Annotated in this window: 53 protein-coding genes (2 of these 53 cut by a window edge); 28 read left to right on the plus strand and 25 right to left on the minus strand. The window is 65.3% G+C overall.

The window, feature by feature from the left end; translation table 11 throughout:
• The 7 genes from XH92_RS30315 to XH92_RS30345 all read right to left on the minus strand — a co-directional run.
• A protein-coding gene (locus XH92_RS30315; RefSeq protein WP_194455394.1) for an ABC transporter substrate-binding protein crosses the window boundary here: on the minus strand, positions 1–985 show its 5' portion. 260 nt of this gene lie to the left of the window's left edge; 985 of the gene's 1,245 nt are visible here — the first part of the coding sequence; its start codon is at positions 983–985; the stop codon falls past the left edge of the window.
• Between the two features lie 40 nt (positions 986–1,025).
• Positions 1,026–2,504: an ATP-binding cassette domain-containing protein gene (locus tag XH92_RS30320; protein ID WP_194455395.1), complete on the minus strand. Its 1,479-nt coding sequence runs from the start codon at positions 2,502–2,504 to the stop codon at positions 1,026–1,028.
• A complete protein-coding gene (locus XH92_RS30325; RefSeq protein ID WP_194455396.1) occupies positions 2,505–3,431 on the minus strand; it encodes a branched-chain amino acid ABC transporter permease in 927 nt (308 codons plus the stop codon). It abuts the gene before it with no gap.
• 1 nt (position 3,432) lies between these two features.
• On the minus strand, positions 3,433–4,308 hold the full coding sequence (locus tag XH92_RS30330) for a branched-chain amino acid ABC transporter permease (protein WP_194455397.1): 876 nt from the start codon (positions 4,306–4,308) through the stop codon (positions 3,433–3,435).
• Between the two features lie 94 nt (positions 4,309–4,402).
• Complete coding sequence (locus XH92_RS30335) at positions 4,403–5,626, minus strand: ABC transporter substrate-binding protein (protein ID WP_194455398.1); 1,224 nt, start codon at positions 5,624–5,626, stop codon at positions 4,403–4,405.
• Positions 5,627–6,250: 624 nt separating this feature from the next.
• Positions 6,251–7,846 carry an MDR family MFS transporter gene (locus XH92_RS30340; protein ID WP_194455399.1) on the minus strand — a complete coding sequence of 532 codons (1,596 nt, stop codon included), beginning with the start codon at positions 7,844–7,846 and terminating at the stop codon, positions 6,251–6,253.
• A 217-nt stretch (positions 7,847–8,063) separates the two neighbouring features.
• Positions 8,064–8,585, minus strand: a complete 522-nt coding sequence (locus XH92_RS30345) for a YcgN family cysteine cluster protein (RefSeq protein ID WP_194455400.1) — start codon at positions 8,583–8,585, stop codon at positions 8,064–8,066.
• 288 nt (positions 8,586–8,873) lie between these two features.
• On the opposite strand from XH92_RS30345, the gene XH92_RS30350 reads away from it, so the two are divergent.
• From XH92_RS30350 to XH92_RS30360, 3 genes are read left to right on the plus strand one after another with little or no spacing between them, the layout of a single operon-like run.
• On the plus strand, positions 8,874–11,147 hold the full coding sequence (locus XH92_RS30350; protein WP_194455401.1) for a transglycosylase domain-containing protein: 2,274 nt from the start codon (positions 8,874–8,876) through the stop codon (positions 11,145–11,147).
• A 1-nt stretch (position 11,148) separates the two neighbouring features.
• Complete coding sequence (locus XH92_RS30355; protein ID WP_194455402.1) at positions 11,149–11,727, plus strand: DUF1214 domain-containing protein; 579 nt, start codon at positions 11,149–11,151, stop codon at positions 11,725–11,727.
• A complete protein-coding gene (locus XH92_RS30360) occupies positions 11,724–12,347 on the plus strand; it encodes a DUF1254 domain-containing protein (protein WP_194455403.1) in 624 nt (207 codons plus the stop codon). The genes XH92_RS30355 and XH92_RS30360 overlap by 4 nt, the downstream gene beginning before the upstream one ends.
• A gap of 89 nt (positions 12,348–12,436) precedes the next feature.
• Here XH92_RS30360 and XH92_RS30365 read toward each other — a convergent pair whose 3' ends face one another.
• Entirely contained in the window at positions 12,437–13,270 is an 834-nt protein-coding gene (locus tag XH92_RS30365) for an MBL fold metallo-hydrolase (protein ID WP_194455404.1), read from the minus strand.
• 91 nt (positions 13,271–13,361) lie between these two features.
• On the opposite strand from XH92_RS30365, the gene XH92_RS30370 reads away from it, so the two are divergent.
• On the plus strand, positions 13,362–14,222 hold the full coding sequence (locus XH92_RS30370; RefSeq protein WP_194455405.1) for a LysR family transcriptional regulator: 861 nt from the start codon (positions 13,362–13,364) through the stop codon (positions 14,220–14,222).
• Here the strand turns inward: XH92_RS30370 and XH92_RS30375 are convergent.
• Positions 14,219–14,986, minus strand: coding sequence for a hypothetical protein (locus tag XH92_RS30375; RefSeq protein ID WP_194455406.1), 768 nt, complete (start codon positions 14,984–14,986; stop codon positions 14,219–14,221). The genes XH92_RS30370 and XH92_RS30375 overlap by 4 nt on opposite strands.
• Positions 14,987–15,002: 16 nt before the next feature.
• Complete coding sequence (locus XH92_RS43220; protein ID WP_246787751.1) at positions 15,003–15,197, minus strand: hypothetical protein; 195 nt, start codon at positions 15,195–15,197, stop codon at positions 15,003–15,005.
• A gap of 295 nt (positions 15,198–15,492) precedes the next feature.
• On the opposite strand from XH92_RS43220, the gene XH92_RS30380 reads away from it, so the two are divergent.
• Positions 15,493–16,425 carry a DUF2336 domain-containing protein gene (locus XH92_RS30380; protein ID WP_246787752.1) on the plus strand — a complete coding sequence of 311 codons (933 nt, stop codon included), beginning with the start codon at positions 15,493–15,495 and terminating at the stop codon, positions 16,423–16,425.
• Here the strand turns inward: XH92_RS30380 and XH92_RS30385 are convergent.
• Positions 16,422–16,766, minus strand: a complete 345-nt coding sequence (locus XH92_RS30385) for a DUF1491 family protein (protein ID WP_074131034.1) — start codon at positions 16,764–16,766, stop codon at positions 16,422–16,424. The genes XH92_RS30380 and XH92_RS30385 overlap by 4 nt on opposite strands.
• 226 nt (positions 16,767–16,992) lie before the next feature.
• Between XH92_RS30385 and XH92_RS30390 the strand changes: the two genes are divergently transcribed.
• Entirely contained in the window at positions 16,993–18,636 is a 1,644-nt protein-coding gene (locus tag XH92_RS30390; RefSeq protein WP_194455408.1) for an ankyrin repeat domain-containing protein, read from the plus strand.
• Positions 18,637–18,707: 71 nt separating this feature from the next.
• On the opposite strand, the gene XH92_RS30395 is transcribed toward XH92_RS30390, so the two are convergent.
• Positions 18,708–19,472: a peptidoglycan-binding domain-containing protein gene (locus tag XH92_RS30395; RefSeq protein ID WP_194455409.1), complete on the minus strand. Its 765-nt coding sequence runs from the start codon at positions 19,470–19,472 to the stop codon at positions 18,708–18,710.
• Complete coding sequence (locus tag XH92_RS30400; protein WP_371818096.1) at positions 19,465–21,267, minus strand: PAS domain-containing sensor histidine kinase; 1,803 nt, start codon at positions 21,265–21,267, stop codon at positions 19,465–19,467. The genes XH92_RS30395 and XH92_RS30400 overlap by 8 nt, the downstream gene beginning before the upstream one ends.
• A gap of 441 nt (positions 21,268–21,708) precedes the next feature.
• Between XH92_RS30400 and XH92_RS30405 the strand changes: the two genes are divergently transcribed.
• Both XH92_RS30405 and XH92_RS30410 read left to right on the plus strand, forming a co-directional pair.
• Complete coding sequence (locus tag XH92_RS30405) at positions 21,709–22,092, plus strand: DUF5330 domain-containing protein (protein ID WP_194455411.1); 384 nt, start codon at positions 21,709–21,711, stop codon at positions 22,090–22,092.
• A 141-nt stretch (positions 22,093–22,233) separates the two neighbouring features.
• On the plus strand, positions 22,234–22,665 hold the full coding sequence (locus XH92_RS30410; RefSeq protein ID WP_194455412.1) for a SufE family protein: 432 nt from the start codon (positions 22,234–22,236) through the stop codon (positions 22,663–22,665).
• 87 nt (positions 22,666–22,752) lie between these two features.
• Here the strand turns inward: XH92_RS30410 and XH92_RS30415 are convergent, their stop codons facing one another.
• Complete coding sequence (locus XH92_RS30415; RefSeq protein WP_194455413.1) at positions 22,753–23,166, minus strand: MucR family transcriptional regulator; 414 nt, start codon at positions 23,164–23,166, stop codon at positions 22,753–22,755.
• A gap of 179 nt (positions 23,167–23,345) precedes the next feature.
• Entirely contained in the window at positions 23,346–24,242 is an 897-nt protein-coding gene (locus XH92_RS30420; RefSeq protein WP_194455414.1) for a DUF308 domain-containing protein, read from the minus strand.
• A 339-nt stretch (positions 24,243–24,581) separates the two neighbouring features.
• On the opposite strand from XH92_RS30420, the gene XH92_RS30425 reads away from it, so the two are divergent.
• Both XH92_RS30425 and XH92_RS30430 read left to right on the plus strand, forming a co-directional pair.
• Entirely contained in the window at positions 24,582–26,231 is a 1,650-nt protein-coding gene (locus XH92_RS30425) for a glycosyltransferase family 39 protein (RefSeq protein WP_194455415.1), read from the plus strand.
• A 158-nt stretch (positions 26,232–26,389) separates the two neighbouring features.
• Positions 26,390–27,169, plus strand: coding sequence for a class II aldolase/adducin family protein (locus XH92_RS30430; RefSeq protein ID WP_194455416.1), 780 nt, complete (start codon positions 26,390–26,392; stop codon positions 27,167–27,169).
• 436 nt (positions 27,170–27,605) lie between these two features.
• Here the strand turns inward: XH92_RS30430 and XH92_RS30435 are convergent, their stop codons facing one another.
• Together XH92_RS30435 and XH92_RS30440 are read right to left on the minus strand one after the other, a co-directional pair.
• Positions 27,606–29,006, minus strand: a complete 1,401-nt coding sequence (locus XH92_RS30435; RefSeq protein WP_194455417.1) for a M20/M25/M40 family metallo-hydrolase — start codon at positions 29,004–29,006, stop codon at positions 27,606–27,608.
• Positions 29,007–29,104: 98 nt separating this feature from the next.
• Positions 29,105–30,724, minus strand: a complete 1,620-nt coding sequence (locus XH92_RS30440) for a helicase HerA-like domain-containing protein (protein ID WP_194455418.1) — start codon at positions 30,722–30,724, stop codon at positions 29,105–29,107.
• 392 nt (positions 30,725–31,116) lie between these two features.
• Between XH92_RS30440 and XH92_RS30445 the strand changes: the two genes are divergently transcribed.
• The 12 genes from XH92_RS30445 to XH92_RS30500 all read left to right on the plus strand — a co-directional run bounded on the left by XH92_RS30445 (position 31,117) and on the right by XH92_RS30500 (position 42,991).
• Positions 31,117–31,482: a DUF2267 domain-containing protein gene (locus tag XH92_RS30445; protein WP_194455419.1), complete on the plus strand. Its 366-nt coding sequence runs from the start codon at positions 31,117–31,119 to the stop codon at positions 31,480–31,482.
• A gap of 62 nt (positions 31,483–31,544) precedes the next feature.
• On the plus strand, positions 31,545–31,952 hold the full coding sequence (locus XH92_RS30450) for a DUF4332 domain-containing protein (RefSeq protein WP_092125172.1): 408 nt from the start codon (positions 31,545–31,547) through the stop codon (positions 31,950–31,952).
• 98 nt (positions 31,953–32,050) lie between these two features.
• Entirely contained in the window at positions 32,051–32,908 is an 858-nt protein-coding gene (gene folP / locus XH92_RS30455; protein WP_371817834.1) for a dihydropteroate synthase, read from the plus strand.
• Positions 32,905–33,285 carry a dihydroneopterin aldolase gene (gene folB, locus XH92_RS30460; RefSeq protein WP_194455420.1) on the plus strand — a complete coding sequence of 127 codons (381 nt, stop codon included), beginning with the start codon at positions 32,905–32,907 and terminating at the stop codon, positions 33,283–33,285. Before folP ends, folB begins: the two co-directional genes overlap by 4 nt.
• Before the next feature lie 4 nt (positions 33,286–33,289).
• Positions 33,290–33,781: a 2-amino-4-hydroxy-6-hydroxymethyldihydropteridine diphosphokinase gene (gene folK, locus XH92_RS30465; protein ID WP_194455421.1), complete on the plus strand. Its 492-nt coding sequence runs from the start codon at positions 33,290–33,292 to the stop codon at positions 33,779–33,781.
• Between the two features lie 106 nt (positions 33,782–33,887).
• A complete protein-coding gene (locus tag XH92_RS30470; RefSeq protein WP_194455422.1) occupies positions 33,888–35,762 on the plus strand; it encodes a methylmalonyl-CoA mutase family protein in 1,875 nt (624 codons plus the stop codon).
• Entirely contained in the window at positions 35,759–36,229 is a 471-nt protein-coding gene (locus XH92_RS30475; RefSeq protein ID WP_194455423.1) for a GFA family protein, read from the plus strand. Before XH92_RS30470 ends, XH92_RS30475 begins: the two co-directional genes overlap by 4 nt.
• A 12-nt stretch (positions 36,230–36,241) precedes the next feature.
• Positions 36,242–38,398 carry a methylmalonyl-CoA mutase gene (gene scpA, locus XH92_RS30480; RefSeq protein WP_194455424.1) on the plus strand — a complete coding sequence of 719 codons (2,157 nt, stop codon included), beginning with the start codon at positions 36,242–36,244 and terminating at the stop codon, positions 38,396–38,398.
• A gap of 34 nt (positions 38,399–38,432) precedes the next feature.
• On the plus strand, positions 38,433–39,245 hold the full coding sequence (locus XH92_RS30485) for a DUF3298 and DUF4163 domain-containing protein (protein WP_194455425.1): 813 nt from the start codon (positions 38,433–38,435) through the stop codon (positions 39,243–39,245).
• Positions 39,246–39,520: 275 nt separating this feature from the next.
• Entirely contained in the window at positions 39,521–40,513 is a 993-nt protein-coding gene (gene meaB, locus XH92_RS30490; RefSeq protein ID WP_194455426.1) for a methylmalonyl Co-A mutase-associated GTPase MeaB, read from the plus strand.
• On the plus strand, positions 40,510–41,157 hold the full coding sequence (locus tag XH92_RS30495; protein WP_194455427.1) for a pyroglutamyl-peptidase I: 648 nt from the start codon (positions 40,510–40,512) through the stop codon (positions 41,155–41,157). The genes meaB and XH92_RS30495 overlap by 4 nt, the downstream gene beginning before the upstream one ends.
• A gap of 394 nt (positions 41,158–41,551) precedes the next feature.
• Positions 41,552–42,991: an FAD-binding oxidoreductase gene (locus tag XH92_RS30500; RefSeq protein ID WP_194455428.1), complete on the plus strand. Its 1,440-nt coding sequence runs from the start codon at positions 41,552–41,554 to the stop codon at positions 42,989–42,991.
• A 110-nt stretch (positions 42,992–43,101) separates the two neighbouring features.
• On the opposite strand, the gene XH92_RS30505 is transcribed toward XH92_RS30500, so the two are convergent.
• Entirely contained in the window at positions 43,102–44,430 is a 1,329-nt protein-coding gene (locus XH92_RS30505; RefSeq protein WP_194455429.1) for an adenylate/guanylate cyclase domain-containing protein, read from the minus strand.
• A 329-nt stretch (positions 44,431–44,759) separates the two neighbouring features.
• On the minus strand, positions 44,760–46,169 hold the full coding sequence (locus XH92_RS30510; protein ID WP_194461500.1) for a DUF1254 domain-containing protein: 1,410 nt from the start codon (positions 46,167–46,169) through the stop codon (positions 44,760–44,762).
• A 195-nt stretch (positions 46,170–46,364) separates the two neighbouring features.
• Here XH92_RS30510 and XH92_RS30515 point away from each other — a divergent pair, with 195 nt between their 5' ends.
• Both XH92_RS30515 and XH92_RS30520 read left to right on the plus strand, forming a co-directional pair.
• Entirely contained in the window at positions 46,365–46,742 is a 378-nt protein-coding gene (locus tag XH92_RS30515) for a hypothetical protein (protein WP_194455430.1), read from the plus strand.
• Between the two features lie 306 nt (positions 46,743–47,048).
• Positions 47,049–48,419: a TIGR03808 family TAT-translocated repetitive protein gene (locus XH92_RS30520; protein WP_194455431.1), complete on the plus strand. Its 1,371-nt coding sequence runs from the start codon at positions 47,049–47,051 to the stop codon at positions 48,417–48,419.
• On the opposite strand, the gene XH92_RS30525 is transcribed toward XH92_RS30520, so the two are convergent.
• From XH92_RS30525 to XH92_RS30540, 4 genes are all read right to left on the minus strand, one after another.
• Positions 48,416–48,928 (minus strand): TIGR03809 family protein, encoded by a 513-nt coding sequence (locus XH92_RS30525; protein ID WP_194455432.1) that lies wholly within the window; start codon positions 48,926–48,928, stop codon positions 48,416–48,418. The genes XH92_RS30520 and XH92_RS30525 overlap by 4 nt on opposite strands.
• A gap of 542 nt (positions 48,929–49,470) precedes the next feature.
• Entirely contained in the window at positions 49,471–51,129 is a 1,659-nt protein-coding gene (locus XH92_RS30530; RefSeq protein ID WP_194455433.1) for a S8 family serine peptidase, read from the minus strand.
• A 37-nt stretch (positions 51,130–51,166) separates the two neighbouring features.
• Positions 51,167–51,913, minus strand: coding sequence for a hypothetical protein (locus XH92_RS30535; RefSeq protein ID WP_194461501.1), 747 nt, complete (start codon positions 51,911–51,913; stop codon positions 51,167–51,169).
• Positions 51,913–52,482 (minus strand): sigma-70 family RNA polymerase sigma factor, encoded by a 570-nt coding sequence (locus XH92_RS30540; RefSeq protein ID WP_194455434.1) that lies wholly within the window; start codon positions 52,480–52,482, stop codon positions 51,913–51,915. Before XH92_RS30540 ends, XH92_RS30535 begins: the two co-directional genes overlap by 1 nt.
• Before the next feature lie 418 nt (positions 52,483–52,900).
• Between XH92_RS30540 and XH92_RS30545 the strand changes: the two genes are divergently transcribed.
• Positions 52,901–54,049, plus strand: a complete 1,149-nt coding sequence (locus XH92_RS30545) for a GGDEF domain-containing protein (protein ID WP_194455435.1) — start codon at positions 52,901–52,903, stop codon at positions 54,047–54,049.
• Between the two features lie 59 nt (positions 54,050–54,108).
• Entirely contained in the window at positions 54,109–55,215 is a 1,107-nt protein-coding gene (locus XH92_RS30550) for a DUF2336 domain-containing protein (protein WP_194455436.1), read from the plus strand.
• On the opposite strand, the gene XH92_RS30555 is transcribed toward XH92_RS30550, so the two are convergent.
• Both XH92_RS30555 and XH92_RS30560 read right to left on the minus strand, forming a co-directional pair.
• The gene (locus XH92_RS30555) at positions 55,212–55,850 is read right to left on the minus strand and encodes an NrsF family protein (protein ID WP_194455437.1); all 639 of its coding nucleotides are present in this window, start codon (positions 55,848–55,850) and stop codon (positions 55,212–55,214) included. The two genes, XH92_RS30550 and XH92_RS30555, sit on opposite strands and share 4 nt — an antisense overlap.
• 2 nt (positions 55,851–55,852) lie before the next feature.
• Positions 55,853–56,398, minus strand: a complete 546-nt coding sequence (locus XH92_RS30560; protein ID WP_194455438.1) for a sigma-70 family RNA polymerase sigma factor — start codon at positions 56,396–56,398, stop codon at positions 55,853–55,855.
• Positions 56,399–56,724: 326 nt separating this feature from the next.
• Between XH92_RS30560 and XH92_RS30565 the strand changes: the two genes are divergently transcribed.
• On the plus strand, positions 56,725–57,408 hold the full coding sequence (locus tag XH92_RS30565; RefSeq protein ID WP_246787754.1) for a hypothetical protein: 684 nt from the start codon (positions 56,725–56,727) through the stop codon (positions 57,406–57,408).
• Positions 57,409–57,534: 126 nt separating this feature from the next.
• On the plus strand, positions 57,535–57,671 hold the beginning of the coding sequence (locus tag XH92_RS30570; RefSeq protein WP_194455439.1) for an enoyl-CoA hydratase. It continues 643 nt past the right edge of the window; only the first 137 of its 780 coding nucleotides appear in the window; its start codon is at positions 57,535–57,537; the stop codon falls past the right edge of the window.

Here is a 57,671-nt window from a genome sequence, read left to right on the forward strand (position 1 = left end):
CGATGATGTAGACCTCGTCATAGGCGGTGTAGCCGGTATAGGCCGGCGGCGTGCCGAACTTGGCCTTGAAGGCCGCCGCGAACGGCTTGGTCTTAGGCGTCACCGCGACGTCGGGTGTCGCCACCGCGAGCGACGGCACGCCTTCGGCCGCGCCGTTGGTGTCGCCCCAGAACGTCGGGCTCAGCGCCTGCGCGCTGATACCGAACATCGGGATCGGCACCTGCTGGTTCTTCCACTGCACGGTCGGCTGCACGCCGACATGGGAGATGCCGGTGACGATCACGTCGGGCTTCGCCGCTTCCATCTTGTTGAAGATCGGCGTGAAGTCGGTGGTGTCGGGCGAGAAGCGGATGTGCTCGACGACCTTCAGGCCGACCTTGGGCAGGCAGGCCTCGTAGCCGACGTCGAGCGGCTTGGTCCACGCCGCATCCTCGCTCATGATCGCGACCGACTTGAACTTGAGCTGATCGACCAAAAGCTCCTTGGCCGCGTCGCAGACCAGTTGCGCCTGCGCGGCCGAGGTCAGGTAGCCGTGGAACGTGTACTTGTTCTTCTCATAGTCGTTGTGGATGGCCTTGGTGATCTCGTTCGAGGCGGCGCCGGGCGTGATCAGCGGCATCTTCAGCCGCGAGGCCCACGGCTCGAGCGCCAGCACCACCTCGCTGATGTAGCTCGCGATCACGGCCGAGACCTTGTCCTCGCTCACCGCGCGCTGGAAGGCGCGCACGGAATCCGCCGACGAACTCTTGTTGTCGTAGGTGACGATCTCGATCTTGCGGCCCATCACGCCGCCCTTGGCGTTGATCTCGTCGGCCGCGATCTGCGCGCCGCCCGGGGTTGCCGCGCCTGCGATCGACTGCACCTCGGCGATGACGCCAATCTTGATCGGATCCTTCGACTGCGCGTAGGCCGGCGCCGCGAGGCACAGCGCCAGCGCCGAGACCAACAGGCTCGCGCGGGTGGCGGTTGAAGTTGCTGGCATCATGATCTCCCTTTGCTTGTTTTGTTTTTCTGAACTTCGAACGTCAGAGAAAGTCCTTGCCGGCCTCCGCGGCGAACCGGCCCGGATCGCCTTCCCAGACGATCCGCGCGTGCTCCAGCACATAAACGCGGTCGGCATGCGGAAGTGCAAACGTCACGTTCTGCTCGCCGAGCAGCACCGTGATCTTGGTGGTCTGGCGCAGCTTCTCCAGCGCCTTCGACAGCAGTTCGAGGATGACCGGCGCGAGGCCAAGCGTCGGCTCGTCCAGGATCAGGATCTGCGGCTGCATCATCAGCGCGCGGCCGATCGCCAGCATCTGCTGCTCGCCGCCGGACAGCGTCTGCGCCATCTGGCCCTGGCGCTCCTTCAGGATCGGGAACAGCTCGAACAGCCAGGCGAGCTGCTTGGCCCGCGCCGCGTCGTCGAGATGCTGGCCGCCGAGATCGAGGTTTTCCCGCACCGTCATCTCGCCGAACAATTCGCGCGATTCCGGGCACTGCACGAGGCCGGAGCGGGCGATCTTCGCCGGCCCGGTGCCGCGCAACTTCTCGCCGCCGCGCAGGATCTCGCCGGTATAGGGCAGGAAACCCGAGATGGTGTTGAACAGCGTGGTCTTGCCGGCGCCGTTCAGGCCGACGATGGAGACGAACTCACCCTCATGGACGTGGATCGAGACGTTCTCCAGCGCCTGCGCCTTGCCGTAATGCACGCTGACATTCTCGACCTGCAGCAGCGGCACCTTGTCCTTGAACGAGGTCTCGGGCCGCGCATGGGTCTCGATCGCGCCGCCGAGATAGACCCGCCGCACGGTCTCGTTCTTCATCACGTCCTCGGCGCGGCCGGTCGTGATCTCCTCGCCGAGATACATCGCGAGCACGCGATCGACCAGCGCCGCGACGCTCTTGACGTTGTGGTCGACCAGCATCACCGCGCGTCCCTCGTCGCGGAAGCTGCGGATCAATGCGGAGAATGTACCAACCTCGGCGCTGGTGAGGCCGGCGAAGGGCTCGTCGACCAGCACCACCTTCGGGTCACGCGCGATGGCTTTCGCAAGCTCCAGCCGGCGCAGATCGGCGAATGGCAAGGTCGGCGGGCGACGGTCCGTCACCGCACCGAGGCCAACGCGCTCGGCGATCCATTTGGCGCGCTCGGTCAATGCCTTGTCGGGAAACAGCATGAACAGGCTGTCGGGCAGCAGCGCGACCATGATGTTCTCCAGCACGGTCTGCCGGTTGAGCGGCCGCGAGTGCTGGAACACCATGCCGAAACCCTTGCGCGCGATCTTGTGCGCAGGCATCCCGGCGACGTTCTCGCCCTCGAACAGCACCTCGCCCGCGGTCGGGCGCTCGATACCCATCACGCTCTTCATCGCGGTCGACTTGCCCGAGCCGTTCGGCCCGATCAGGCCGAGGATCTCACCGGGATGCAGGTCGAACGAGAGGTTCTTCACGGCGGTCAAGCCACCGAATCTCTTGGTCAGTCCACGAACGGTGAGCGTTGCAGTGGTCACAGTCTGATCCATTTAAGAGCGCGCCTCGCGTGACAGGGCCGCTCCGAGGAAACCGCCGGGGAAGAACAGGACGACGAGCAGCGCCACCGCCGAGACGATGAAGGTGGCAAGCTCGCCGGTCGGGCGCAGGAATTCGCCAGCGACGATCAGGAAGATCGCCCCTAGCGCCGCGCCCAGCACGGTACGCCGGCCGCCGAGCACGGCTGATACGATGACGTTCACACCGACCGCGACGTCGACCACGGTGCCGACCGAGGCGGTGCCGAAGTAGAACACCAAGAGCGCGCCCGACAGTCCCGAGAAGAACGCGCTGACGATGAAGGCCGCGAGCTTGTGCTTGACGATGTTGAAGCCGAGCGCGCCGGCCTGCACCGGGTCCTGCCCGCTCGCCTGCAGCACGAGGCCGACCGGCGATTGCGACAGGCCATACAGAATGGCCGCGCTGATGGTCATGAAGCCGAGCGCGATCCAGTAATTGACGCCGGCATTGATGGAGATGACGTCGGGGATGGTGAGCCCGATCTCGCCGCCGGTGAGATCGGCGAACACCACGACGAAGTTCTGCAGCATCAGCACCGCGACCAGCGTAGTGAGGCCGAAATACGGTCCCCTCACCCGCAACGCCGGCAGCGCCAGCACGAAGCCCGCGACCACCGAGGCCAGCGCGCCGAGCAGGATGCAGACATACACCGACCAGCCGTACTGGTTGTTGAGAATGCCCGCCGTGTAGGCCCCGGTGCCGATCAGGAAGGTTGGCCCGAAATTGACCTCGCCGGCGAAGCCGAACAGGAGGTCCCAGGCCATCGCGAACACGCCGAAATAGAACGCGACGGTGAGCAGCCCGAGGATGTAGCCCGAGACGTAAAGCGGCAGCGTCGCGGCGGCCACGACGCAGACCAGCGAAATGAAGAACAGGCGCGAGGTGAAGAAGTTGCCCATCTCAGCGCCTCCCCAAGAGGCCCTGGGGCCGGATATACATCACGAACACCAGCAGCAGCAGCGCCGGGATGGTGCGGTAGGCCGGCGAGATCATGTAGGCCGTGATGGTCTCGAGATAGCCGACGACGAAGGCCGCGATCAGCGAGCCGGAGACGCTGCCGAGGCCGCCGAGCACCACGATGGAGAACGCACTCGCGGTCAGCGGCCCGACGCTATAGGAGCTGACGCCGAGGAACATGCCGAGCAGCACGCCCGCGATGCCGGCGAGGATGCCGTAGATCCCCCACACCACGATGTAGATCTGGGTGAGTTCGAGCCCGAGCAAGGTGACGCCGCGCGGGTTCATCGAGGCCGCCAGCACCGCCTTGCCGGTCCGCGTCCGGTTCACCAGGAGCCACAGCAGGCCGATCACGAGGCAGCACACCAGCGCCGTGAAGATGTTGTTGCGCGGCGTGCGGTTGCCGAAGATATCGACGACGCCCTCGACGATCGGCAGCACCGTCTTGGCGTTGTTGGTGAAGAAATAGGCGATCAGTTCCTGGATCATGATGCCCCACAGCAGGGTGCCGGTGAGGACGAAGATTTCCTTCTCCTCATTGGGGATCCGCGTCGAATTCTGGATCGGCTTCACCACCGCGAAATAGGTCGCGAACGCCATGATCAGCGCGACGCCGACACCGAACAGCGCACCGGCGTAGATGTCGAGGTGCAACACGCTGGCCGCGGCCCAGGCCGCGACCGCTGCGGCCACCATGATGGCACCGTGGGAGAGGTTGAGGACGCCGGAGACACCGAAGATCAGGGTGAAGCCGGTGGCGCCGAGCGCATAGAGCGCACTGATGGCAAAGCCATCGATCAGGATTTGTAAGGCAAGCATCTCAAATTGGCCGCGGCAGCAGGGCTGCCTGTTGTGGAGGACGCGGAACCGAATAAGGATGCTCCCGGGACCGGCCCGGGAGCATTGTCATCGGTCAGTTCGTGGTGAGCTTGATGAAGCTCGGGAACTTGAGGTCGCTCTTGGCGACCTCCTTCGGCCACACCGCGACCTGCTTGCCGCCCTGCCACTGCAGCATCAGTCCGGTGATCAGGCCCTTGCCGTACTTGATCGAATGGGTGAACGGATCGTCCTTGCCGTAGAACTGGACGCGCCCGATGGTGCCTTCCCAATCGGTCTTCTCCAGCGCATCGACCATCTTGTCGGCGTCGACCGAGCCGGCGCGCTTCACCGCATCGGCGATGTAGTAAACCTCGTCATAGGCGGTGTAGCCCGCATAGGACGGATAATTGCCGTAGCGCTTCTTGAAGCCTTCCGCGAACGGCACCGACTTCGGCGTCACCGCGACGTTCGGCCCCGACACGCCCTGATACAGCACGCCTTCCGCCGCATCGTTGGTGTCCTTGCCGAAGGTCTCGTTGGTCGCCTGCGAGGAGATGCCGAACATCGGGATCGGCACCTGCTGGTTCTTCCACTGCACCGTCGGCTGCACGCCGACATGCGAGATGCCGGTGATGATCACGTCGGGCTTGGCGGCCTCCACCTTGTTGAAGATCGGCGTGAAGTCGGTGGTGTCGGGCGAGAAGCGGATATGGTCGACGACCTTGAGCCCGATCTTCGGCAGGCACTCCTCATAGCCGACGTCGAGCGGCTTGGTCCAGGCCGCGTCCTCGCTCATGATGACCGCGGTCTTCATGTGCTTCTGATCGACCAGCAGCTCCTTGGCGGCATCGCAGACCGACAGCGCGAGCGCCGCCGAGGTCAGGTAGCCGTGGAAGGTGTACTTGTTCTTCTCGTAATCAGCGTGAACGCTCTTGCTGATCTCGTTGGAGGCAGCGCCGGGCGTGACGAACGGCGTCTTCAGGCGCGAAGCCCAGGGCTCGAGCGCCAGCACCACCTCGCTGATGTAGCTCGAGATGACGACGTTGACCTTGTCTTCGTTGACCGCGCGCTGGAAGGCGCGCACCGAATCCGCCGAGGAGGAATGATTGTCGTAGGAGACGATCTCGATCTTGCGGCCGTCGATGCCGCCCTTGGCGTTGATCTCGTCGGCGGCCAGTTGCGCAGCCTGCGGGATCGAGGCGCCGGCGATCGCCTGCGCTTCGGCGATCACGCCGATCTTGAGGGTGTCGGCAGCCTGCGCTCCGCTCGGCGCCGCAGCCAACAGGCCCAGCACGGCCGCTCCTGCAAGTTTCTGCATCGCATGCATGGGGAGTCGCGATGTTCTTGTCACCCTGTTTCTCTCCTCTTTTTGTTCGGCTGCTTCGAGCTCTTGGGGCCGGACTATAGCCGCGACAAAATGCGCAGCAAGTGAAACTGCGCGCAGATCGCCATGCATGGACGGCGACTAAAGTAGTGGGTCGGCTCGGTACGGCTGAATAAATTTGAGGCAGAGGGGGAATAAAGACGCGAGGTGCGGTTCTTTCAAATCGTCATTGCAATGACGGTGAGGTGAGCACGCACGTCAGGCTCCCTCTCCCCTTGCGGGAGAGGGTTGGGGAGAGGGGTGGCCCCGGGCGAGCTGATCGATGCGCGCATCGCCCTCGCAACCTGTGTGCTTGTCGTCGTGACGACGCGGAGGGAGTTCGTCGCGTGGCCCCCTCTCCCCAACCCTCCCCCGCAAGGGGGGAGGGAGCCCTGCCGCCGGCGGCTCCCTCACAGACCACGCAACACACTCGGTGTCGTCCCTGCGAAAGGCAGGACCCATAACCACAAATGCCGATTGTTGGGCGATGCTGGAACGACGAGTCGCTGTAATAAGCTCCGCCGCGGAGTATGGGTCCCTGCTTTCGCAGGGACGACAATCGTGAGTACGGCTCCAGCCCTACTCCGCCATCTCCGCCGGCGGCCGCGTGGCGGGACCGGCGAGCGGGCGTTCTTCCATCGTGATCATGCAGATCGAGGCGGTGGTCAGCAGCACGGCGGCGGCGCCGAACACGTAGCGGAACGCATGGATCATGTCGGCCATCGGGATCGCGCTGACGGTGCTGGCGGCCGCGGCATGATGCTCGCCGGCGAGCGAGATGTCGGTGCCGAGCGTCATCAGCAGGATCGTGGTGAAGGCTGCGACCGTGAAGGAGGCCATCATCGCGCGGAAGAAGTTCATCGCGCCGGTCACGGTGCCGACCTGCGGCCGCGCCACCGCGTTCTGCAGCGACACCACGCTGATCGGGAACGTGGTGCCGAGCCCGAGCGCGAACACGCTCATCAGCAGCAGCAAACCCCACAACGGCAGCGTCGTCACCGCCATGCCGACGGCGCAGATCGCGGCAACCGACGTGCCGACGATGGCGACGCGCTTGTAGTGCTTGGCCTTCGCCATGGTCCGGCCGGCGATCGCAGCACCAAAGGTCGAGATCGCCGCGAGCGGGATCAGCGCAAGGCCGGCCTCGCTGGCGGTGAGGTGATAGACCACCTCGTAATAGAGCGGCAGATGCACGGTGAGGCCGACCATGGCGCCGAGCGCGCAGCCACCCGCGCCCATCGCGAACGGCACCACCGAGCCGCCGAGCAGCGACAGCGGCAGGAATGGCTCGTCGGCGCGGCGCGCGTGCCAGACGAAGGCGCCGGCGAGCGCGATCGAGGCGCCGATCATCGCCGTAATCGTCGGCGACAGCCAGGACAGCTTGGTGCCGCCCCAGGTCAGCACCAGCATCAGCACGACGGCCGAGGCCATCAGCAGCACGCCGCCGAGCCAGTCGACCTTGCGCTTGCGGTGGAACACCGGGATCTTGCTCATCTTCGGCAGCAGCAGCGCCAGCGCCGCCGCTGCGAGCGGCAGGTTGATCCAGAAGATCATCGACCAGTGCAGGTGCTCGGCGAATACGCCGCCGACCACCGGGCCGAGAATGCCGCCCGCCATCCAGACGCTGGAGAAATAAGCCTGGTAGCGGCCGCGCTCGCGCGGCGTGACCACGTCGGAGATCACGGTCTGCACCACGGGCATGATGCCGCCGCCGCCGAGCCCCTGCAGGCCGCGGGCAATGATCAGCATCGTCATGCTGGGCGCGACCGCGCACAGCACCGAGCCGACCACGAACAGGCTGAGCGAGGTGATGATCATAACGCGGCGGCCATAGATGTCGCTCAGCGTGCCGAACACCGGCGCCACCGCGGTGGAGGCGAGCAGATAGGCCGTGATCACCCAGGACAGGTTGGTGACGTCGTGAAACTGGCGCCCGATCGTCGGCAGCGCGGTCGCGACGATGGTCTGGTCGAGCGCGGCCAGGAACATCGTCAGCATCAGGCTGATCACGATGGTGCGGACTTCGTCCGGATTGAGCGGTGCCGGCGGCGCCAGCGGCGGCGCGTCGCTGAGTTCGATCACCTCGCTCGGAAGGTGAGACAGCTCTTCGGCAATGTCGTCAGGCAATGTGGATTGGTCGGCAGGAAAACGGCTCTGCCGTTCATACTTGTTCATTTGGGGCGTAATGCTGCTGCGCGGGCGCGTCCCGCGATGGAATCATTCTCTGCTTCGGAATTTATGCAGCAATTGCTTGCTGAGGCAGGCACCCCAGCGCATGGGTGCATCCCGCCGCGATGTTCTCGCGATCACGTGATCACAGCACAGCCGGCGCCAGCTCCCGCCGCCGTCATCGTTACGCCTTGGAAATCTACCTGGAAGTTTACTTGGAAATTTACTTGGAGACCTTCGGCCGCTTCTTCAATTGGGCCCGTTTCGGCAGCAGGGCCGGCCAGCGCACGATGTGATCCTCGAGATCGGCGTCATTGACGTCGAGTTCGGTGCCCTCCACCCGGCCGCGCACCGACACGCCGGCTTCATGCACGGTGTTGGGATCGCCGGAGATCAGGGGGTGCCACCAGTAAAGGTCGCGCCCCTCGGCCACGAGCCGGTAGGCGCAGCTCGGCGGCAGCCAGTTCAGCGTCCGGACATTCTCGGGCGTCAGGCGGACGCAATCCGGAACCTGGTCGGAGCGGTTCGCATAGTCCTTGCAGGTGCACAGGCCTGAATCGAGCAGCTTGCAGGAGATATGGGTGAAATAGATCTTGCCGGTGTCCTCGTCCTCGAGCTTCTCCAGGCAGCACCGTGCGCAGCCGTCACACAGGCTTTCCCATTCGGCGTTGGACATCTCCTCCAACGTCTTGGTTTTCCAGAAGAATCCATCCTGGCCCGACGGGCGCTTGGGCGGTGCGGTCATGCTATCCCTGACATGGCGATAAAGCCCTTCTTGGGACGCCGGCGGCCCGTTCGCAAGGGGGTGATATTGCGGGGTCGAAAAAGCCGGTGGGCAGCGTTAGGGCTTTCATTAAATTCATCAGCCGCGCCATTGGTTTATGGCAACCGCTCGGATAGAACGTGGAACGAGTCCCCAACGACGCAAAAGCGCCTTGGGATTGCCGCAACATCGAAGCAAGACGCTGGCCTGTGCCCGATTTGGGCGCCCGTAGCGCTGTCGAACTGATCAAGGGTCCGGTCCTTTCAGATCATGCCGTCGCATTGGAAACAGAAGGTCCGGAACTTCTTCCTGGACCTCGATGCGCGTATCGACTCGACGCTGTTCTCGTCGGGCAAGGGCCTGCGCGAACTCTACGAGCGCTATTCCACCTTCATGGACCGCTTCTATGTCGGCCGCTGGAAGCGCTGGGTGTTCATCGAGCCGCTCTCGGAGGCCGCGACCATTGGGCTCGGCGGCATGATCCTGATGCTGACGCTCGCGATCCCCGCCTTCCGCGAGACCGCAGACGAGGACTGGCTGAAGAAATCCGATCTCGCGGTGACCTTCCTCGACCGTTACGGCAACCCGATCGGCAGCCGCGGCATCAAGCATAATGACTCGATCCCGCTGGAAGACTTTCCGGACAACCTGATCAAGGCGACGCTCGCGACAGAGGACCGCCGCTTCTACGACCATTTCGGCATCGACGTGCCGGGCCTCGCCCGCGCGCTCGTCACCAACGCCCAGGCCGGCGGCGTCCGCCAGGGCGGTTCGTCGATCACCCAGCAGCTCGCCAAAAACTTGTTCCTGAACAACGAGCGCACCATCGAGCGCAAGGTGAAGGAAGCGTTCCTTGCGATCTGGCTGGAGACGCGGCTCACCAAGAACGAGATCCTGAAACTCTATCTCGACCGCGCCTATATGGGCGGCGGCACCTTCGGCGTCGATGGCGCGGCGCATTTCTACTTCAACAAGTCGGTGCGCGACGTGAACCTCGCGGAAGCCGCGATGCTCGCCGGCCTGTTCAAGGCGCCGACGAAGTACGCCCCGCACATCAACCTGCCCGCGGCGCGCGCCCGCGCCAACGTCGTGCTCGACAACCTGGTCGATGCCGGCTTCATGACCGAGGGTCAGGTGTTCGGCGCCCGCCGCAATCCGGCGGTCGCAGTCGACCGGCGCGACGAGAATTCGCCGAACTACTATCTCGACTACGCCTTCGACGAGATGCGCAAGCTGGTCGACACCTTCCCGAAATCCTACACCGAGCGCGTCTTCGTGGTCCGCACCGCGATCGACATGAACGTGCAGAAGGCGGCCGAGGAAGCGATCGAGAACCAGCTCCGCCAGTTCGGGCGTGATTATCACGCGACGCAGGCCGCGACCGTAGTGTCCGATCTCGACGGCGGCATCCGCGCCATGGTCGGCGGACGCGACTACGGCGCAAGCCAGTTCAACCGCGCCACCGACGCCTACCGGCAGCCCGGCTCGTCGTTCAAGCCCTACGTCTACACCACGGCGCTGCTGAACGGCTTCACGCCGAACTCGAAGATCGTCGACGGCCCGGTCTGCATCGGCAACTGGTGTCCGCAGAACTATGGCCATTCCTATTCCGGCTCGGTGACGCTGACGCAGGCGATCACCCGCTCGATCAACGTGGTGCCGGTCAAGCTCTCGATCGCGCTGGGCGGCAAGGAAGGCCCGAAGGCGGGCCGCGCCAAGATCGTCGAGGTCGCGCGCCGCTTCGGCCTCAAGGCACCGCTGCCCGATACGCCGTCGCTGCCGATCGGCTCCGACGAAGTCACGGTGATCGAGCACGCGGTGGCCTATGCGACCTTCCCGAACCGCGGCAAGGCGGTGACGCCGCACTCGGTGCTCGAGGTGCGCACCGGCGCCGGCGATCTGGTGTGGCGCTGGGACCGCGACGGCCCCAAGCCGCGGCAGGCTATACCGCCGAACATCGCCGCCGACATGGCCGGCATGATGAGCCACGTGGTCAGCGAAGGCACCGCGCGCCGCGCCGCGCTCGACGGCGTTCCGACCGCCGGCAAGACCGGCACCACCAACGCCTATCGCGACGCCTGGTTCGTCGGCTACACCGGCAACTTCACGTGCGCGGTCTGGTACGGCAATGACGATTATTCGCCGACCAACCGCATGACCGGCGGCTCGCTGCCGGCGCAGACCTGGCACGACATCATGGTCGCCGCGCATCAGGGCGTCGAAGTGAAAGAACTCGTCGGCGTCGGCATGGGCCAGAAGCTGCCGCCGCAGCCGGCGCAGGCCAATGCCCAGGTGAGCGCTGCGCCGCGTGTGCTGGAGACCAAGCCGGGTCCGCCGCCGGTCTTGACCAAGCGCGGCGCGGATATCCTGGTCCGGGTCGAGAAGCTACTCGACGACGCCGCCAGGACGGCCGGCAAGACCACGCTGAACGAACCCTCGAAGACCGGCAAGGCGGAGTCCTCGAGCGCGCTGGCGTTCCCCGAAAACTACGTTGCCGCGGCCGGGCCGGACGGCGCGACAGCACCTGCGCCACGCAAGAACTGACGTGCGGCTCCTCCTCACCACCTTGCTGGCACTCGTCATCGCCACGGCCGTTGGCCTCGGCCTGACTTATGCCACGGCAACCCGCGGCACCGATCTCGGCACGCTGAAGATCGGCGCCTGGACCGCACGGCCGAAGAACGGCACGTCCGACGTCGACCCCTATTCGCGCGCCACCATCGCGCGCAGCGGCGAGCTGCCGATCGGCACCGGCGACGGCATCGCGTTCTCGGCGACCACTGACGACAAGAACAAGCCGCTCGACGGCCGCTGCGACATCGTGGTCTCAGGCGTGACGCCGGCGGCGCGGTTCTGGACGTTGACGCTGTTCGATCGCAAGGGTCACCTCGTCGCCAATTCGCTGCAGCGCTACGGCTTCACCAGCCAGGAGATCATGCGCGCTTCCGACGGCACGTTCGAGATCCACATCGCCTCGCGCTCGCGCGCCGGCAACTGGCTGCCGACCGGCGGCATCGAGCGCTACGCGCTGATGCTGCGGCTCTACGACACGCCGGTCGGGGTCGCGACCCGCACCCAGCGCGACGCTCCGATGCCCGCGATCGCAACGACGGGCTGCCCATGATCCGCGTGCTGTTCACCATCCTCGCAGGCGTGCTGCTCGGCGGCGTGGTGCATCTCGTCAGCGTGCTGGCGCTGCCGCGCATCGCCTCGCAGGACGCCTATTCGCGGCTGACGCCGATGACCAAGCTCAACGAGGTGACGCAGCTGCCGCTGGCCGACCCGAGCCACGCGCCGATGCCGCTGATGGATCCGGCCTTCGCCGTGGCGATCTGCCGCTACGATCTCTCCACCGGGCCGCTCAAGCTCACGGTGCCGGTCAGCCAGGCCTATACCTCGGTGTCGTTCTACACCCGCAACGAGGTCGCCTATTACGCGATCAACGACCGCTCCGCCGGCAAGAAGGTGATCGAGCTCGACCTGATGACGGAAGCCCAGCACAACGAGCTGCCGGAGGACGAGGAAGTCACCGCCGCCGACCGGCTGATCATCGACTCGCCGACCGAGACCGGCCTGATCCTGCTGAAGGCGTTGGCGCCGGAGCCCGGCCTGATGCCGCAGGCGCAGGCTTCGCTTGCGGCCTCGTCCTGCAAGGTGCAGGCCGAGCCGGTCGCGGCCAAGCAGGAGGCGCCGCCGCCCGTGCCGACCCCGGCCCCGCCGCCTGCGGCGCGCAACAAGCGCTAGCTCGCAAGCATGATCCGGAAAAGTGCGAAGCGGTTTTCCCTCGCGACGAGCGCGGAGCGCTTGCGCGGAGATCATGCTCAAATGTAGCGTTAGCGCGCGTGACGACCGCAACGGCAGGTCTCGTAATCGACGGGATCGTGGCTGTTGACGATCATGACGCTGGCGCCATGCGCCGCCTTCAACTGCCGCAGCCGCTCCTGGTTCTGGATCCGCATCGCGCGATCCATATCCGCGCGGCGCTGGAACATGCCGAGCACCAGCGGGATCCGCGGCCGGGCAGCGAGCTGCGCGTGGTGGAAATAGGCATCGCCGGCGTGCAGCAGCCATCCGTCCTTGTCGCGCACCGCGATCCCGCAATGGCCGAGCGTGTGGCCCGGCAGCGGAATCATCAGGATATCCGGCTCGCGATCGCCGAGCGCGCGCACGCCCTTGAAGCCGAACCAATCCTCGCCATCTGCGCCGTAGAGCGCCCAGTCCGGCCCATGCTTCCATTGCGCCGTGATGTAGCGCCCCACCGGCGGCGCAACCTGATGCGTCACCGCCATGTCGTACTCCTTGCGATGGACGTGCACCTTGGCCTTCGGAAAGTCCGGCACGCCGCCGGCATGATCGCGGTCGAGATGCGTCAACAGCAGATGCCGCACATCGTCGGGCGAGAAGCCGAGAGCCTTCACCTGACGGACGGCGGTCTCGGCCGGGTCGAGCCGCGGCGTCGTCTGCCGCACCCATTTGCGCCCGAGCCGCGGCGGGTCGCCGATGTCGTCGAGCCCGATGCCGGTGTCGACGAGCACCAGGCCGTCATTGCTCTCGATCAGCAGGCAATGACAGACCATCCGCGCCCGCTGGAACAGGCTGCCGCTGCCGTTCACGAGGCGCTTGCCGATCGGGCACATGGTGCCGGTGTTGAGATGATGGATGCGCATGACCAATCCTCCGCTGTAACAGGCGCAGACTTGCCACTCGTCAATTCATAGGTAAAATATTGTCTCGCTATCGATACGATAGGATAGACCTATGGATATCCGCGAACTCCGCTACTTCGCCGCGGTCTACCGGGAGCGCAATTTGACCGCCGCGGCGAAGCGCTGCTTCATCTCGCAGCCGTCGATCTCGGCGGCGATCACCAATCTCGAGGCCGAGCTCGGCACCACGCTGTTCATCCGGCACAAGAAAGGCATGGCGCCGACGGAATCCGCCGCGCAGTTTCACGGCATCGCCCGCCGGATCATCGACGAGGCGGATGCGGCGCGAAACCTGTTTCGCAAACCCGCGACACGACAGGCGCTGACGCTCGGCCTGTTGCGCACGCTCGATCAGGCGCGGACGATCGCGCTGCTGAAGCCGCTGACCGGCAATGCCGATCTCGCGCTTCGTCTGGTCGGCGCCAATGAGAAGGCCGACGCGCGGATCGTCGCCAAGAGCATGATCGGCGCCGGCGAGCACTTCATCCCGCTCTGGAGCGAGCGCTACGTCGCGGCGCTGCCGCCGTCGCATCCTCTCACCCTGAAGGAGACGTTGCGGACCACCGACTTCGCCGGCGTTCCGATGATCGACCGCTGCCATTGCGAGCAGCAGGAGTTTTTCAAGCGCACCGCGCCGCCGCGCAAGCCGGTGGCGATCGCGGAATCGGAGGAATGGGCGATGGCGCTGGTGGCGGCCGGGGTTGGCGTTGCGATCGTTCCTGAAGGCGTGGCGCGCGGCAATCCGGATGTGGCGGTGCGTGCGATCGAGATCGACGTGACGCGCCAGGTCGGCCTCGCCTACCCCTCCGCTCATCCGCCATCCGATGCGCTGAAGGGGTTCATTGCCAACCTGCCGCGGCAACCGAGCAGTCGCCGGGGCAAATCGACAACGCGGAGAATGAAGCCCGCCTAGCCCTTCGTCACCACGGCCTGGCCGGTGACCGGCGCAGAAATCAACGGCGCGTTGGCGGTGAGCCGCGCGAGTTCGTTGATCTGGCGTTCGGCGTCGGCCGCCATGCCGTCGGGCGCCTGGATCACCAGCCGCTCCAGCGCCCAACGATAGGACGCAATCCGCCGCTCCAGGGCCTGCTGGACCCACTGCACGATCAGCGTGTTCTCCTCCATCCGCGCGACGGCATCGGCCCGCTCGCGCGGCGACACGTCGGCAATCATGTGGAGGCTGGCATTGCGCTTGTGGTCGAGCTCGATGACCTGGGCCGCAGTGGCGAAGAACGGCTCGAAGCGGGTGATGTCGTCGCGCACCTGATCGATCAGCAGCGAATAGCGCGAGGCGAACGAGCGGTGCGGCTCGTCGATCAGATTGCGGCCATAAGCGGTGCGGTCGAACACGGCCTTCTGCCGCCACGGTGACGGCAGCGGCTGGTAATCGCCGAACACGCTCTTCCACGCCGGACGCGACAGCGGCGGCTCGACGTATTGATAGGCGAGATCGCGCAGCTGGCGTTCGTGTTCGGTGAGCTGGAATTGCGAGGCGTTCTTGCCGATGCTGCCGGTCGCCTCGGCGCCCATCCAGCGATGCATGTCGTCGTTGCGGAAATCCGCGCGGGTGCGGCCGAAATCGCCACCGCTGCAGCCCGCGAGCACCGCGCCCGCAACCAGCAGGATCAGCGCCGGGAGTGACCGCCGCGCGGCGGTCCGCTGCACAGGCTGCGGCATTGCACGATGTCCGCTATCAGGAACGGCGTCGGCGACGGCGGCCCTGGGCAGTGCCCTGCTCCGGTCCGCGCCCACCGCCGGTCTCCTCCGTCGTTCGTTCGATCCGGACGACGGGAAGGATCAGTACGGTCCCCATGCCTTCACCGGCAGTACCGACAACGCTCGGCCGCCGTGCGGCCGCATCCGCCGGAAACTCAACGATGGTGCCCATGTTCCGTTCTCTCTGGCCCCGCACGGACGTGATTTGCCCCGCGCATGCCGAGTTAAGAACGGGCATGGTTAACGACATCTTAAGCCGCCGGTACGGGCGGTTACGGATGTGGCGCTGTGCCTTAATGGACACGCGCAAATTCGAGCGTTCGGCTTCACGGCTTGTTTTCCTTAACTGCCTCTTAAAACAGCCTGCGTAGGCTCGCTGCCACAGGGTTTTCAAACCGAGTCTTATTGGCAAGTCGCGTACGCCCGAGATGAGCGCAGCTCCGCTATTTCCTGGTTTCGATGGGCTGATGACGCTCTCCCGCCGCGAGGGCGTCGACATCCGCCCGACGCTGCTGCGCGTCCTGACCGACCTTTATGTGCAGGCGAGCGCGCATTCCGCCGACGAAGAGCGCCAGTTCGTCGAGCTGACGTCGCGCCTGATCGACGAAGTCGACGACGCGACCCGCGCCGCGGTCCGAGCGCGGCTTGCGATCTATCCGGCAACGCCCGCCAGGATCATGGACAAGCTCGGGCTGCGCCGGGTCGGTCCCGACCAGCCGTTGCCGGCGGACGCTCCGGCTTCCGTGCCGGCACCGTCAGCGTCCCAAGCAAGGATCCCGACCGAAGCCGAGCTGCGGATGGCTGCGAGCCTGGCGATGCGGCCGAACGATGCCGCCGAGATCTCCGATATGTTCTTTGCCGCCAGCGCGAAGGAACGCGCGCAGATCCTGCACAATCTGCAGGAGACGCCGCTGAAGGCGGCGGCGCGGATTCCGGCCGCGCGCGCCGCGCGCGCGATCCATATCCTGGAGATGGCGGCCTTTGCCGAGGACATCGACAACTTCACCCGCGAACTCGGCGAGGCGCTGATCCTGCCGTCGCGGATCGCGGCGGAGGTCGTCAATGATCCCGGCGGCGAGCCGCTCGCCTGTGCGATGCGGGCGCTTGACGTCTCGAGCGCCGCATTCCAGCGCATCCTGATGTTCCTCAATCCGGAAGCCGGCTCGTCGGTCAACTATGTCTATCGACTGTCGCGGCTCTACGATCGCCTCAGCGAGCGCTCGGCGCTCGTGATGTTGGCGGCGTGGCGCGGCTCGACCATGGCGGTGGCGCGCGCGAAATATCGCTCGTCGCTCTATGACGACGAGCGCCATCGCGTCCGCGCGACACCGTCGCAGATACGCCCCGTCGTGCAGCCCGGCAGCGCGCCTGCCATTCGCAATCAGAAATCCGGAAACTAGCTTTTAGCGAGATCGAGAAAGTGCCGTCCGGCGCGATCTTCGGTCTCGACGATCCACGCATCGGGATCGAAGCGCAGCTCCTTGGTCAATCGCTCCTCGACCGAGGGTTCGGACACAGGCTGCGGTGCCGTCGGCACGAAGAGCCGCTCGACCGGACGGCTGTCGTCATAGACGGTCTGCGGCGCGGGCGCATACAGCATCGCGTTGCCGTCCATCAGCGCCACCTTGACGAACACGGCACCGGCTTCCTCGGCGCCCTTCTTGCGGACTGCGCCGAACACGCCTTCGGTCTGGCAGCGGCGCAAATACGCCGCGACCCATATGCTGGTTTTCAATCGCATGCGCCGACCTATAGGCCAGCGACGCGGCCACGTCCAATTGTCACAGATGACATCACGCAGCGGCGGGTTGACCGAACCAGACGTCGCTCATATCCTTGCATCTGCGGTGCAAGCCGCGCCCGGGTCCACGGGAGGGATTGAACCCACTTGCACCTCATATGCGGCCAACCAAGCCTTTGTGCAGCCGGTTTTGTGGACCATCGGCGATTGATGCACGGAGGTTTCCATGAACCGATCGCCCGCGCGACTGAATCTCGAACATCTGAAGAAACAAGCCAAGGAGCTCATTCGCCTTTACCGGCGGCAGGCGCCGGAGGCTTACGCGCGTTTCCGGCAAGCACTGCCGGCCGCGGCCGGACGCAACGACGCGCAAATCGCAGCACTTGATCTGCGGCTCCACGACGCGCAGTCCTGCATCGCGCGCGATCTCGGCTTCGCCTCGTGGCCGGACCTGCGGCGCTATGTCGAGGCACAATTGCCGCCGGGCAAAAGCAAGGCCGATCGCGTGCGGCGCTGGCTGCAGCTGGTCTATGCCGCTGATGTCGATGGCACCACCGATCGCGCCCATCCGCGCGTCGCGGTGCGGATGCTCGCCGAGGATCCCGATCTTGTGGCCGATGATCCCTATCTCGCCTGCGCCATCGGCGACGAAGCGACGATACGGCGCACCGCAGCCGGTGATCCCGCATGGGTCAACCGTCCCGGCGGTCCGCTGAAACTGCCGCCGCTGGTCGCGGTCACGCATTCCAGCATGCTGCAGATTCCGGAGTTTCAAACACGGCTGCATCGCTGCGCGCGGCTACTGCTCGAGGCCGGCGCCGATCCCGACCAGCACATCAGCAGCCGCTGGCCGCCCGGATCGCTCGACGCGCCCGATGACAGCAATCCGCTGTCGGCACTGTATGGCGCCGCCGGACGCAATCACGATCTCGCGCTGACGAAACTGTTGCTGGAGGCGGGCGCCAATCCGAACGACAATGAATCGCTATACCACTCGCTCGAAGGCTCCGTGACCACGGGCCTGCTGCTCGAGCACGGTGCGCGGATCGCCGGCACCAACGCGATGTACAAGGTGCTCGACGACGAGAATGTGGCGGCGCTCGAATTGCTGCTGCGGCACGGCGGCGACCCGAACGAGCCCGCCCGCAACGCGCCGTTGACGGATTGCGGATCGCCGCTGATGTGGGCGATCCGGCGGCGCCGATCGCGGGCATGCATCGAGACCTTGCTCGACGCTGGCGCCGATCCGCGCATCACGACACCGGGCGGTCTTTCCGCCTACCGCTACGCCTTGCAGTTCGGACTGACCGACGTCGCCGAGCTGCTGTGCGAGCGGACCGGCGACGAAACGCTTGCCGATGACGAGCGGTTCGTCGCGGCGTGCAGCAGCGGCGACGAGCGCGAGGCGCGGCGGATCCAGGCCGACCGGCCGGATCTGCCGGGCGCGCTCTCGGCGGAGCAGTTGCGACTGCTTCCAGAGCTCGCCGCGGCCGGCGGCGACGATGCGGTGCGGCTGATGGTCAGGCTGGGCTGGCCGATCGCGGCACGCGGCGGCGATTGGGATGCATCGGCGCTCAATCACGCGGTGTTCCGCGGCAATGCCGCGCTGACACGCTTCCTGCTCGAGCACGGCGCCGAGTGGACCGAGCACCACGGCTTCGGCGACGACGCGTCCGGCAGCCTGTCGTGGGCATCCTGCAATGAACCGGTCAGTGGCGGCGATTGGGCCGCTTGCGCGCAGGCCCTGCTCGATCACGGCATGCCGCGCGCCATTCCGGATCGCGACGATCCGGAATGGGTGCTGCTGGCCGGCCGCAGGAAGCTGTTCTCCGACGAGGTCAGGCACGTTCTGCTGGGCGAGACGATCTGAGCCAGCCGTAGCGAAAACGCAAATGGCCGGGACATGCCCGGCCATGGCGGAGATCGATTCACCGCGACGAGCTACTCGATCGAATGCCCGATCATCGTGCCGAGCTCGCGCACCAGGCGATCGGACATCTGCCCGGTCACCGGCAGCTTGCGCGCGCGCTCGAACTTCGCGATCGCGTGCTGGGTATCGGCGCCGATCGTGCCGGTCGGCTTGAGCTGGCCGTAGCCATACTCGGTCAGCGTCCGCTGGACCGCGGCGATGCGCTTGCCGGCTGGGCTCAGATGCTGTGTCGGGATCGGCGCCGGCGGACGAATGACGCTGGACGGCGCGGCGGCCGGGGACGCTGCGGCGGCCGGCGGCGCGGCGGTCGACTTCAGCACCAAATTGGCCATCGGATCGACCGGCTTGACCTCGACCGGCCTCGGCTCCGGCTTGGCTTCAACGGACCTGGTCTCGGCCGGCTTGGTCTCGACCGGCTTCACGTCGACCGACCTGGTCGGCTCCATGGCGGCGGGCTCGACCGATCGGGCGGCGGCCTCGGCCGGGCGCGGCCGCGGCATCGGGCTGGCGGCCGCGGCAAGAGAGGCCGGCGGCGGCAGCGTCACCACCGAACCGCCGAACATCGGCGACGGATGACGGCCGGCCTGCAGGAACAGTGCGTTGATCAGGATCGCGACAATGGCAGACGTCGCCAGCAGGCCCGCAACCAGATCCTTCGGACTGTGCAGCAGCAGGCGCATGACGAGGCCACGCTCCTCCTCGGCCGCGATGGCCACCGCCTTGGCACCGCGACGACGGCGCGGCGTTTCGTCATCATCCAAAGTCTGTCTAGGCACTCTTCTTCACCTGATGGGTTTGCTCTTGTAGTCCGGATCGCAGCGCGGGCTTCAGGGTCGAGACATTGCTCGACGGCTCGACGGCGGCCGGCGGGGTGAACGCCAGCGGCAGCGCGACCGACACGATGGTGCCCTCGCCCACCTTGCTCTCGACGTTCATTTCGCCGTTGTGCAGGCCGACCAGTCCCTTGACGATGGAGAGGCCAAGGCCGGTGCCTTCATGGCGGCGCTGATACGTCTTGCCGGCCTGGAAGAACGGATCGCCGATCCGCTTCAGGTCGTCAGCGGCGATGCCGACACCGGTGTCCGAGACCCGCAGCAACAGCCGCGATCCCTCGACCCCGGCCGACACGGTGACCTTGCCGCCGCGCTCGGTGAACTTGATGGCGTTGGAGACGAGATTGAGAACGATCTGCTTGAACGCACGCGGGTCGCCGTTGACGATCGGCAAATCGTCGGGCACGCGGGTGACGAGGTCGACGCCGCTCTCGCGCGCCTTCAACGCCACCAGGTTGCAGCAATTGAGCAGCGCCGGCCGCGGCGCAAACGGCTCCGGCGAAATCTCGAAATTGCCGGACTCCATCTTCGACATGTCGAGGATGCCGTTGACGACGGACAGCAAATGCTGGCCGGAGTCGTTGATGAGCTGCGCGTATTCCTTGCGGCGAGCGGCGTCGAGGCCGAGCACGTCTTCCTGCGCGATCATCTCGGAGAAGCCGATGATGGCGTTGAGCGGGGTGCGCAGCTCGTGGCTCATGGTGGCCAGGAAGCGCGTCTTCGACGCATCGGCCTGCTCGGCCGCATTGCGCGCCTGCTCGAGCGCCTGCTGCTGCACCTTGCGATCGGTGACGTCGCGGATCACGGCGACCACCTCGGCATCGGCGGAGGCCTGGTCGAGCGCACGGCAGCGCATCTCGACCCAGATGAATTCGGCGGCAGCCTCGCCCCGCGCACCGTCGCGGCGCACGCGGAACTCGACGCTGCGTTCATCGCCGCGCGCGGCGTCCGACAGCGCGGTGAGATAGGCCGGACGATCGGCGACATGAACGCGGTCGAACAGGCCGTGGCCCGACAGCCGCGATGCCGGCACGCCGAGCATGATCTCGGCCGCGGGCGAAATGAAGCGCACCGCGCCGTTGCGGCTGTGCCGCGACAGCACGTCGCTCATGTTATGGGCGAGCAGGCGGTAGCGCTCTTCCTCGACATAGAGCAGCGCCACGCTGGTGCGCGCCAGCGACTCCGCACCGAAGGCAAGTCCGGCCGCATAGAAGATCGCCGACACGACGCCGAATCCGACCAGCGTGCTGTTCGATGCGACCGCGGGATCGACCACCGGCAGCACGTGGTAATGGCCAAGCACGCTCAGCAGCGCAGCGCAGATCATCGCCAGCGCGAACGCGAACGCCACCACGCGCCGCGAGGTCGACAGCGCCGCCTCGATCGGAATCACGACGAGCCACACCGCAGCGAACGAGGCGATGCCGCCGGTCGACGCAGCGATCATCATCACGAGACCGGCGAGCGCCAGCGACGACAGCACATGCGCGCCTTCATAGCGGCCGGTGCGCGACAGGAACCAGGACAGCAGGATCGGCGCGATCAGCCAGGCGAATGCCGCGACCTCGATCGCCGTCGGCGCGCCGCGCATCGCCAGAAAGGCGGGGAACGAGGCCAGCGCCGTCAGGCTGCCGAGCAGCCGCGGCGCCATGAAGGCACGATGGCGCGCACGCGTCAGCGCATCATATTGCGCCGACGGATGCAGCAGCGCATCCAGGCAATCGCGGATCAGACTCAAACTACTCACAGCACTCGCGCTTCGGCTCAGTCGTCAGACAGACGCGCCGGAACGCCTCCTTGGTGATTGCAGGTCAACGTGTCAGAGCGAACTTAAGCGAACGCTAAGGCGGGACGGCCTGCCGCCAATCACCGTGCATTGGTGAGGCTTCGGCGCTGTCATTCACCGGTCATTTGTCGGGGATGGTGAACGGCTGGTTTCCGGGTGCGACGATCTATGGTTTCGAAATGGTGGACGCGGCACATCTTGCGGATTTGGCCCCCCTCAGCCGCCATCAATCGAAAATTTACGGCGAATCAATTCAGGCGAATTTTCCGCGATATTTCGGCGGATTTACTTCAATGCAGATACTTCCGATTTATCGACCGATGCTAACCGTGAGGGCAAGAGCGGCATCGACCGCGCAAGAAACAAGACAAGATAGACGACCGGGATCGCGCCATGTTCTTCCTGCTGCGTTTGGCATTCTGGCTTGGGCTTGTGCTCGTGCTGCTGCCGAGAGACAAAACCCCTGAAGCGGACAAGACGCCGCAGATCAGCGCGTCGGACGCGGTGTCGGCCGCGACCGCGACGATCAACGACATGGGTCAGTTCTGCAAGCGTCAGCCTTCCGCCTGCGAAGTCGGCGGCCAGGCCGCGACCGCGATCGGCCAGCGCGCGACCGATGGCGCGCGCAAGCTCTACCAGATCATCACCGACAAGAAGCCGCCCGACCACACCGGCTCGATCGGCAAGGACGACACCGATCCTGCGATTGGCGCATCCCGCGACACGCTGACCGCGGACGATCAGGCGATCGAATTCCGCCTGCCGCCGACGCCGTGAGCGCAAATTAGCGCGGCTTCGTGTCAAGCAAGTACCGGTTCGCGCGAAAACCCGTCGAAACAGCCGGGAACCGGTTCCATTTTCGTCGCTTTCGCGGCCGGCCTTCCTATATAAGCCGGTAAGGACAGGACGCGGGCCGCGATGACGACGATCGACGAAATCAGGGACAATTTTGCACTGCTGGACGAGTGGGACGACCGGTACCGCTATGTCATCGAGCTCGGCCGCACGCTGGAGCCGTTGCCGGAGGCGGAGCACTCGGCCGAGAACAAGGTGCAGGGTTGCGTCAGCCAGGTCTGGCTGTCGAAGCGGATCGATCGCGATGCCAATGGCGAACCGCGCCTGAACTATATCGGCGACAGCGACGCCCACATCGTGCGCGGCCTGGTCGCGATCGTGCTGACGCTGTTTTCCGGGCACACGCCGAAGCAAATCCTCGCCACCGACGCGCTCGCGCTGTTCGAGGAGTTCGGCTTCCGCGACCATCTGACGCCGCAGCGCTCCAACGGCCTCCGCTCGATGGTCGATCGCATCCGCAACGATGCGCGCGAGGCGCTGGCGTCCGCCGCCTAGAGCCCTCGGAACGGGCTCTAAGTTCTTGTTTGACGCATTTTCTTCACGCGAACCGGTATCCACTTCGCTCGAAAATGCTCTGAGCCCCTACTTCCGCTTCCGCGCCTGCTGGCCAAGTCCCATTTTCTTGGCGAGTTGCGATCGCGCCACCGCATAGTTCGGCGCCACCATCGGATAGTCGGCCGGCAAGCCCCATTTGTCGCGATATTGCTCCGGCGTCATGTTGTACTGCGTGCGCAGGTGGCGCTTGAGCGACTTGAAGCGCTTGCCGTCCTCGAGACACACCAGATATTCCGGCGTGATCGACTTCTTCATCGACACCGCCGGCTTGGCCGGCTCGCTCGGCGTATCAGTGCGCCCGCTCGACACCCGCAGCAGCGCCGCATGGACCTGGCTGATCAGGCCCGGAATATCCGAGGCCGGCGTCGGATTGTTACTGAGATAGGCCGAAACGATGTTTGCGGTCAGCTCGACCGGCGTTTTGCCTGACGTATCGGACATGGCTCGATCTTCCCCGTGCTATCAACCGCCCGGCGCCCACCGGACAGTATCCACGTGCAGCAATACATCAACGGAATCGCGTACTACTTCGCGACTATGAGCGGATTACAGCAAACCTGACAAGAACGGCCGTATTTTTCCGGCATCGAACCGGCCGTGCGCAAGTATTGGTGCAGGCCTTAAGGCCTCTGCTCCAGATGCGATCTGAGCTCGTCGATCGAGGCAAACCGCATCATGCCCTCGGGCATCTGCGCCTCGATCGATCCGTCCGAATAGAGCGAATAGGCCATGCCGTCCACGACGCCCGATTTGAGCACGGTCACCGGCGGCTGTTCCTGGGGCGGCGGGGGATGTCCTGACGATGGCGCTGCGCCGGCTGACTGGGTCTCGCCGAAGGTCGACGGCCGTGGCGTGCGCCGCGGGGCGACATCGACCGATCGCGGCCGGTCGGCCTTCGGCCAGGCATCGTCGAACGTCGCCGGCGCAGGCTCGGCCGAAGCGCCCGGGTTCGGGCGCAGTTCCGGCGACAACAGATCCGGCGTGAGCGGCTCGGCAGCACGCCCCTGGCTCCGCTCACGCTCCTTGCGCGACGAGGAGAACAGCAGGTTGCGCCGCTTGGGCGGCGCGGCTTCGGCGTCCGGGGCCGCTACGCCCGGCACGGGCGGCGGTCCCTCGCCCGGCGCGCCACGCGGGGGGATTTCGTCATGCCAGGGCGGCGCCCCCGCAGGGGCGGACGGCGAGGCCGCGGGAGCCAGCGGCGGCGGCGCCGAAACCTTCGGCTCGGGCGGCGGGAACACCGGATCGTCGGGAGCACTGCGCGGGGAAGTTGCAAACGGCGACGGGCCCCCCGAACGGAGACCTGCGGCAACGACTGCGTCGAGCCGCCCGCCCACGGCCTGGAGTTCGCGAAGGATGGCGGCAAGGGCCAGAACAATCGCGCCGGTACATACGCCGGTCACGCCCGTCATGATCAACGTGCCGCCGACGCTGAATTCCTTGTTCGGAATTCCGAGGCCAACCGCCGCCAAGCCCGCCACGACCAGGCCCGCGCCGACGACCAACAGACCAACCTTCATCGAACTAACCCCCGGGAGACCCAACCGAAAATCGGCGCGGACCACCTACGCCACGATACCGTCATATTGCCCACACCGCCAACCGCCAATTGTAGGTAGAGTTCCCTAAAATCCCGCTTAACCGGAGAAGCGTACGCCGTCCTCGCGCCGATCTCCGACTGCGCCGCAGCACTGCTCCCGTAGATTTACTGGCTACGAATTGCTGCCAATTTATTGCAACGCATCTGGGAAATTACGCCACAATTACCAATTACTCAGAAACGGAACTGCGCTATGGATGCCGGGGAATGAGGCCCTAAAGCGCCAATCTGGGCCACAGGCACGCCGGTATCACTAGCTATGTCATCGATTACGACGTCTGCCCTCGAGGCGCCTGCCCGGCGCTCGGTGGAGAAGACCTGCGACGATCTCGCATTCCTCGTCCTCGGCGTGGTCGCCGTGGTCGCCGGTCTGACATTCCGCGATTACGGTCTCGGCTGGGACGACTACACCCACGCTGAATACGCCGACCTCCTGCTGCGCATGTTCGGGTCCGGGTTCAAGGACACCAGCGCGCTCTCGTTCGCCAATCTCTATATGTACGGCGGCGGCTTCGATATGGCCGCGGCCCTGCTGCACAAGGTCATCCCGCTCGAATTGTTCGAGACGCGCCGCCTGCTGGGCGCGATCGTCGGCGTTATCGGCCTTGCCGTGACCTGGCGCCTGGCGCGCCGCGTCGGTGGCCCGCTGGCGGGACTGGCGGCGCTGCTGCTGCTCGCGCTGTGCCCGACTTTCTACGGTCACATGTTCATGAATCCGAAGGATGCGCCTTTCGCCGTCGCGATGGTGGTCCTGATCATGGGCCTCGTCCGGCTGATCGAGGAATATCCGGCGCCCTCGCCACGCACGATCCTGATCGTCGGCCTCGGGGCCGGCCTGTCGATCGGCTGCCGCGTCCTTGGCGGCCTCGCCCTGATCTATGCCGTGGTCGGCTTCGTCCCGCTCTTCATCGAGGAGTTCCGCAAGCAGGGCGCGCGCGAGGCGACCCATCGCTTTGCCCATGTCGTCTATGTGCTGCTGCCGGGGCTCGTGCTGGGCTATCTCGTGATGGGCCTGATCTGGCCGTGGTCGATCATGGAGCCCGGGCATCCGCTGGAAGCGGTGACCTATTTCTCGCACTTCTTCGAGAAGCCGTGGAAGGAGATGTTCGACGGCGCGCTGGTGTCCGTGCCGGACATGCCGTGGTCCTATTTGCCGACGCTGTTCGCGCTGCAGCTTCCCGAGGTGATGCTGGTGCTGCTGACCGCGGCCGTCATCGCCACCTTGATGTCGCTGTCGCGCATCGATGTGCCGGCGAAGCGCAAGTCGATCATGCTGATGCTGACGCTGGCGGCGACGCTGCCGCTGGTGATCGCCATGGTGAAGCGGCCGGCGCTCTATAACGGCATCCGCCACTTCATCTTCGTGATCCCACCGATGGCGGCGCTCGCCGGCGTCGCCTTCGCCCGCGGCATGGACTGGCTTGGTGAGAACCGCCGCGCCTGGCAGCCCGCGGCGCTCGCCGTGTTCGCGTTCGGCCTGCTGCTGCCGCTCAGCGAAATGATCCGCCTGCATCCGTATCAGTACACCCACTTCAACCACATCGCCGGCACGGTGCGGACCGCCGACAATTTCTTCATGCTGGACTATTGGGGCTTGGCGCTGAAGCAGGCATCCGACGGGCTGCGCGAGCAGTTGGCGGAGCGGCAGGAAGTGCCGCCGCAGCACCGCAAGTGGAAGGTCGCAGTCTGCGGACCGCAGCGCCCCGCGCAGGTGGCGCTCGGGCCCGACTTCACGATCGGCTGGGACAGCCATGCCGCCGACTTCGCGATGACGCTCGGCGAGTTCTACTGCAAAGGCCTGGCCGCCCCCGTGATGGTCGAGATCAAGCGCGACGACGTCGTGTTCGCCCGCGTCTACGACATCCGCGGCCGCAGCATCTCGAGCCTGCTGGCGATCCCGGCGCCATAGGCTTCGGAAAGTCGATTGCGCGACTGCCCACCGACGATCGCCGTTCGGATCGTGGGCCGCATGCCGACATGACTGTCACGCCGTTACGCCGCCTTGCTGCGTCCCGGCGGCAGCGCTAGGCTTGCCTCAATCGACAACGATCATTGGAGCAATTGGCCATGTCGCCAGCCGAAGCACGCTTGAAGGAAATTCCGTCCGGCATGACGGACGCGGAATGGCAACAGCGGATCAATCTCGCCGCCTGCTACCGCCTGGTCGCGCTCTATGGCTGGGACGATCTGGTCGATACCCACATTTCCGCCAGGGTGCCCGGCCCCGAGCATCACTTCCTGATCAACCCCTACGGGCTGATGTTCGACGAGATCACCGCGTCGAGCCTGGTCAAGGTCGATCTCGACGGCAACCAGCTTTCGGAGAGCGTCTACAGCATCAACCCGGCCGGCTTCACCATCCATTCGGCGATCCATGAGGTGCGCGAGGACGCCGGCTGCGTGCTTCATCTGCACACGGTCGACGGCACCGCAGTGTCGAGCGGCCCCGATGGGCTGCTGCCGCTGAACCAGACCGCGCAACTCGTCACTCACGACCTCGCCTATCACGACTATGAAGGCATCGCGCTCGATCATGACGAGCGCCCGCGCCTGCAGCGCGATCTCGGCACCAAGAACCACATGCTGCTGCGCAATCACGGCACGCTGACGGTCGGCCGCTCGGTCGCGTCCGCCTTCGAGCGGATGTACCATCTGGAGCGCGCCTGCTCGATGCAGGTGGCGACCCGCGCGCTCGGCGGCAGCACCTATCCGGTCGACCAGCACGCGATCGACAAGAACACCGAGCTGCTGTCGAATCCCGACCGCGCCGAGCTGCGCTCGACCCAGCTGGTCTGGCCGCCGCTGCTGCGCAAGCTCGACCGCGTCAATCCCGGCTACCGTGATTGAAGTTTCACAATGTTCGGGTAAGCTAGGCGCCAACACCCTCTGCACTATCGGAATCAAAACGCCGCCCAATTCCGGGCGGCGTTTTTACGTTCGGCATTCCCTTCCGTAGCCCGGATGGAGCCAACGAGGCGCGCGAACGCGCGCCCGATGACAGGCTCCGCGCAATCCGGGACAACACATCCGCAGGTAACACCGCGATGCCCGTCATCCTGAGGTGCGAGCTCTTGCGAGCCTCGAAGGATGCACGGCCACCGGCCGGGCCGCGCATCCTTCGAGGCTCGCTGCGCGAGCACCTCAGGATGACGGGTCGAAATTTTCCGATGCCTATCGAAACGGCAGCGAAGCTATGGGGTTTCGCTTCGCTCTCCCCATCGTACATCGGAATCAGAACGCCGCCCAATTCCGGGCGGCGTTCTTACGTGCGGGGTGCCTCGCGCTATTTGGCGTCGGCGAACGCCGCCAGAATCCGCGCCCAGGAGCGGATGCCCTTGTGGTAGCTCTTGAGGTCGTACTTCTCGTTCGGCGAATGGATGTTGTCGTCGTCGAGTCCGAAGCCGACCAGCACGCTGTCGAGGCCGAGCGTGCGCTTGAAATCGGCGACGATCGGGATCGAGGCGCCGGAGCCAATCAGCAGCGCCTCCTTGCCCCATTCGTCGGTCAGCGCGCGGCGCGCGGCCGCGAGCGGCTTCATGTTCCAGTCGAGCGCGATCGCCGGCGCCGAGGAATGATCGATGAACTCGGCCTTGCAATCCGCCGGCACGCGCGACTTCACATAATCGCGGAACGCCTGGCGGATCGTCTCGGGATCCTGCCCCTCGACCAGGCGGAACGAGACCTTCGCCGACGCCTCCGCCGGGATCACGGTCTTGGAGCCCTCGCCGGTATAGCCGCCGACGATACCGTTGATGTCGCAGGTCGGCCGCGAGGACACCTGCTCGATCAGGAGACGATCCTTCTCGCCGGCCGGCACCGACAGACCGATCGGCTTGAGGAAGCTGTCCGCCGTCAGATTGAGCTGCTTCCACTGCGCCAGGATGTCCGGCGGCAGATCCTTCACGCCGTCATAGAAGCCGGGAATGGTGATGTGGCCGTTCTCGTCGTGCAGGCCGCCGAGGATCCGTGTCAGTACGCGGATCGGATTCTGCGCGCCGCCGCCGAACACGCCGGAATGCAAGTCGCGGCTGGCGGCCTTGATCTTGACCTCGTCATAGACGAGGCCGCGCAGCGAGGTGGTGATCGCCGGCGTGTTCGGATCCCACATGCCGGTATCGCAGACCAGTGCGAAGTCCGCCTTGAGCTCGGCCTTGTTGGCTTCGAGGAACGGCACGAAATTCTTCGAGCCGATCTCCTCCTCACCCTCGATGATGATGGTGATGTCGATCGGCAGCGATCCCGTCACCGCCTTCCAGGCCCGGCATGCCTCGACGAAGGTCATCAACTGTCCCTTGTCGTCCTCGGCCCCGCGCGCAACGATGATCTTGCGCCCGTCGGCATGGTCGGTCACGGCGGGCTCGAACGGCGGACGATGCCAGAGATTCAGCGGATCGACCGGCTGCACGTCATAGTGGCCGTAGAACAGCACATGCGGGCGCCCGTCGGTCGCGCCGTTCAGCTTGCCGAGCACGGCCGGATGGCCGGCGGTCGGACGCACCTCGGTCTTGAAGCCCAGGGTTGCGATATCCTTGGCGAGGTGGTCGGCAGCCGCCTTGCAGTCGTTGGCAAAGGCCGGATCGGCCGAGATCGATTTGATCCGCAGCAGCGTGAACAGCCGCTCAAGACTGTTGTCGAAATCGGCGTCGATACGGTCAAGGACGGTCTGCAGCTTGGCGTTGGACATCACGGATATCCTTTTTGTTTGGACATTGCGCCGAGTTGTAGCGCGCCGGCCGCCGCAGGCAAAGCCGGAGCTGCCCGTCCCAGCCAGGGGCTCCGATGCTACCTGCGCAGGAGTCCGCCGAGCGCACCGCGCACCAATGCGCGACCGATCGAGCCGCCGACCGAACCGCCGACCGACTTGCCGAGATCTGCGACCACGCCGCCGACCACCTTGTCGGTCACCGAGCGCGTGACGTTGCGCGCGATCACCTGTCCGGTCGAGAGCCGGCCGCGCTTGACATTGGTGCCGAAGATCGTGGCGGCAATGGCGCCGATGTGGCCGAGGATCCCGCCGCCATCGCCAGACGAACCATCCGCCGGCGTCGCCGTGCCGGCGAGACGCTTCTGGATGATCTCGTAGGCGGATTCGGCGTCGATCGCGATGTCGTATTTGCCCTTTACCGGGCTCGCATCCATGATCGCCTTGCGCTCCTCCGGTGTGATCGGCCCGATCCGCGCCGACGGCGGCCGCACCAAGATGCGCTCGACCATCGACGGCGTGCCGCCGCCCTCGAGAAACGAGACCAGCGCCTCGCCCTTGCCGAGCTCCATGATCACCCGCGCGGTATCGAGTTTGGGATTGGGCCGGAAGGTCTGCGCGGCCGCGGCCACCGCCTTCTGGTCGCGGGGCGTGAAGGCGCGCAGCGCGTGCTGCACGCGGTTGCCGAGCTGCGCCAGCACCTTGTCCGGCACGTCGATCGGATTCTGGGTGACGAAATAGACGCCGACGCCCTTGGAGCGGATCAACCGCACCACCTGCTCGATCTTGTCCATCAGCGCCTTCGGCGCATCGTTGAACAACAGATGCGCCTCGTCGAAGAAGAACACCAGCTTCGGCTTCGGCAGGTCGCCGGCCTCCGGTAACTCCTCGAACAGTTCCGAAAGCATCCAGAGCAGGAACGTGGCGTAAAGCCGCGGGCTCTGCATCAGCTTGTCGGCGACGAGAATATTAACCATGCCGCGGCCGTCGCGGTCGGTCCGCATGAAATCCTTCAGCGTCAGCGCCGGCTCGCCGAAGAATTTCGCGCCGCCCTGGTTCTCGAGCACCAGGAGCTGGCGCTGGATCGTTCCGACCGTCGCCTTGGAGACGTTGCCGTAGCTCTGCGCGGCCTTGCGGATCGGAGCCAGCGGATCTTCGCCGTCGTCGGCCCCCTTCTTGCTGCCGTCGGGCGCGATCGCATCCAGCAAAGCGCGCAGATCCTTCATGTCGATCAGCGTCAAGCCATTCTCGTCGGCGACGCGGAAGGCAACGTTGAGCACGCCCTCCTGCACGTCGTTCAGATCGAGCATGCGCGACAGCAACAGCGGTCCCATCTCGGTGACGGTGGCGCGCACCGGATGGCCCTGCTCGCCGAACACGTCCCAGAACACGGTCGAGAATTGATCGGGCTGGAAGGTCAAGCCCATTTCCTGGGCGCGCTTCACAATAAAATCCTTGGCCTCGCCGACCTCGGAGATACCGGAGAGGTCGCCCTTGATGTCGGCTGCGAATACCGGAACGCCGGCGCGCGCAAAGCCTTCTGCCATGACTTGAAGCGAGACGGTCTTGCCGGTTCCGGTTGCACCGGTGACGAGGCCATGCCGGTTGGCCAGCGCCAGCGTCAGCCAGGCTGTCTCCTCACCCTTGCCGATAAAAATCCTCTCGTCCGTATCGGCCAACTTGTTGTCGGAGGTCGCCATCGCTTCGCCTCTTCGCGCAAATTTAGATCGTTTCGATCATCGTGCCCGGTTCGATACGTCGAACCCGGTTCGATACGTCGAACCCGGTTCGATGCCGAACCAGTGCCATCATATTGCATCTTGCGGGTTGATTGAAACCGCCAGCAGACGCCGACGTATAGTGTCGCACCAACAGTTCCTCATACTTTATTCCCGGCAAAGTGACGAAAGGCATTGCGCATTGCGACAAGATGGTGTGAATCCGCCGCTCACTCTTGCAGCGAGGCCACAGTCACAGCGCGATCGAAAAAGAAAACGAACTGAAATGCGCGGATCGCTTGTATTTCGTGACACAGGCGCTCAAGATAAATTCCGAAGAATGACCCGGCAAAGTCCGGTTGAGGCGGGGCAAGATGGACGAATTGGTTGGGCAGCTGGCCGCGAAGGCCGGCATCGATAGCGCTGTCGCTGAAAAAACCATCGGCATCGTTCTGGGTTTCCTCCGTAACGAGGGACCTTCCGACAAAGTCCAGGCTCTGATCGACCAAATCCCCGGCGCCGAAGCGGCAATCGCCGCCTCCAACAACAGCGGTGGTCTATCGCGGTTGATGGGCGGCGGCCTGATGGCCGTCGGCACCCGCCTGATGGCGCTTGGCCTGAGCATGGGTGAAATTCAGAACGTCGCGCGTGAACTTTTCAGGTTCGGCCGCGACAAAATCGGAGCGGATCAAATGGGCGAGATCATCTCGGGGACGCCGGGCCTCAGCCAGTTTGCCTGAAGCACTTTCCCAACGCCCCTGCACGCGCGCTCCCTTCTACCTGTTACCTGCATACGAGTATCATGACATACCCCCTCTCCGAGATCGAAGGCCTGTCCGCCTATTGTGCTACCAAACTGAAGTCGCAGGGTATCCGCACGACCGACGCACTGCTTGAAGCCGCCCGCACCGTCAAGGGACGCAAGGCGCTCGCCGCCAAGACCGGGATCAGCGAACAACAATTGCTCGAATGGGCCAACATCTCCGACTACATGCGGATTCCCGGCATGGGCAAGGCGAAGGTCGGGCTGGTCCGCGCCGCCGGCGTCACCACCGTGCGCGAGCTCGCGCAGCGCAACCCGTCGCGGCTGGCGCAGAGCATGAAGGACGCCAATGTGCGACGTAAGCTCGTCCGCGTGATGCCGTCAGAGAAATCGGTCGAGTTGCTGATCGAACAGGCACGCAAGCTGCCGCTCAAGATCACCTATTAGCATCGCAATTAGCCTGCCTTAACCGGACCTGCTCCCGCCGGCGCCGCACATCGCTGCGGCACCTTGACTTGCCGCTGCGGTCAGCGCAAAGCCACCGCATGATGGCAACCAGGCCCATAGCATCGGCGGTGACCGGCCCGGCCGTATCGGCGGTGCTGCCGGCACTGCTGTCGCGGCCCTATCCGGCAGTGATGGGTATCCTGAACGTGACGCCGGACTCGTTCTCCGACGGCGGCCAGTTCATCGCGCCCGAACAGGCGCTGGCGCAGGCCCGCCGTCTGGTCGCCGAGGGCGCCGACATCATCGACATCGGCGCGGAATCGACCCGCCCCTACGGCTCGCAGCCGGTCTCCGCCGAAGCCGAAATGGCGCGGCTGAAGCCGGTGCTGGCCGAGGTGGTCGCGCTCGGCGTGCCGGTCTCGATCGACAGCATGAAGTCGGAGGTCGTGGCCTGGGCGCTCGACCAGGGCGCCGCGATCGCCAATGACGTCTGGGGCCTGCAGCGCGATGCCGGGATGGCGCCGCTCGTCGCCGCGCGCGGCGTGCCCGTGATCATCATGCACAATCGCGAGCGTGCCGACCCGGCGATCGACATCATGCAGGACATCACGGCCTTCTTCGAGCGCTCGCTCGATGTCGCGGCTAGGGCCGGCATTGCGTCGGACCGGATCGTGCTCGATCCCGGCATCGGCTTCGGCAAGACGCCGGAGCAGAGCATGATCGCGCTGGCGCGGCTGGCCGAGCTCGACGCGTTCGGTCTGCCGGTGCTGGTCGGCGCCTCACGCAAGCGCTTCATCAGCACGGTCGTGGCCTCGGAGCCGCAACAGCGGATCGGCGGCTCGATCGCGGCGCATCTGATCGCCGCACAGCATGGCGCCCGCATCATCCGTGCGCATGACGTCGCGGAAACCGTTCAGGCGCTGCGGGTGGCCGCGGCAATCGAGGGACAGCAATGACCGACACGATCTTCATCACCGGGATCGTCATCCATGCCCGCCATGGCGTGATGGAACATGAGACCGAAGTTGGACAGCGCTTCGTCATCGACCTCGAGCTCTACACCGACCTTTCGGAATCCTCGCGCACCGACCGCCTGTCCGACACGGTCTCCTATTCCAATGTGGTGGCGACCGCGACATCGGCGTTCAAGAACACCAACTACAAGCTGCTGGAACGCGCCGCCGGCGCAGTGGCGGAGGACATCCTGGCCACCTTCCCGCGCATCCGGGCAGTCAAGGTCACCGTGCACAAGCCGCATGCACCGATCGCGGCGATCTTCGACGATGTCGGCGTGGTGCTGACCCGCTCGCGGCATCCGCTGCCACATAGTTGAACCGATGGCTGACGTCCTGATCGCACTTGGCGGCAATGTCGGCGACGTCCGCACGACGTTTCGCAAGGCGATCGCCAATATCTGCGGCATGACGCAGGCGGCGCTGCTGGCGCGCTCGTCGGACTATTCGACGCCGCCCTGGGGCGAGGCGCAGCAGGACAGCTTCATCAATGCCTGCATCGAGATCGACACCAGCCTCGATCCGCACGCGCTGCTGTTCACACTGCACAAGATCGAAACCAAGTTCGGCCGCGACCGCAAGAACGAGCAGCGCTGGGGACCACGCACCCTCGACCTCGACCTGATCGCCTATGACGATATCACACTCGACAAGCCGGAACTGACGCTGCCGCACCCGCGTTTGTTCGAGCGTGCCTTCGTGCTGGTGCCGCTGGCCGAGATCGTTCCCGACCGCGTCATTGCCGGGCGCCGCGTCGCGGATGCGCTGGCGGGGGTCTCTACCGACGGTATTTTCCGCCTAGCGGACCTCGATTAAAGCCGGACGACCGCAAACAAAAGTTTGGCTTGGCCGCCCGCCCGTGGCAATTTCCGGCCAAATCAAAGGGCGCCCTCGCGGGGCCGATGAAGGACGATTTGGGCGGATGACGACCTCGACTGACGATTTGGCTCTGGCTTCGGATTTTGCACCTGCGACCTACGACGACTGGCGCAAGCTGGTCGACGGCGTGCTGAAGGGCGCGCCGTTCGAGAAGCTGGTCGGCAAGACCTATGATGGCTTGAGGATCGATCCGATCTATCGCCGCGCCACCAACTCGAGCCCGCTGCCGGGCCGCGCCGCCGCCACCCCCTGGCAGATCCTGCAACGGGTCGACCATCCCGACGCCGCGGAGGCCAATGCGCAGGCCTTGCAGGATCTCGAGAACGGCGCGACCGGCCTCGAATTCGAGTTCGCCGGCGGTCCCGGCGCGCGCGGCTTCGGTCTCGCCGACGCCAGCAAGAAGACGTTGGCGCGGGCCTGCGGCGGCGTCCATCTCGACGCCGGCATCATGATCGCGCTCAACCCGGTGATCGGCCGCGAGAACGCCGGCGAGACGTTTGCCGACATGGTCGAGGCCCGCAAGCTCGATCCGGCCAAGCTCGACCTGCATTTCAACTACCAGGCGCTGAGCACGATTGCCGTGCGCGGTGCAGCGGCGATCGCGTGGCCCAATTACGAGAAGCCATTCGGCCAGGTCGTCAACGGTCTGATCAAGCGCGGCTTCAAGGGACCGTTCGTGCTGGCCGACGGCCGGCCGGTGCATGATGCCGGTGGATCCGAGGTGCAGGAACTCGCCTTCACGCTCGCGGTCGGGCTCGCCTATCTGCGCATGCTGGAAGCCTCAGGGCTCGATCTCGACGCGGCGCGCGCAGCCGTCTCGTTCCGCCTCAGCGCCGATGCCGACCAGTTCCTGACCATGGCGAAATTCCGCGCGCTCCGGCTGCTGTGGGCACGGGTCGAGCAGGCCTGCGGCCTCGCGCCGAAGCCGATCTTCGTCAACGCGCAGACCGCCTGGCGGATGCTGACCCAGCGCGACCCCAACGTGAACATGCTGCGCGCGACGATCGCGACCTTTGCCGCCGGTCTCGGCGGCGCCAATGCGATCACCGTGCTGCCGCACACGCTGGCGCTCGGGCTGCCCGATGATTTCGCCCGCCGCGTGGCGCGCAACACCCAGCTCGTGCTGCTCGACGAGTCCAACCTCGCCAAGGTCTCCGATCCTGCCGCGGGCGCCGGCGGCATCGAGACGCTGACCGCGCAGCTCTGCGAAGCAGCGTGGACGCTGTTCCAGGAGATCGAGAAGGCCGGCGGCATCTTCCCCGCGCTCGAGCAGGGCCTGCTGCAACAGAAGGTCGCCGCGACGCGGGCCCGGCGCGAAGCCAATGTCGCAAAGCGACGCGACGTGCTGACCGGCGCCAGCGAATTCCCCAACCTGCACGAGGCTGATCTCGCGGTCTTGGATGTGAAACCATCAGCGCCGATCTCCACCGCCAATGCCAAGGTCAGGTTCGACGCCCTCGCGCCGATGCGGCTCGCCGAACCGTTCGAGGCGCTGCGCGACAAGTCGGATGCGGCGCGGAAGGCCCATGGCACGCGACCGAAGATCTTCCTCGCCAACCTCGGCACGCCGGCGGATTTCACGGCCCGCGCCACCTTCGCAAAGAGCTTTTTCGAGACCGGCGGGATCGAGGCCGTCGACAGCGAGGGCTTTGCCGATGCGGCGGCGCTTGCCGTGGCCTTCAGGGCCTCGGGCGCCGCGATGGCGTGCATTTGTTCCTCTGACAAGGTGTATGCCGTCAGCGCCACCGAGGCCGCCAAGGCCCTTCACGGCGCCGGAGCAAGGCATATCTATCTGGCAGGGCGGCCGGGCGAGCTGGAAGCGGCGCTGCGGGCGGCCGGCATCGGTGAGTTCGTCTTCGCCGGCGGTGACGCGCTGGCGACATTGCGCGACGCCTATCGGCGGATGGAGCAGGCATGACGGCAGAGGCACCAGCGAAACCCGTTCTGACCGGCGGTTGCCAGTGCGGCGCCGTGCGCTTTGCGGTGACGGCGGCGCCGAACCGCGTCAGCATCTGTCACTGCCGGATGTGCCAGAAGGCCTCCGGCGCGCCGTTCGCCTCTTTCGCCGACATCAACAAAGAGGATTTCGCCTGGACCCGCGGCAAGCCGGCGGCGTTCAAATCATCCTCGATCGCCGAGCGCGACTTCTGCGCCGCCTGCGGCACACCGCTCAGCTTCCGACGGATCGACGGTCCCCGCATCGAGATCATGACCGGGGCCTTCGACCGGCCCGACCGGGTGATCCCGACGCAGCAGTTCGGAACCGAGTCCCGCCACGGCTGGGTGGTCGGCATTGCCAACCTGCCGAGCCAGACCACGATGCAGAATTACGGACCGGACAAGATGGCGACCATCGTCAGCCATCAGCATCCGGACCATGACTGAGGAAGCCAAGGAATGACCCGCATTCCCAATTTCGCCGATGTCGCCTTCCAGCCCGTTGCCACGGCAATGCCAGCTGCGAGCGCCGAGCCGTGGCTCACGCCCGAGGGCATCCCGGTGAAGTCCGTCTACAGCGAGGCCGATCTCGAAGGCATCGATTTCCTCGAGACCTGGCCCGGCATCGCACCCTATCTGCGCGGCCCCTACCCGACCATGTACGTCAACCAGCCCTGGACTATCCGGCAATATGCCGGCTTCTCCACGGCGGAGGACTCCAACGCGTTCTATCGCCGCAACCTCGCGGCCGGACAGAAGGGCCTTTCGGTCGCGTTCGATCTCGCCACCCATCGCGGCTATGACTCGGATCATCCACGCGTCTCCGGCGACGTCGGCATGGCCGGTGTCGCGATCGATTCCATCTACGACATGCGCACGCTGTTCGCCGGCATTCCGCTCGACCAGATGAGCGTGTCGATGACCATGAACGGCGCGGTGCTGCCGATCCTCGCGCTGTTCGTCGCCGCCGCCGAGGAACAGGGCGTGCCGCCGGAGAAGCTGTCGGGCACCATTCAGAACGACATTCTGAAAGAGTTCATGGTGCGCAACACCTACATCTATCCGCCCGCGCCCTCGATGCGGATCATCTCCGACATCTTCGCCTACACCTCGCAGCGGATGCCGAAATACAATTCGATCTCGATCTCCGGCTACCACATGCAGGAGGCCGGCGCGACGCAGGACCTCGAGCTTGCCTATACGCTGGCCGACGGCGTCGAATATCTGCGCGCCGGGCTTGCCGCGGGCCTCGACGTCGATCGCTTTGCCCCCCGCCTCTCCTTCTTCTGGGCGATCGGCATGAACTTCTTCATGGAAGTCGCCAAGATGCGCGCCGCGCGGCTGCTGTGGGCCAAGCTGCTGAAGCAGTTCAACCCGAAGGACCCGCGCTCGCTCAGCTTGCGCACGCACTGCCAGACCTCGGGCTGGTCGCTGACCGCGCAGGACGTGTTCAACAATGTAATGCGCACCACGATCGAGGCGATGGCGGCAACGCAGGGCCACACCCAGTCGCTGCACACCAATGCGCTCGACGAGGCGCTGGCGCTGCCGACCGACTTCTCGGCGCGCATCGCCCGCAACACCCAGCTGTTCCTGCAGCAGGAGAGCGGCACCAACCGCATCATCGATCCCTGGGGCGGCTCCTACTATGTCGAGCGGCTGACCCGCGATCTCGCGGCCAAGGCCTGGGGTCATATCCAGGAGGTCGAGGAACTCGGCGGCATGGCCAAGGCGATCGAGGCCGGCGTGCCGAAGCTCAGGATCGAGGAAGCCTCCGCCAAGACCCAGGCGCGGATCGATGCCGGCCGCCAAGCGGTGATCGGCGTCAACAAGTACAAGCCGGAGAACGAGCGGCCGATCGAGGTGCTCAAGGTGGACAACTCCACCGTGCGGCGCTTGCAGATCGACAAGCTGGCGCGGCTCAAGAAGGAGCGCAACCAGACCGACGTCGATGCGGCGCTGGCCGCACTGACCCGCTCGGCCGGCGAAGGCAACGGCAACCTCTTGGCACTGGCGATCGACGCCGCGCGTGCAAAGGCCACCGTCGGCGAGATTTCGGACGCGATGGAAAAGGTGTTCGGCCGCCACCGTGCCGAGATCAAGTCCATCACCGGCGTCTACAAGCGAGAGGCAGCGGCCATGTCCAACAAGGTCGAAAAGGTGCAGGCGCTGATCGACGCCTTCGAGGAAGCCGAGGGCCGCCGCCCGCGCATCCTGGTAGCCAAGATCGGCCAGGACGGCCACGACCGCGGCCAGAAGGTGATCGCATCGGCCTTCGCCGATGTCGGCTTCGACGTCGATATCGGGCCGCTGTTCGCAACCGCCGACGAGGCCGCCCGGCAGGCGGTCGAGAACGACGTCCACATCCTCGGCGTCTCTTCGCTCGCCGCCGCCCATCTCACCGCGGTGCCGGAACTGAAGGCCGCGCTGAAGAAGCACGGCCGCGAGGACATCATGATCATCATCGGCGGCGTGGTGCCGCCGCAGGACTACGACGCGCTCTACAAGGCCGGCGCCGAGGCGATCTTCCCGCCGGGCACCGTGATCTCCGACGCCGCCGAAGAGCTGATCCACAAGCTCAACGCCCGGCTCGGCCATAGCGCGGCGGCGGAGTAGCGCCGCCGCATCCCCTCCCCCGTCAGGAGTTTCCATGCGCGCCGCTCGCTCGATGACGCCTGTCCGCATCATAGGCCTTGCCGGCCTGCTGGCGTGCCTCTGCCTTCCGGCACGAGCCGCCGACCCCAAAGCCGATCCAAAGCCCGACGCCACGATCAAGAACCCGAGCATCGAGGCGAGCGTCTATCTCGACGACAAGATCAAGGCCGATGGCGCGCTGGCGGCCGATTGCCTCGCCGAGGGCCGGAAGTGGATCGACAAGAACGCCACCGAGGCGGCCTCCGACCGCAAGCAGGAGCCTGAGCTGTTCAAGGATCGCGGCGGCTATTCGTTCGAGCGCAAATATTCGGTGCGTTCGATCGTCGATGACCGCTATGTCAGCGTGTTGCGCAACGACTACATGGACACGCTCGGCGCGCATCCGAACTCCGACGTCAACACCATCCTGTGGGACACGGCGGAGAAGAAGCGCATCAGCATCCGTCCCTTCTTCACCGAGACTGCGGACAACGGCCCGACCATGAAGGCCTTACTCAAGGCCGTCATCGCGGCGCTGACGGTCGAAAAGAAGAAGCGAGCCGGTGATGAGCCGCTCCCGGCGAACTGGCATGACGAGCTGAAGCCAACCCTGCTCAAGATCGGCGCCGTGACGCTCGCGCCGTCGACGGTGTCAGGCAAGAGTTCCGGCCTCACCTTCCACTACCCGCCCTATGCCGTCGGCCCCTACGCCGAAGGCCAGTATGTCGTCTTTGTGCCGTGGGAGGCGCTGAAGTCGTATCTGACGGCGGAAGGCGCAAAGATCTTCGCCGGGGCGCGACCGAAGAACGATGTGGACGATCAGCAATAGTTCGCAGCCCGCATGAGCGGGGCAAGAGGGCCGCTTGCACGATTTCGGAATAATGGAATTATGCCGCTGATTTGCCCGACGTGTCAAGCTGCACGTCGAATGCCGGCAGCCAGTGGCTACTGTGCATGGGGTTGTTTTCGATATTTTGGCAGCGCGCGCCCTGCCACGGCAGCTATCGCATCCGCCTATCGGCCTCCGGGCGTCATCAACAAGCCGCGCCCGAACCGATCCGCGTTCCCCTCGCCTGCCATGGCCAGCCGTTGTAAACCAAGTCCATGACCGCCTCGAAGCCCGCCGCTCCCGACATCCACGCCCTCGCCAAGGAGCTCCGCACCGGCCACCGCGCCGCGCTGGCGCGGGCGATCACGCTGGTCGAGAGCCGGCGCAGCGATCACCAGGCGGCGGCGCGCGAGCTGGTGCAGGCGCTGTTGCCTGACACCGGCAAGGCGGTGCGGGTCGGCATCACCGGCTCGCCCGGCGTCGGCAAATCGACCACCATCGATGCGCTCGGCATGTTCCTGATCGAGCGTGGCCACAAGGTCGCGGTGCTGGCGGTCGATCCCTCCTCGGCGCGGACCGGCGGCTCGATCCTCGGCGACAAGACGCGGATGGCGCGGCTCGCCGTCTCCGACCAGGCCTTCATCCGCCCCTCGCCGTCCTCGGGCACGCTCGGCGGCGTCGCGGCGAAGACCCGCGAGGCGATGCTGCTGTGCGAGGCCGCGGGCTTCGACGTGGTGCTGGTCGAAACCGTCGGCATCGGCCAGTCGGAGACCGCGGTCTGCGACATGACCGATTTCTTCCTGGCCTTGATGCTGCCGGGCGCCGGCGACGAATTGCAGGGCATCAAGAAGGGCCTCGTCGAGCTCGCCGACATGATCGCGATCAACAAGGCCGACGGCGACAACTTCAAGCGCGCCAACCTCGCCGCCGCCGACTATCGCAGCGCGCTGCACATCCTGGCACCACGCTCGGAGCACTGGCATCCGCCGGTCGAGACCTATTCCGCGCTGACCGGCGCCGGCCTCGACCGGCTCTGGCAGAAGATCCTCGACCACCGCACCGCGATGAACGCCTCCGGCGAATTCGAGGCCCGCCGCCGGGAGCAGCAGGTGAAGTGGATGTGGTCGATGCTGGAAAGCCGGATGATGGCGCGGCTGCGCAGTGACGCTGCGATCCGCGCCAGGGTCAAGAAGATGGAGGCCGAGGTCGCCGGCGGCCGCATCTCGCCCGCGGTCGCCGCCGAGCAGATCGCGGAGATGCTGCATTGAGCGGTAGACTGCGCATCCTCGTCACCGCCTTCGGGCCGTTCCCGGGTGCGCCGTTCAACCCGACCATGCCGGTGGTCAAGCGGCTGACCACGCTGCGCCGGCCGGCGTTCGACGACGTCGCGCTGACGAGCCACATCTTCGACGTCACCTACGCCGCCGTCGATCGCGAATTGCCGGAACTGATCGCACGACACCGGCCGCAGGCGCTCTTGATGTTCGGCCTCGCCGGCCGCACCAGATATCTGCGGATCGAAAGCCGCGCCCGCAATGCGGTGACGACGCGCTTCCCCGATGCCGGCCGCCAGCATGCGCGCAAGGGATCGATCGCAGGCGGCGCCGATGCCAAGCTGTTCGGGCCGCACAGCGAGAAGTTGCTGCGCGCGGCGCTGGCCACCGGCATCGACGCACGGATGTCGCGCGACGCCGGCAGCTATCTCTGCAACTATCTGAGCTGGCGCGCGATCGAGGCCGTCGACGGCGAGAACGAGCTGCGCCTCGCGCAGTTCATCCATGTTCCGCCGCTCGCCCATGACGGCACGGCCGCACCGGGCAAATCAGACGTCACGCTGGAAGCGCTGGTCGATGCCGGCGAAGCCATACTGATGGAGCTGGTGAAGCTGACCCGGCAGGCCCTGCGCGCGTAAAGCGACGCGGATTGACGATACCCTCAGCGGGACGCTGTGCATCTCGGCGTCGTTTGAAAGCTACCAATGCCTCGACATCGGCGCGCAAAGCGGCCTTTGCCGGAGGTCCGAGTCGGGGCCAGGAGCGGAACAATTACGGTTCTCTGGTCGCAAAGCGTGGCCAAGGGGAGACTTGACTGTGAACCTTTCCTTCGCTCGGCGGACTTACGTTCAGCCATAACCAGCCCTCGACAGGCCGAAAGGCATCGTCAGACAACAACACATGGCTGGCGGCCGTAGACGCGATCGTTTGAAGATCGTCGGTCGAGTTGTCCGGAATTTTTGACTGATTTTGTCCAGGGGACGCAGGCCGGCGCCTGCCGGACCTCATCTCCGTGCCATTGGAGGAGATACCATGACCGAGATCCGGCTGGCCTCGCTACAGGGCGGGGCGATTGTGCTTGGAAATGACACTCTCGATGCCTTGCGACAGACATTGCGTGGGATTGTTTGTCTGCCCCAGGAAGCGGGCTACGATGAGGCCCGCGCGATCTGGAACGCGATGATAGACCGCCGCCCAGGCGTGGTAGTCCGCTGCAGAGGTGCCGCGGACATTATGCATGCCGTCACTTTCGCACGCGAGCGCGGCGTCCTGCTTGCGGTGCGCGCCGGCGGCCACAACATTGCCGGGAATGCCGTATGTGAAGGAGGCCTGTTGCTGGACCTCTCGCTCATGCGCGGCGTACGGATCGATCCTGCTCGCCGGACCGCTCGCGTCGAACCGGGCGCGACCCTCGGCGACTTCGACAGGGAGGCGCAAGCCTTCGGACTGGCCACTCCGCTCGGCATCAATTCGACGACCGGCGTGGCTGGCCTCACGCTTGGCGGCGGATTCGGATGGCTCAGCCGCAAGTTCGGGTTGGCTGTCGATAACCTCATCTCGGCCGACGTGGTCACGGCTGACGGCAAGCTTGTGCGCGCGAGCGCAGACGAGAACCCCGACCTGTTTTGGGCGCTGCGCGGAGGTGGCGGCAATTTCGGCGTCGTGAGCTCGTTCGAATTTCGCCTGCACCCGGTCGGGCCCATGGTCCTCTCCGGCCTGATTGTCCATCCTTTTGCCCGGGCAAGAGAACTTCTGGCCGGCTATCGCCAGATCGCAGCCAAAGCCCCCGACGAACTCACGCAATGGGTGGTCCTCAGAAAGGCTCCGCCACTTCCCTTCCTTCCGGCCGACATTCACGGTAAGGAAATTCTCGTCTTTGCGGTCTGTTATGTAGGCGATGAGCGCGACGGCAATCGTGCTTTGGCTCCGCTGCGTGAGCTGGGAACGCCGATTGCGGACGTGATCGGCATGCAGCCCTTCACCGCCTGGCAGAGTGCGTTCGACCCGTTGCTGACTCCGGGTGCCCACAATTATTGGAAGTCGCACAATTTTGTCGATCTCAGCGACGGTCTCCTGGATGTCCTCGTCGATGAGGTTGCGCGACTTCCAACCGAGGAGTGCGAAATCTTCATTGGACAGCTCGGCGGAGCCTCTAGCCGTGTGGCGCCTGACGCCATGGCTTATCCTCATCGCAGCGCAAATTTTGCGATGAATGTTCATACACGATGGCGTCAATCCGCCGACAAGCAGCGCTCGATCGACTGGGCTCGGAGGCTTTTTGCCGAAACTGCGCCTCACGCAACCGGCGGCGTCTATGTCAACTTCATGCCCGAGGACGAAACCGATCGCGTGTCCAACGCATACGGCGCAAACTACGCGCGTCTCACGACACTGAAGTCGAAATACGATCCCGGCAATCTGTTCCGGTTGAACCAGAACGTCCAGCCGTCCGCGCAGCGTCCGGCGGCCTGACGAAATACAAGGCAGCAAACCGCCGGTTAGCCTTGGCGAAACCATCGCTGTTACTCGACCGTTTCGGTCTTTGGGTGATGGTTTCGCTTCGCTGTACGCATGAGGCAACCCTATTGGACGGCAGCGAACAAATCCCACGCTCCTGGGATGCCCTTGAGATCGAACGAGCCACGCTCCGAAAATTTCAATCCGGCTCCTGCGACCAGGTCGGTCACGACGCGCGACACGAGGACTTCATTTGCATCCGACCGCCCCATCACGCGAGCGGCGACATGGACCGCTATTCCACCGACGTCACTGCCGCGCACTTCGATCTCGCCGGTGTGTAATCCGGCGCGCAGCGGCAGACCGAGCTGGCGCGCAGCTTCGCCCAGTGCGAGGGCACAGCGAACACCGCGTCCAGGTCCATCGAACGTCGCCAGGATGCCATCTCCGGTATTCTTCACCAGCCTCCCGCGATGCCTCTCGACCACCTGTGCTGCCAAGCGGTCATGAGAATCAAGCAGTTCGTGCCAGCGGCGATCACCAACCTCGATGGCTTTCGTCGTGGAATTGACGATGTCTGTAAACAGGACGGTCGCCAGCACACGGTCGACATCTTCTCCCACCTCGGGACGGTGACCGGTGACAAATTCCTCGATGTCGTCAATCACCCGTTCGCATTCGGTCGTAAAGAAGACACCGTGCGGAAGGCCCTCGTATTCGATGTACTTCGCGCCGGCGATTGCGGCCCCCAGCTTTCGCCCCTCCGATACAGGCACCACGGCATCGGCCTGGCTGTGCAACACGAGAGTTGGGACGCGCACGCTCTGCAGCACGGGCGTCACGTCGATCAGCCGGTTCATCACCATGATCGCCTTGAAAGCACCGGGGCTGCAGCTCATCCGCTCGAACTTGCCGAGCGCCGCGAGCTGCTCTTGGGAGCCGTTCGCCAGACCGACGACGTTCCTCATCATCTGCCCCGAGCCCCAGCTTGCAACAACCCTGTCTGCAAACGCCTCGAACTGGGCCGCCGGGATCGAGTAGCCGGCGCGCACGAAACCGCCGACCAGCACCAAATGGGAAACACGATCTGGATGTGTGGCCGAAAAGAGCAGGCTCATCGGGCAGCCTTCCGACATGCCCAGCAGAACCGTTTTGCGGGACCCGACCGCGTCAAGCACGGCGCGAACGTCGTCCATTCGCTCTTCCAACGTCGGCACGCCGGATACTCGATCGGACAGTCCTTGACCGCGCTTGTCGAAGCTTATGAGCCGGGCGAAGCGCCCCAGCCGCTGCGCGTTGCTGCTTATGCACGGCAACTCGTGCACGACCTCAAGGTGGGAGATCGAGCCAGGCACGACGAGAATGTCGATCGGCCCGTCCCCGGTCACGTGATAGGCAATATTGACATCGCCGCTGCGCGCGTATTGCGTCTGGGGCATAATGAAATCGGCCATATCCAACTCCAGTACCGCGACGTGTTGAAACCAGACTGTCGAAAAAGGGTTTCGTCTACTCTTGAAATACGAAATTCTATCACACTATGAATCCGTCGTCCCGCCCGGCAAGAGGCGCGGATTGCGATCGTTACGCAAGTGCGGCGGGATGCGCTGGAGCTGGTGCAGCCGACCCGGCAGGCGGCGCGCGTGAATGGCGCGGATTGAGCCGTCTATGGACGCCTGCGCGTCAGGGCGTCATTGAGTTCTACCAAGTTCAAGCCTCAACAGGGCCACGAGGGAGTGACGACGTCGACACGCCGCCACCCGAACCGCGAAACTTTATCACACTACCGAGCGGCCTGCGTTCGCGTCACCGGCGGCGGGCTCCAGTTTCCGTTGAGGGCTTCGGATTTCGGCGAGTAGATGCGCATGGTCAGGTTGAACGCGCCTTTCGGCGCCGGGAGCCAATTGGCTTCCTTATCCTTGCCGGGGCTCTCGTTCTGGAAGTACAGATCGAGCGAGCCATCCGTGTTGTACTGGAATGGCATCCAGCTGCTGACGGCAAACCGGTCGAGCGCATTTCCCACCTGGAAACCGTCGGAGTCGTAGAGGGTCACCGACCAGAAGGCGTTCGTCGGAGGCGTGTTGCCCTTCTCGAAGTGGAGCATGTATTTTTTCGAACCGTCGAGCGGTTCGCCCGTTCCATCGGCCAGATTCGCTGGGTAAATGGCGTCCTCGGGAAGGTTCGCGCCGAGGCCGAACTGTGCGATCATGGCTCGCTTCAGGTAATAGTTGCCGTACACGCCCATGGTGTCGGTGTTCATCGACCAGCCGTTCACGACTCGCGCGAGCGTCGGCAACTTCCAGGCCATCAGCTTCTGTGCATCCTTCGGAACATCCGCCAAAGCACGGCGAATGACGGGGTCTGCTTTAGCCATGTCAAAGCTGTTGCCCGGCTCGATGCCGATTTTCTTCAACTGCGCGATCATCGGCTGGTCGGTAAGGTGGGGCGGATTGATCTTGAGAAGCTCAGCGGCATAAGCGAAGAACTTGTCGGCGGACATGCCGTCGACCTGGGTCTTGGGCGGCGTCTTCATGTCGACGGTCGGATCAATCTTTGCTTCCACCGGGTTTGCCGGTTTGCCCCAACCCGACAGCGGGGCGATCTTGTAGCCGGCCTGGATCTTGTGAACCGCATCATAGTCCTGCGGCCCATCCGTTTTGGTGCGTCCGATGATCCACACGTAGGGCGTCGTCGCGCTGATGCGCGTCATTCCAGGAGGAACGGTCCCGCTCCAGCCAGGCGGCGTGACGAGGAAGTTGCCGGCCTGCGTGCCAGTGGTTCGCCAACCGGGTGACGCGAACACGTCGCTCCACATGTCAAGCATTGGCAGGAGATAGAACCGTCCATCCGTATCCGGTGCGGAGACGACCTGCGGCTCCTTGGTCAGATCGAGCCACGCTATGGAATACAGCGTATCGAAATTCGAGCGCACGACTCCCTTGAAGTCGGCAGGTGGATAGGCGGGTATGTTCGTAAAGACGTTCATTGGACCCTTGCCGAACTCCTTGCCGGGTTCGACATTGGTGAACTGCTTTCGGGTCACGTCCATCGAGAGCAGCGGATAGAAATAGATATAGGCATCGACTCCGATCGCATGCGCATCTTGTTCGGTGATCGACGCTTGCGCGGCAACGGAAGCTGGTGACGATGCGAACAACACTCCAGCGAAAAGGCCCGCCAAAGCCAAGCGCATGTGCGTCATGCTTGTCTCCCCTGGTGTAATTGCGGATGCAATTCAAAGCCATTTGGCGCGCAGTACGCCTTGTCGGTCTTGATCCAGATCAAGAGACGGGTGGAGATAAATCCATAGATTCAGCCATATGGACATACAGGCGGCTTGGCCTGCTCGCACCCCGTCATTCATTTCATAACGGTAGGAGTTTTCATCATGCGGATGGCCCTTTTGTTCTTTGTGTTTGGCGGTCAATTTGCGAGCCCCTTGGCGATGCCGGTCGGTGATGGCGTGCCAGTCATCAATGTCGAGAAGACCTGCAGGGAGACAACGGAGGTGGACAAGGCCGCCAACCTTGCTCTTGCTCAGCCCTTTGAGAAATGCATGAGCGACGAGAATAGCGCGAAGGCGCAACTCGCTGCTATCTGGTCGACCTATTCCGCTCCCGTCCGTGCGCGCTGCGAGCAGGAAGCGACGCTTGACGGGCTTGGCAGCTACGTTGACCTGCTGACCTGCATGCAGATGGCCGGCCCCGGAGCCCCGACGCGCGCAACGGACATCAGGGGTGCGAGCAAGAATCGAAACAAGAACTAGGATCGACACAAGAACTGGCGTGTGCAACTGCCTGTGAAGCGGCTAGATTGCCGTGTCGCAGCGCCTCAGTACGCCGCGCCTTTCGGCTCAAGCACGAATGCCTCTGGAATGCTGGCTCACCTGCCTGCGCCTGCGCGGGTGACGACACCGGGCTGTTTAGCAACGCAAATCGGCTGCACCGGAGGTTAACCCTACCGCCAACAATCGCCCGGCTGCGTCGGCGTGTTCACCATGCCGCGCCGCATTTCGCGCTACCACTCGACCCGCGAACGTCACCGCTCGCGAATGTTTGCGAGGGCCGTGCCCATGGACGTCAATCGCCGCCACCTGATCGGAGCCTCAGCCGCCGGCGCAGCCGGCGCGCTTGCGATGTCGTCGGATGCAGCGCGCGCCGCGCAATCCGCCGGCTCGCTCGGCCGCGACGTCACGCAATACGGCGTGCGTCCGGGCAGCCCCGACGACCAGACCCGCAATCTGCAGCGCGCGATCGACGATGCCGCGCGCGCGCAGGTGCCGCTGGCGTTCCCGCCGGGCGTCTACCGCACCGGCCTGTTGCGGCTTGCGCCGGGCAGCCAGCTGATCGGCGTCCGCGGCGCCAGCCGGCTGGTGTTCAACGGCGGCGCCTCGCTGCTCGAAGGCGAAAGCGCCGGCGGCGTCGTCCTGATGGGCCTCACCTTCGACGGCGGCAACGTCCCGCTGCCGAACCGGCGCGGCCTCGTGCATTGCCTGTCCGGCCGCGACATCCGCATCACCGATTGCCAGTTCACCGGCAGCGGCGGCGCCGGCATCTGGTTCGAGCAGATGTCGGGCGACGTCAGCAACAACATCTTCACCGGCATCGCATCGACCGCACTGGTGTCGTTCGACGCGCTCGGCCTGATGGTGGCGCGCAACACCATCAAGGGCACCAGCGACAACGGTATCGAAATCCTGCGTACCGCGATCGGCGACGACGGCTCGATCGTCGCCGACAACCGCATCGAGGACATCAAGGCCGGCCCCGGCGGCTCCGGGCAGTACGGCAACGCCATCAACGCCTTCCGCGCCGGCAATGTGATCGTGCGCGGCAACCGCATCAGCAACTGCGATTTCTCGGCGGTGCGCGGCAACTCCGCCTCCAACATCCACATATCAGACAATAGCGTCAGCAATGTCCGCGAGGTCGCGCTCTATTCGGAGTTCTCGTTCGAGGCCGCAGTGATCGCCAACAACACCGTCGACGGCGCCGCGATCGGCGTGTCTGTGTGCAATTTCAACGAAGGCGGCCGCATCGCGGTGGTCCAGGGCAACATCATCCGCAATTTGCTGCCGAAGCGCCCTGTTGGCACCGACCCGAACGACGGCGCCGGTATCGGCATCTATGTCGAGGCCGACAGCGCTGTGACCGGCAATGTGATCGAGAACGCGCCGACCTTCGGCATCGTCGCCGGCTGGGGCAAGTACCTGCGCGACGTCGCGATCTCAGGCAACGTGGTGCGCAAGGCTTTCGTCGGCATCGGCGTCTCGGTGGTGCCGGGCGCAGGCTCCGCGCTGATCAACAACAACATGATCTCGGAGACCCCGGGCGGCGCGGTGGTCGGGCTCGACCACGCCCGCCCGATCACATCAGACCTGTCGGTGGGTGGCGCCCAGCAATACGCGCAGCTGACGGTCGGGGCGAACGCGGTGCGGCGCTAAAGCGCGTTGCGCAGCAGCGGATAGCGCCGCTGGATGGTGTCGAGATCGAGCACCGGCGGCGGCGCGACCGGAGGGGGCATCTCCAGCGGCGGCGCGTCGGCCACAACGGGCGGCTGCTCAAGAACCTCGGCCGCCGTTTCCAGCGCGGCCGCGACTGCGGTCATCGCAGCCTCCGCCAGTGCGGCTGCCTCCGGCCGGCGCTGCGGCGCTGGCGAGACGTAGGGCGCCGACGAAATGTAGGGCGGTGGCAGTTTCGACCTGCCGCGGCCGAGCCAGGACAGATCGATCGGCGAATTGTCGAGCGAGGCTTCGCGGGTCAGCAATTCCCGCCAGATATCGACCGCGGCCCGCGCTTCCCTGATGTTCTCGAGAAAGGACTGCTCGCTGTGATAGCGGCGCCAGCGTCCGGATTCGAACAGCTCGTTGAGATGCTCCAGCCTTTGCTCGGCGAGGTTGCACCAGCGTGCAACGATCTCCTGGCCTCTGGCCACGTCGGTCCGATGTGTCATTGAAGTTGCCCGCAGGGAAAGAAACGGACGCAGACGCAACCGAACCGAATCAACTGGACGTGACAGTGATATTCTGTGGAAAAGGTAAATAAAGTCTAACTAAATTCTTAATCGCGCGCAGGCGATGAAGGAAGTCCGCTCGACTACGGACTTTCTTGCCCGAACGCTCGTCAAGTCATCGACTTGCATGATGACGATGTGCACGACTTCCGAACGCAGCGCAGCCGGATGATCCACAGCAAACCGCCGCGGCCATCGCGCGCATCACGCCGGCGTAACGCCGGATGCGTCGGCCGCGTTTGGTCAGTCGTGCAAAGTAGCCCCAAAATGAAAGACCCGTCCGGGGGGACAACCGGACGGGTCAAAGCCATATGGGCGCTTGGGGTGGATGGGCGCTCGCGCCTGATATAGCCGGGGAGGGATAAACCGCTCCCACACACATAAGTCGTGAGAGGAAGGCGGACGTTCAAACCGCCGACGAATTTTTTAACCTTTCCGCCGCCCGGTTCCATCGCACCGTTGCGCGCGTTCGACGCCAGAAATCACTGCGCAGCACGGCGATTTGCGGCGGAATTGTCCGATGCGAGCGACGGCGCGGGTTCGTTCAACGCGCGGCTCACGGAAGTGTTATTGCCGTCCGCGGCCGTAGCGGGCTGCGACGGTTTGTCCGCGGTCACCGCGACGGGTGCAGCGGTCGCGGCCATCACCGCGGCAAGTGCGTCGGCCTCCCCTGCCCCGAACAGATCGTCACGCCCAGGTGTCCCGAGATCGCGGGCCGTGCCGGTCAGGACCTTCCGCACCTCGGCGGGCTTCAATGCCGGAGCGTGCTCAAGCACCAGCGCTGCGATCCCGCTGACGAACGCGGCCGAAAAGGAGGTGCCCGACATCAGCTGGTACTTGCCGTCCGGCACCGGCACGAGGAGATCGGCACCCGGCGCCGCCAACGCGACGTAGCTGCCGCGGTTCGAGGCCGCCATCAGCCGCTCGCCGGCATCGATGCCGCTCACCGCGATCACATCGGGATCGGCGGCCGGATACAGCGGCGGTGAGTTCGGACCGGCATTGCCGGCCGCGGCCACCAGCACGACGTCCCGTGCCGCGGCGGCGGCCACGGCGCGCGCGACAAATGCGTCCTGCGGTCCGGCAAAGCTCATGTTCACGATCTGCGCGCCGTGCGCCACCGCGTAGTCGAGGCTTTTGAGGATCACATAGGACGTGCTCTCGGCACCGCCGGCGGCCGCACCAAAGGCACGGATCGCCAGGATCCGTACTTCCGGCGCGCTACCGGTCAGCCTGACGCGCGCCGCGATCACACCGGCGACCGCGGTGCCGTGGGCATGCGGGCCATCCTTGCTGCCGAGCGCATCGAACGTATCCGCGACCGTGTTGGCGAGCTCCGGATGGGCAGCATCGACGCCGGAATCGATCACGGCAATGGTGACATTCATCCCGCGCGCCAGCCTGTGCGCCTGGGGCAGATGCAGCTGCGCCTGGGCATACTGCGCCGGATCACTGCCGCCTGCGGCCGGCTTCTGGTCCTGCAGCGCGTAACGGTAGTTCGGCTGCACGGAGCGGACGCTGCCCTCGCTTGCGAGGTCGCGGCCCACCGCGTCGGCGGAACGAGTGCCGGCCGTGCGGAACAGGCCGATCGTCGCGCCGAGCAGCAGGATATTCTGCGAGGCGATCCGGCTCAGGCCATGACGACGCGCCAGCGCGTCGATCTGGGTCTCGCTCAATGCGCCGTCGATCTCCGCCACGAGCTCGTTCGGCACGGCTCGCGTGGCCGCCACGTCCGGCGCGCGGCTGCCGCCACCGCCGGCCCTGCCCTTCCGCGCAGCGCCCTTGCCGCCACTGCTGAAGGCGACCGGCCGGCCGGAGCATTGCCGCGTGCCATCGCCGCAATCGGCAGAGAAACGGGGGGCGTCACGAGCACGGGACGGCGGCATGCTCGATCGCGGCCCGTCGTCGATCCAGGATGTCGCCGGGCCGTGGAGCGGCGCGCGGCCAGCCGGCCCACCGTTGCCATCGATCCTGCCGATACCGGGATTAACCCGCGGCCCGAGCGAGACCCGCGGGCCGCCGCCGACAGGCGATCGCATGAAATTCTGGGAGTAAGCTGAACTGGGAAAACAAACCAGCAGCAACACTGCGGCCGCGATCGCGGCTCGGTTCGTTGATCTGGTCCGGCCGTTGGGGGTCATGGTGACCTCAACTCGGCGCAGGACCGTCAGCTACCGTCTACGGCGTCTCGACCGCGAGGCTGACGATCTTCTCTTTCTGCAAGCGCGCAATCAGCGCCGCGACGCTGTCCTTGTCCATCGCGCGGAACTGCAACCGAAACATGCCGCCCTTACCGTCGATGATCGCGCCCTGGTAACTGTCGAGCAGCGACGTGATGTCGGCGATCCTGGCATCCGGCGTGAAGCGGACCAACAGCCGTGTCGGCGCCGCCGCCACGCTGGCGCCGAGGTCGCGGGTGATCGGCGCACTGGGTGCAACGGCCGGGCTCGGCGCGCTGGGGGCGCTGCGTTGTTCGGCGACATCGAGCGAGGCGGTCTGGAACGAGGCCGGCTGGGTGCGCATCAGCACCGCACCGATCACGCCGGCCTGCAACAGCACCACGACCGCGCCGAGGCTGGACGACCAGGCCAGCGTCCGCGGCGACAATTTCGAGAAGAACTCCGAGACGGAGGCCGACATGCGCGCGCCCGCCGACGGCTTGCGCTCCGGCTCGGCATCGATCGCGGCAAACAGCTTCTGCATGGCACGCGCCGACGGCGCACCGAGGCTCTCGTTGAGGCCGATGGTCTCGGCGTATTCCTCGCGGATGACGGCATATTGCCGCGCGAGATCCGGATCGGAAGCGAGTGCGTCCTCGACGCGGCGCGCGTCACGCGCGTTCAGCGTGCCGGCCGCATGCCAGGGCAGCAGCATCTCGACATCGTCAGGTTCCTGACCCTGCACTTTCTTGTTGCTCGCAGCCATCATGGCCAACCTCGCTCGACACCGGCTGCCTCCAGCAACTCGGCAAGTTTCTTGCGCGCGTAGAACAGGCGCGTCTTCACGGTGTTCTCCGGAATCCCGACGATCTGTGCGACGTCTTCCACGGATTTCTCGTGATAGTAGACAAGATCGACAATTTCCCGGTGTTCCGCCGATAGTCCCGTCAGGCACTTACGCAGCGTGTCACCCGTGTCCTTCTTCTGCACCACCGTTTCCGGATCGTCGGACGTGTCCTCGATCGCGTTCGCGGCCTCATCGTCCAGTTCGGCGTCCTTCCTTCGCCGCAGCGAGGACAACGCCTTGAACCGGGTAATCGCCAGAAGCCAGGTTGAAACGGCGGATCGTCCCTCGAACTTGCCCGCCTGACGCCACACGTCCAGAAAGACCTCGCTGATGAGATCCTCCGCCACTTGTTCGTCCCGCACGAGCCGAAGCCCGAAGCGGTACACCCTGACATGATGCCGTCCGTATAGCACCTGCATGGCGAGCCGGTCGCCTTGAGCGATCCGAGCGATCAGAACCTCGTCTGAAGCCGCCTGTGTCGCGCTCAATGGCCGTCTCGCAAAGTTGGTCTGAGGGGGGTGGTGCGTGGTTCGACGCGAGAGGCAAGATTCTTCACATTACGGCAATGTGCGCACCGCATGTGTGATCTATGACACAGTCGACGATCCCAATGAGGAAAAATCGCCGGAGACTCGATTGGCGGTATCATAATAGTGAAAACTCTCGCGAACTCGCACCTTCCGGCGCGACCATACCAAGGCTTCGCCGGCAAGCCAGCGCCCTCGCAAAGCGGGCGGCGCCGCAAGCCCCCGTCTCGATCGCTCCCGGCCCGCTTGCGTGAACGGATTCTCCTTACGAAACAAAGGGGATGACCGGATTTTACCGGGACAGATTCGGTTCCAAAAGATACCAAACCTAAAGGCTTTCCCACTTAGATTTTCGCCGGATTTCAGCAATGGCGAGACCATGGGCAGCGCTGCGTCGTCACTTCCCAGCCCGATCGCGGGCGCATCGGAAAGCGGCCGTCACAGGTTGACGCCCGAGCGCCTGGCGCGCCGGGCCAAGCAACGCCGCCAGATCCAATCGATGATTGCCGCCTGCTTCGTGCTCGATGCCGTCGTGCTGCTGATCTATGCGCATGCCGGCACCACGTCGGTCCTGGTGGCGGCGGGCTATGCCCTGACCGGCCTCTGCCTCGTTGCCGTCTATGTGCTGCTTTCGGAGCGCGGCTTCCACGAGCGCTTCCGCGACCACTATTTGGTCGCGCCGCAATCGGCCGTCAACATGGTGAACCTCTTGGTGTTCACCTACATCGCGCCGGAAGTCGGCGTGCTGTTCCTCTGCAATCTGTTCGTGGTGTTCGGCTTCGGCGCGCTGCGTACCTCGGCGCGCCAGACCGCCGTTGTCTGGACCATCATGGTGCTGGGCCTCGCAGCGCTGTTCCTCGGCACCGACAAGACGATCGGGATGCCGATCGGCACAAGGATCGACCGCCTCGCCACCATGCTGGTGTTCGCGCTGACGATCGGGCGCTGCATGTATCTCGGCATCTTCTCGAGCTCGATGCAGCAATCGCTGTATCAGAGCGGCGTGAAGCTGAAGGAGGCCTATCGCCGCATCGAGGAGCTCGCCGAGCTCGACGAGCTGACCGGCACCTCCAATCGTCGCAGCATCATGCGCACGCTCGAGGAGGAGATCGCGCGCTGCGCCCGCAACGGCAGCTCCTGCGCGGTGGCGCTGATCGACCTCGACCATTTCAAGCGCATCAACGACGTCTACGGCCATCCGATCGGCGACGAGGCGCTACGCACCTTTGCCATCGGCATGTTCGCCAATCTCCGCAGCGTCGATCGGTTCGGCCGTTACGGCGGCGAGGAATTCCTGCTGGTGCTGCCCGACCTGTCGCAGGATCAGGCGATGCGCGCGCTCGAGCGGCTGCGCGCGATCATCGCCGGTCTCGACTGGAGCGCATTCTCGCCCGGCATGCAGGTGACGATCTCCGCAGGCGTCACGACGCTCAAGCCGAACGAAAACTCCGATACGCTACTCGCCCGCGCCGATGGCGCGCTTTACGCAGCCAAGGCGAGAGGACGCAACCGCATCGCCAGCGCCTAACCCTTTCGTTTCCCTATCCGGCGCCGGAGAAGCCGTCGCCACCGCTCCAGGACAGAGTCATGAGTTCGAAGCCCGAGACCGCCCCCGAAAGTCTGCTCGACGAGTTGCAGACGACGCTTGCGCACGGCACCGTCGCGCGCCGTGTCGAGACACTGCGCCGCGTGACCGACCTCTTCATCAACGGCTCGGTCAACTATTCGGACCAGCAGATCGTGCTGTTCGACGACGTTTTCCAATGCCTGCTCGAGCACATCGAGAGCTCGGCCAAGGCGCTGCTCGCCAACCGCCTCGCCCCGATCGAGACCGCGCCGCCGCAGACTATCCGTACCCTTGCATTCGACGACCTGATCGAGGTCGCAGGCCCCGTGCTGACGCTGTCGCCGCGGCTCGACGACGACACCCTGATCGAGACCGCGCGCAGCAAGAGCCAGGCGCATCTGCTCGCGATCTCCAACCGCAAGGCGCTGAGCGGCGCCGTCACCGACGTGCTGGTGCTGCGCGGCAATGACGAGGTGATACAGAGCGCGGTCAACAATCCCGGCGCGGAATTCACCGAACGCGGCTTCACCCGCCTGGTCAGCCGCGCCGAGGGTGACGACAATCTGTCGACCTGCGTCGGACTGCGCCCGAACATCCCGCGCCATCTCTATCTCAAGCTGGTCGCCAAGGCCTCGGATGCGGTCAGGCAGCGGCTCGAGGCGGCCAATCCGCAGCAGGCCAAGGAGATACCGATCGCGGTCAAGGAAGCGACGCGACGCGCGCGCTCCGCGCCCGCCGCCGTGACGCCGGACACCACGATCGCGCATGCGCTGGTCAAGTCGCTCTACCAGGACGGCCGGCTCGACGAATTCCAGCTCGCGGCCTTCGCCGAGGCCGGCAAGTTCGACGAGACCAATGCCTCGCTTGCCGCGCTCGCCAACGTCTCGGTCAGCGTCGCCGAGAACATGATGATCGAAACCCGCGCCGAGGGCGTGATGATCCTGGCCAAGGTCTCGGGCCTGTCATGGTCGACGGTGCGATCGATCATCAATCTGCGCGACGACATCTCGGGCGGCGAGCCGACCGATTTGCAGGCCTGCAAGGACACCTATGAGCGGCTGCGGCCGTCCACCGCGCAGCAGGTGTTGCGCTTCCATCGCATGCAGCAGTCCGCGCCCGCGGCCTAATACCGTAACGCCCGCTTTCCCATCAGCGCGCCGACGCTGGCGACGATCGCGGTCGCCAACGTGTACCAGGTGGCGACGAACAGCGGCGAGTCATCGGTGCAGTGCGACGCATAGACGGTGGCCGCGAGGCCTGCGCAGAGCAGGCCCGCCACCGCGCCGGCAACCGCCGGCCGCGCCGGCGCACCCTGCCGCAAGCCGTACAGCGCGCCGACCAACAGCGGCAGGGACATCGCGGGGATCGCGGTCATGCACGCCATCGAGTTCTTGCCGATCAGGCGCGTCATCATCGGCGTACGCTGCGGCATCATCATCTCGCCGCTGATCGCGGCAACGAGGATGCCGGCGGGGATCAGCAGCCACCAGCCGAAGCCGCGCAGCGAGGCTTCCGGCCGCGACAGATGCAGGCTGACCGCGATCGCCGAGGCGGCGAGCGCCAAGGTCACCGCGAATTTCAGGTCGAAGAACGGATTATGCATCGCGGTCATCACGTCGGGCCGCACGCCGAGCTCGGCGAAGAAGATCAGCAGCGAGACCGGCGCCGCCGCCAGCAGCGCCATCATCAGCGCAAGACCGATCGGACGCGGCCGGTAGGCATTGTCGGCGGTCAGGGTTCGAATGAGTTGATCGGTGTCCATGCTCATCGGTCCCGTAATTTCGCGGTCAGGCTCGCAAGCCCACGATGCAGCGCGACCCGCACCGCGCCCTCGGTCATCGAGAACTTCGCCGCGGTATCCTTGATCGAGGCGCTATCGACCGCGATCGATTGCAGCACGTCGCGCTGCCGCGCGGGCAACGCCTGCAACTGGGCGGTGACCTCGCCGGGCGACGCCGTCGGCTCCGGCGTCTCCCCCGGCAACGTCTCGGCGAAGTCGTCGATATTGACGAAGATGCGCTTGCCGCGGCGGCGCAGGGCGTCGATCAGCTTGTTGCGCGCGATCGCGAACAGCCACGGCGCGAACGGCGCGCTCGTGTCCCAGGTCTGCCGCTTCAAATGCACCGCCAACAAGATGTCCTGCACGATATCCTCGGACTGATCGACCGGTTGTCCCGCGCGCGCCAAGCCGCGTCGCGCCGCGGCACGGAGTACCGGCGTGATGGCCTTGAGCAGGCGATGATACGCCGCGTCATCGCCTGAAATGGCCGACCGCATCAGGTCGGTCCATTCATCCTCACGTTCGCGCACGCAGGCTCCTGAATTGCAATTCGGCCGATCTTTCAGTTCGTTACGCGGCAGGCCAATGATATCACGAGTTCGTGATCGCTATCCCCAAGCAAGGCCGCGCCGAGCATCAGCCTCAAAGAATCGCTCCGGCGGGTTTCGAGACGGAAGGGCTCATAACACCGATCGGTCCGACAAGCATCGGGGCTGCCGCCGACGATGACCCGCTGGGACGAAATTGCCCAGCTTTCGCCCCCTGAAGCCCGAAGATTCCCTTTTTCTGCCCCGGTGTGGACACGCAGCGGGGTCTCTTTTCGCCTTTGGGCGGGCAAAATGGGGAGATCATCAGAATGAAGATCAAAGCCAGCGGGTGCTTGGCCTTGATGGTCGCGACAGGGCTGACAGGGTTTTTCGTGTGTCTCGCCGGACCGTTGCCGGCGCATGCGGCCGGTTCGGATCCGGCCACGGCGAAATCCGACAACGCGACGACCGACAAGTCCGCGCAGCAGAGCTCGCGGCATGGCCGGCGCCATGCGCGCCACCAGTCTTCCAGGACGGCGGACAAGTCCACCGACAAATCCGAGGGCAAGAAAGCCGCGAACGATGCCGGCAACGTGACGTCGGCGGGCATGCCCGCCACGGTCGCCAACGCCAATGCCGAGCTGACCTCCGGCGACGGCAATGCGAACACGGCGCCCGCCAGTGTCAATCCGATGATGGCCGCCTCCGACAAGCCCGGCGACGCGCAGCCCGACAGCAACGTGGTCGCATCCGATCAGCTCAACGATGTCGACCGGGCCCTGCAGCAGGAGCAGCCGGCGGAACAGCCCCAACCGGTTCAACCGCAGACCGCCCAGCAGGAGCCGCCAGTAGCGCAGCCGCCGGCTGCCGCCGCAGCGGCACCCAAGCCGGCCCCGGTGCTGGCCAGCAGCGACAGCGCGAGCCTGGACCAGACCTCGCTGATCGGGAAGATCTTCATCGGGTTCGGCGCCCTGCTCACGGTGGCGTCCGCGGCGCGCATGTTCATGGCCTAGCCGAGGCATTTGCGGCACGCGGCGCGGGATACGCCCGCACCGCGGCCCAAAGCCTCGTTTCAGCCACTTGAAGCGCATCCCGCCAGCGGGCACATTGCCCGGCAAATCAGGCACGGGGTTTGCGTCATGGCTACGTTCGAATTCATCATTGTCGAGAGCAAGGGACCGGTCGGCGTCATCACGCTGAACCGGCCCAAAATGCTGAATGCGCTGTCGTTCGGCGTGTTCGGCGAGATCGCCGCTGCAGTCGACGATCTCGAGGC

It is taken from the genome of Bradyrhizobium sp. CCBAU 53421 (genome assembly GCF_015291625.1).
Lineage (GTDB): Bacteria > Pseudomonadota > Alphaproteobacteria > Rhizobiales > Xanthobacteraceae > Bradyrhizobium.

Bases quoted from the DNA above. Each gene is read 5' to 3' on its own strand.
- XH92_RS30515 (WP_194455430.1), top strand. From the start codon at position 46,365: ATGCGGATGGCCCTTTTGTTCTTTGTGTTTGGCGGTCAATTTGCGAGC.
- XH92_RS30500 (WP_194455428.1), top strand. From the start codon at position 41,552: ATGACCGAGATCCGGCTGGCCTCGCTACAGGGCGGGGCGATTGTGCTT.
- XH92_RS30520 (WP_194455431.1), top strand. From the start codon at position 47,049: ATGGACGTCAATCGCCGCCACCTGATCGGAGCCTCAGCCGCCGGCGCA.
- XH92_RS43220 (WP_246787751.1), bottom strand. From the start codon at position 15,197: ATGGGCACCATCGTTGAGTTTCCGGCGGATGCGGCCGCACGGCGGCCG.
- XH92_RS30415 (WP_194455413.1), bottom strand. From the start codon at position 23,166: ATGTCCGATACGTCAGGCAAAACGCCGGTCGAGCTGACCGCAAACATC.
- XH92_RS30505 (WP_194455429.1), bottom strand. From the start codon at position 44,430: ATGGCCGATTTCATTATGCCCCAGACGCAATACGCGCGCAGCGGCGAT.
- XH92_RS30485 (WP_194455425.1), top strand. From the start codon at position 38,433: ATGCGCGCCGCTCGCTCGATGACGCCTGTCCGCATCATAGGCCTTGCC.
- XH92_RS30360 (WP_194455403.1), top strand. From the start codon at position 11,724: ATGATCCGCGTGCTGTTCACCATCCTCGCAGGCGTGCTGCTCGGCGGC.
- folP (WP_371817834.1), top strand. From the start codon at position 32,051: ATGATGGCAACCAGGCCCATAGCATCGGCGGTGACCGGCCCGGCCGTA.
- XH92_RS30425 (WP_194455415.1), top strand. From the start codon at position 24,582: ATGTCATCGATTACGACGTCTGCCCTCGAGGCGCCTGCCCGGCGCTCG.
- XH92_RS30565 (WP_246787754.1), top strand. From the start codon at position 56,725: ATGAAGATCAAAGCCAGCGGGTGCTTGGCCTTGATGGTCGCGACAGGG.
- XH92_RS30390 (WP_194455408.1), top strand. From the start codon at position 16,993: ATGAACCGATCGCCCGCGCGACTGAATCTCGAACATCTGAAGAAACAA.
- XH92_RS30385 (WP_074131034.1), bottom strand. From the start codon at position 16,766: ATGCGATTGAAAACCAGCATATGGGTCGCGGCGTATTTGCGCCGCTGC.
- XH92_RS30410 (WP_194455412.1), top strand. From the start codon at position 22,234: ATGACGACGATCGACGAAATCAGGGACAATTTTGCACTGCTGGACGAG.
- XH92_RS30420 (WP_194455414.1), bottom strand. From the start codon at position 24,242: ATGAAGGTTGGTCTGTTGGTCGTCGGCGCGGGCCTGGTCGTGGCGGGC.
- XH92_RS30330 (WP_194455397.1), bottom strand. From the start codon at position 4,308: ATGCTTGCCTTACAAATCCTGATCGATGGCTTTGCCATCAGTGCGCTC.
- XH92_RS30365 (WP_194455404.1), bottom strand. From the start codon at position 13,270: ATGCGCATCCATCATCTCAACACCGGCACCATGTGCCCGATCGGCAAG.
- scpA (WP_194455424.1), top strand. From the start codon at position 36,242: ATGACCCGCATTCCCAATTTCGCCGATGTCGCCTTCCAGCCCGTTGCC.
- XH92_RS30450 (WP_092125172.1), top strand. From the start codon at position 31,545: ATGACATACCCCCTCTCCGAGATCGAAGGCCTGTCCGCCTATTGTGCT.
- XH92_RS30530 (WP_194455433.1), bottom strand. From the start codon at position 51,129: ATGACCCCCAACGGCCGGACCAGATCAACGAACCGAGCCGCGATCGCG.
- XH92_RS30445 (WP_194455419.1), top strand. From the start codon at position 31,117: ATGGACGAATTGGTTGGGCAGCTGGCCGCGAAGGCCGGCATCGATAGC.
- XH92_RS30430 (WP_194455416.1), top strand. From the start codon at position 26,390: ATGTCGCCAGCCGAAGCACGCTTGAAGGAAATTCCGTCCGGCATGACG.
- XH92_RS30510 (WP_194461500.1), bottom strand. From the start codon at position 46,169: ATGCGCTTGGCTTTGGCGGGCCTTTTCGCTGGAGTGTTGTTCGCATCG.
- XH92_RS30440 (WP_194455418.1), bottom strand. From the start codon at position 30,724: ATGGCGACCTCCGACAACAAGTTGGCCGATACGGACGAGAGGATTTTT.
- XH92_RS30405 (WP_194455411.1), top strand. From the start codon at position 21,709: ATGTTCTTCCTGCTGCGTTTGGCATTCTGGCTTGGGCTTGTGCTCGTG.
- folB (WP_194455420.1), top strand. From the start codon at position 32,905: ATGACCGACACGATCTTCATCACCGGGATCGTCATCCATGCCCGCCAT.
- XH92_RS30335 (WP_194455398.1), bottom strand. From the start codon at position 5,626: ATGCAGAAACTTGCAGGAGCGGCCGTGCTGGGCCTGTTGGCTGCGGCG.
- XH92_RS30475 (WP_194455423.1), top strand. From the start codon at position 35,759: ATGACGGCAGAGGCACCAGCGAAACCCGTTCTGACCGGCGGTTGCCAG.
- XH92_RS30435 (WP_194455417.1), bottom strand. From the start codon at position 29,006: ATGTCCAACGCCAAGCTGCAGACCGTCCTTGACCGTATCGACGCCGAT.
- XH92_RS30535 (WP_194461501.1), bottom strand. From the start codon at position 51,913: ATGGCTGCGAGCAACAAGAAAGTGCAGGGTCAGGAACCTGACGATGTC.
- XH92_RS30555 (WP_194455437.1), bottom strand. From the start codon at position 55,850: ATGGACACCGATCAACTCATTCGAACCCTGACCGCCGACAATGCCTAC.
- XH92_RS30525 (WP_194455432.1), bottom strand. From the start codon at position 48,928: ATGACACATCGGACCGACGTGGCCAGAGGCCAGGAGATCGTTGCACGC.
- XH92_RS30370 (WP_194455405.1), top strand. From the start codon at position 13,362: ATGGATATCCGCGAACTCCGCTACTTCGCCGCGGTCTACCGGGAGCGC.
- XH92_RS30340 (WP_194455399.1), bottom strand. From the start codon at position 7,846: ATGAACAAGTATGAACGGCAGAGCCGTTTTCCTGCCGACCAATCCACA.
- meaB (WP_194455426.1), top strand. From the start codon at position 39,521: ATGACCGCCTCGAAGCCCGCCGCTCCCGACATCCACGCCCTCGCCAAG.
- XH92_RS30380 (WP_246787752.1), top strand. From the start codon at position 15,493: ATGACGCTCTCCCGCCGCGAGGGCGTCGACATCCGCCCGACGCTGCTG.
- XH92_RS30350 (WP_194455401.1), top strand. From the start codon at position 8,874: ATGCCGTCGCATTGGAAACAGAAGGTCCGGAACTTCTTCCTGGACCTC.
- folK (WP_194455421.1), top strand. From the start codon at position 33,290: ATGGCTGACGTCCTGATCGCACTTGGCGGCAATGTCGGCGACGTCCGC.
- XH92_RS30470 (WP_194455422.1), top strand. From the start codon at position 33,888: ATGACGACCTCGACTGACGATTTGGCTCTGGCTTCGGATTTTGCACCT.
- XH92_RS30325 (WP_194455396.1), bottom strand. From the start codon at position 3,431: ATGGGCAACTTCTTCACCTCGCGCCTGTTCTTCATTTCGCTGGTCTGC.
- XH92_RS30320 (WP_194455395.1), bottom strand. From the start codon at position 2,504: ATGGATCAGACTGTGACCACTGCAACGCTCACCGTTCGTGGACTGACC.
- XH92_RS30345 (WP_194455400.1), bottom strand. From the start codon at position 8,585: ATGACCGCACCGCCCAAGCGCCCGTCGGGCCAGGATGGATTCTTCTGG.
- XH92_RS30545 (WP_194455435.1), top strand. From the start codon at position 52,901: ATGGGCAGCGCTGCGTCGTCACTTCCCAGCCCGATCGCGGGCGCATCG.
- XH92_RS30375 (WP_194455406.1), bottom strand. From the start codon at position 14,986: ATGCCGCAGCCTGTGCAGCGGACCGCCGCGCGGCGGTCACTCCCGGCG.
- XH92_RS30550 (WP_194455436.1), top strand. From the start codon at position 54,109: ATGAGTTCGAAGCCCGAGACCGCCCCCGAAAGTCTGCTCGACGAGTTG.